Origin of the sequence: Pseudomonas kitaguniensis, assembly GCF_009296165.1 — a bacterium.
Classification (GTDB): domain Bacteria; phylum Pseudomonadota; class Gammaproteobacteria; order Pseudomonadales; family Pseudomonadaceae; genus Aquipseudomonas; species Aquipseudomonas kitaguniensis.
Window position 1 is genome coordinate 1 of the sequence record NZ_VUAZ01000010.1, and the last position, 49,678, is coordinate 49,678.

A 49,678-nucleotide genomic window follows, 5' to 3' on the forward strand; every position below is an offset into this window, starting at 1 on the left:
CGGCTTGTGATTTTGATCTGGAAGCGTCCCGTGCCCGCATCGCGAGCAAGCCCGCAATAGCGCTTTTGATTTCTCAAGCGCCGATGCAGCAGGGCCTCCCACCCATAGCGGGTTCCTGAACCTGCCCTGAAGAATATTCCCACCCTCAGAATTGAAACCTTCGTACGGTTTACTCGCCTGTAAACGGTGGGTAAGCTTCGCGCGTTTTTTTCAATAGCGCAGATCCTCAATGGGTACTTGTTCGAGTGGCAGTTGTCGGCCGGTTTCCGTAACCGGCACATACTTGGCAAGGTAACGCGCATCGTTGCGATGCCGTTATCTCGCCTGAAAAAGCGAGTAGCGGCATCCCGGCAGCGGCCAGTCCTGGCACCTGCCCGAATCCCTCTCATACCGCAGTGCATTGTGGCTAGCCGGCTTTTGTGGTCAGCCGGTTCCTGTGGCGAGCCCGCTCGCCACAGGAACCGGCTGGCCGCAGGAACGCGGGCTGCACAGAGATCGGCATAGCCTTAGTGGCAACAGGAGTTTTTATGCAAGCAATCAACAACATCAACCTCAACTCGCTGGTCGATACCGTGGTCAGCCTCAGCGCGGCGTTTATCCTCGGTGGCTTGATCGGTTTTGAGCGTCAGTACCGTCAGCGCACGGCGGGCTTGCGCACCAATGTGCTGGTGGCCGTAGGCGCGGCGATTTTTGTCGACATGGCCAACCGGCTGGGTGGGGCAGAAGGTGCAGTGCGGGTGGTCGCGTACGTGGTCTCGGGCATCGGCTTTTTGGGGGCGGGGGTGATCATGCGCGAAGAAGGCAATGTGCGCGGGCTCAACACCGCCGCCACGCTCTGGGCCTCGGCGGCGGTGGGCGCGTGTGCCGGCGCCGACCTTATTCTTGAAGCGCTGCTGGGCACGCTGTTTGTGTTGGCGGCCAACACGTTGTTGCGGCCGATCGTTAATAACATCAACCGTCAGCCCTTGGACGTGGTATCGGCAGAGGTCACCAACATCCTCTATGTCATCGCGCGGCGTAGCGAGCAACAGGCGGTGATGGTGTTGCTGGAAGCCGAGCTTGCGCGCTGCAATTACCCGGCCAGCGACGTCGACGTGCGCCCGTTCGGCAGCGAAGAGGTGGAAATCGAGGCCATCCTGGCCGCCACCTCAGTAGACGGCGACGAATTGGATGCGCTGGTGACGCGTATTGCCATGTCGTCCCTGGTGGTGCAGGCCTTCTGGAGCCCGAGCACCACCGACTAACCCGCCTTCGTGTGACACATGGCCAAGCGCTGGGTTGGCCATGCTTGCTAGGAAAAGTCCTACAAGTAGTTAGGAGTATCCCTTCGGATTAAGCGTCGTTTGGTTGATAAAGTTGCGCCCTTGCAGCTGGACAGCGGCAAAAAAACAACGGTGCGTGTTCGCACGTTTTAATCGAAGGGACCAGGCACAGCCTGGCTATCGTCCTGAGTAGGGGCAGTACCGCCGGTCGGCACTGTCATTTCTCACAGGTACCTGTGTCCCGTGTGATGTGTAAGGTTACCAGGCCTCAGGGGTGTTTTATGAATAAAGCGCTAATAGTCGATGATCATCCGTTTATTCGGCAAACCGTTCGCTTTCTGCTCAAACAAGAAGGTTTTACTGACATCGATGAGGCCGGTAACGGCGCGGATGCCGTGCAGAAGGCCAGAGAAGGGCGCCCTGATTTGATCATTCTAGACCTGTCGATCCCCAAACTTGGCGGGCTGGAAGTCATCAGTCGGGTCAAGGCTTTGGGCCTGCCTTGCAAGATGCTGGTACTGACGGCGTCCCTTGCGGAGTTTTTTTCTGCGCGCTGCATGCGTGCAGGTGCCATGGGTTTTGTGGCCAAGACAGGCGAGTTGGACGAACTGCAAAAAGCTATTAAGGCGGTGATGTCCAACTACAGTTGCTTTCCCAGCTTGCCAAGCAGTTCGGTGCGCCGTGACGATCTGCAGTCCACTGAGCTGCAACTGGTGGAATCGCTTTCGGATCGTGAAGTGGAGGTATTACGCATGCTCGCATTGGGTTTGGGCAATAACCAGATCGCCGAGCAAATGCTCTTGAGCCACAAAACCATCAGCACTTACAAAACGCGGCTAAAAGAGAAACTGCGCATGTCGTCCGTTGTACATATGGCCAAATTTGCCAATCGTAATTGTTTGATCTGACGCCACATGACCCCGGCCCACATTCTACGGTTGATCATTGCCCTGTTGATGGGCCTGATGCCGATGCGGGCGAGCGCGCTTGACGAGCCTCAGGCGCTGCGTTTGTTGGGGCACTCAAGGTTCGAGGGTATTGGCCCATCGGTGGTGCTGGGGGAGCCAGACTGGCACTGGCTGCGCGAGCGTCGCACGCTGTTGCTGGGAGTTTCGGCGCCTGATTACGGGCCCTTCGAACTGACGAATAATAACGATGAGCTTGAAGGCATCACGGCCGATTATGCGGGGCTGCTCTCCCAGGCGCTGAACATCACCGTTGAAGTTCGGCGCTACGGTACCCGTGATGAGGTGATTGAGGCGCTCAAGCATGGCGCAATTGACCTGCTGGGGTCGGCCAACGGCTTTGAGGCGGGCGACCCGCAGTTAGTGCTTTCGCGCTCCTATGCCAACGATCAACCGGTGCTGGTAACCCGTACCGGCGACGGCCAGTCCCTCGGCGTGGATTTGGCGGGCAAGCGGGTGGCGATGCTCTATCACTACATGCACCCCGAGATCGTGAAGGCCTTTTACCCCAAGGCGCAACTGGAGCTGTTCCCGTCTATTTTTGAAGCCATCGGCGCTGTGGCTTTCGGTCACGCCGATGTCTATCTTGGCGACGCTATTACCGCCAATTATCAGATCAACCGTAACCATCTGAACAACGTGCAGATGGCGGATTTTTCCACGCTGGAATCCAACTCTTTCGCCTTCGCTCTTTCCAGAAAAAACTCCCGGCTGCTGCGCATCGTCAACACAGCGCTGGGAGCCATCGCAGCTAACGAGCAGATGGAAATACTGCGCCGTTGGAGCGGTGACAACCTGGGCCTTCTGGGGACGACGCGGCTGCACTTGAGCACGAGCGAGCAGCGTTGGCTGGAGAAGCATCCGCGCGTGAGGGTGGTAGCGTCCGACCAGATGCTGCCGTTGGCATCCTTTACTGCAAATGGGCAGTTAGAGGGGCTGAGCGCCGACGTGTTGTCGCGGATCAGCTTGCGTACCGGTTTGAAGTTCGATGTGGTCGCGGGCGGCTCGATGTTCGATCAAATTGGCGCGGTCAGCGCCGGCAGGGCCGACATGCTGGCGGTGGTAACCCCCAGTATCGAAGGCTCCGATCAGGTGCGCTTCAGCCGGCCCTACCTGACCAACCCGGTTGTGCTGGTGACGCGCAACGACGATCCTGCCACGATGACCCTGGAAGACATGGTTGGAAAACGCCTCGCGCTGGCCAGTGGCAATGCGCTGCGTGAGGTGATCAACCGCGATTACCCCGGTATCGCTTTTGTACAGGCCAGAAACCCGACAGAAGCCATGGCCATGGTGGTCGCCGGCACCGCCGATGGGGCCGTCAATTCATTGATCAATGCGCGCTACCTTATCGCCCTTCAGTACCGTGGCAAACTGCGAGTGACCAGCACGGTTGGCTCCGAGCCTGCGCGCATGACGTTTGGCGTGAACCGTGGTCAGTTGGAGTTGTATTCGATACTGGACAAGGCGCTGCTGAGCATTCCCCCGCATGAAATGGACGAGCTGATCAGCCAATGGCGCACTGATGTGGTCATCGAAGACCGTTGGCTGCGTCATCGTACCGCGATCATTCAGGGTTTTGGTCTGGCGGCACTGTTGCTGTTGCTGCTGCTGGGGTGGGCCATCTACTTGCGTAGCCTGATACGCAAGCGTTCCCAGGCCGAACGTGCCTTGAGCGACCAGATGCGCTTTATGGGCGTATTGATCGACGGCACGCCTCATCCGATTTACGTGCGTGATCGCCAAGGGCGGCTAATGGCTTGCAACAGCGCTTATCTGGATGTGTTTGGCTTCAGGCTGGAAGAGGTCATCGGCAAGACGGTGATCCAGACCGACAGCGGTAACCCGCCCCAGGCGCAGTCTTTTCATGAAGATTATCTGAGGTTGATGGAGCGTGGCGAGCCGCAGATTCATGATCGGGTACTCAGGCTGCCCGCGGGCAAGATATTGACCATTTATCAATGGATGCTGCCGTACCGTGATGGCGACGAAAATGTCGTCGGTATGATTGCCGGTTGGGTGGACGTCAGCGAGCGCCAGCGCCTGTTGGGCCAGTTGCAGGAAGCCAAGGAGGAAGCCGACGCCGCCAATCGTGCCAAGACCACGTTCCTGGCGACCATGAGTCACGAGATCCGCACGCCGATGAATGCGGTGATCGGCATGATCGAACTGGCCCTTGCGAACGCCGAGCAGGGCCGCGCAGACCGCGATGCCCTGGAGGTCGCTTCGGTTGCGTCCCACGGCATGCTGGAATTGATTGGCGATATTCTTGATATTGCCCGCATCGAGTCCGGCCATCTGTCCCTTGCCCTGGAACCGGCCAACCTGCATGAGCTGCTGATGTCGGTGGCGCGGGTGTTCGAAGGGCTGGCGCGTGCCAAGGGCCTGGCGCTGCTGGTAGAGCTTGACCCGCTGATTGATTGCCCCGTACTGGCCGACCCCATGCGGTTCAAACAAGTGGTGTCCAACCTGCTGAGCAATGCCATCAAGTTCACGCGCCACGGCCAGGTGCGGTTGGGCGCGCGCAGTTCACCGGCATCAGGCACCGAATCGCTGAGCCTCAGGTTATGGGTGGAAGACACCGGTATAGGCATCAGTGCCGAAGACCAGCAGCGCCTGTTCAACCCATTTATCCAGGGCAGCAATACCGAGCAATCGGCCCGTAGCGGCTCGGGATTAGGCCTGGTTATCAGCCGTAACCTGTGTGAAATGATGGAGGGCACGCTGCAATTGAGCAGTGCGCTCGGGCAGGGCACACGGGTGGACGTGACGCTGACATTGGCCAGGACCGCTGCCTTGCCGGCCGAGGTTTTATTGCCCGTGCCGGCTGTTCAGGCCGCCCGTGTATTGGACATTCTGGTGGTGGATGACTACCCGGCCAATCGCTTGCTGCTGGCCCGGCAGTTGAGCTTTCTGGGGCATCGCATCATCACCGCCGAGGAGGGTGTTCAGGGGCTTGAATGCTGGAAAACCAAGAACCCGGATGTGGTGATCACCGATTGCAACATGCCCCTCAAAGACGGCTACACCCTGGCACGTGACATTCGTGCGCAAGAGCGTGAGCAAGGGCTGGTGCCTTGCCTGTTGCTGGGCTTTACCGCGAATGCACAGCCAGAAGAAGCCGAGCGTTGTCGGCAAGCCGGCATGGATGGTTGCCTGTTCAAACCGGCGGGGCTTGAGGACTTGCGCTCGGCCCTGGCCTCGCTGACGAACCGTCTTTGTACGCCTGAAACTGAGGCGGGGTTTGATCTGAGCACGTTAATCTCGTTAACGGGGGACGATCATGCCGCGCTGAAAGAGCTGTTGATGCCGCTGATAGAGAGCCTCCAGGAGGACTGTGCGCTTCTGACGGAGCTGCAGCGCCAGCACCATTTTCACCCGCTGCATGACCTCGCTCACCGCGCCAAGGGCGGGGCGCGCATGGTCAAGGCGCAGCGGCTGATCGCCTGTTCCGAAACGCTTGAGGGTGTCTGTCAACGCCAGGATCGCAATGCGCTGGGCGCGGCGATTGATGCGATGGCGGCGGCGATGGCTGAGCTGCATCAGCGCCTGAGCGTGTTTTGCAATCAGCGTTGAGCGCTGTGGCGGGTCATTCGGTGGTTTTGGGATAACTCCTACGCGATGTGGGAACAAGGCTGATTTTGTCTTCGCGCTATGTCTGGAGAATGGGCGGTGCTCAATGACGAGCCCAGCCTGCCCAGGTTTTTTGCCATGCCGAATAAAGCACTGACCCTCATGATTGCCGACGAACAGCACCTGCAAAGGCTGCACATCGAGAAAATGCTCAACCAATTGGGTTATCACCGGATTGTCCCGGTGCAAACCTTCGAAGAAGTGCAAATACTCACGGCCATCCCGGCCGAGCCCTTTGACGTGCTGATCATCAACGCGGGGTTGCTGGCCGACTTCAACGGGCCGCGGCCCAAGGCTCGGCATATGCTGGTTTACCACCACCAGGACCTCGGCCGATTGGCCGGTGCAGCCTCAGCCGTGCTGGTACGCCTGCCAGGCGCACCCGACTCCATCAACCTGGAGCACTTCATGGACATCGTCGACCCACCCAAGGCCGCCCTTGGTTTGCGAGTATTGCCCTGGCTGCGGGAGTTATCCAGCCGGCCGGCAACCGGGGTTTAATCCCACTTCGGTGCGATGCCCTTGGGGCTGGTCAGGCGATGAGCGCGTTCCAGCCCGGCTATCTGCGCCATGTCGGCGGCGCTCAAGGTCAGTTGCAAGGCCTTGAGGTTGCTCTGCAGGTTGGCGCGCTGGGTCGACGAAGGGATTACCGCATAACCCAATTGCATGGCCCACGCCAGCGTGACTTGCGCCGGGGTGGCATGATGGCGTTCGGCGATTTGCTGGATCACCGGGTCCTTCAGCACTTCGCCATAGGCCAGCGTCATGTACGAGGTGATCTGAATGCCGTTGGCGGTGGCGAAATCCACCACCTTCTGGTTTTGCAGGTAGGGGTGCAGTTCGATCTGATTGGTCGCGATGTGCTCGGCGCCCACCGCAGCAATCGCCTGTTTCATCAGGTCGATGGTGAAGTTGGAAATACCGATCTGGCGCGTCAGGCCCAAGCGTTTTGCTTCCAGCAATTGGCCCATGAACTCGGCGACGGGCACTTGATCTTCCGGCGATGGCCAGTGGATCAGGGTCAGGTCCAGGTAGTCAGTCTTCAATTTGCGCAAGCTTTCACGCAGGCTAGGAATCAACTGCCCTTCGGCGAAGTTGGCGATCCAGATCTTGCTGGTGATGAACAGTTCATCACGCGGCACGCCACTGTCGGCAATCGCCTGGCCCACATCGGCTTCGTTTTCGTAGATTTGCGCAGTGTCGATGGCGCGGTAGCCCAGTTCCAGGCCCGTGCTGACCGAGTTGATCACAACGTTGCCTTGCAGGCGGAAAGTGCCGAGGCCAAAGGCGGGGACGTTTTGGGTAGAGGTGGGCATGGGTAACTCCTGAAAGGGGGTAAAGCGTGGAGTCGAGTATCTGCCCGTGGTTCCTTCTGAAAAACCCCCAAACCCGACAATGACTTTTTACCAGACGGCAACAGTGCAGGCACGGGCAAGCCGTGCCTGCATGCGGTCAGTCGGTTTGACGCTGTGCCCGCAGGCGCTCGGCGGCACTGCGCAAGAGTTGCTCGGTAGCGTCCCAGCCCAGGCAACCATCGGTCACTGACACGCCGTACTTCATTGACGGGCTCAACGGCTGGCAACCTTCGAACAGATGACTTTCGAGCATCATGCCGATCAACGCCGTGTCACCTTGCAGGCGTTGTTCCAGCACCTCGTTGAACACCGCCGGTTGACGCAGCGGGTCTTTGCCACTGTTGGCATGGCTGCAATCGACCATCATCCGCGCCGTGACCTTGGACTTGGCCAAGTCGAGTTTCACCTGCGCCACGCTTTGCGCATCGTAGTTTGGCCCACGGTGGCCGCCGCGCAGCACCAGGTGCGTGTCGGGGTTGCCCGGGGTCTGGATGATCGCCGGATGGCCCTGGCTGTCGACGCCGAAGTGGCGGTGCGGGTGCGCCGCTGAGCGCATCGCATCGCAGGCAATGGCGACGCCGCCGTCGGTGCCGTTCTTGAAACCGACGGGTATGCCCAGGCCGCTGGCCATTTCGCGGTGGATTTGCGACTCGGTGGTGCGTGCGCCGATGGCCACCCAACTGAGCAGGTCATCGAAGTAGCCGGCCGCCATCGGTTGCAGCAGCTCGGTGGCGACCGGCAGGCCCAGGCGCAGCATTTCGCGCATCAACTGGCGCGACAGGTTGAGGCCTGCGGCCATGTCATCGCTGCCATCCAGGTGCGGGTCGTAGGCCAGGCCTTTCCAGCCGACAGTGGTGCGTGGTTTTTCGACGTAGGCGCGGATCACCAGCAGCATCTGGTCACTGACTTCAAGCGCTAATTTCTTCAGCTTGCGCGCGTATTCCATGGCCGATTCCGGGTCGTGTATCGAACACGGGCCGACAATCAGCAGCAAGCGGGAGTCTTCACCTTCAAGGATGGCTCGCACGGCTTGGCGATGGGCGTTTATCTGCTCAACGAGGAACGGGCTGAGCGGCAACTGGTGTTTAAGCTCAAGCGCACTGGGCAGGCGCTGGGTCAGGGATTCATTGGCGCAAGTCAGGGCGCTGTTGATGGCAGAGAGTGGCAAAGCGGCGGCGGAGGAATTCATATTCAAGGCTTCCTGGGCAAGCGGCGGGCTGTTCCCGCACGCTCTGCCCTACTGGGGTGTTCGACAATTGGCCGTATTGGCTACGCAGGTTGGCTTGCCACCAAGAGGTGACCGATCGGAGGCGGCAGGCTGTCCCGAACGGAGCTTGCTAAATCGCCATGCAGTGCAAGTGTCGTAGCGGTAATAGGTGGCGTAGTTCATGTCGTGACTCCTTTAGGTGTTGTTCAAAATGTACGGGGCCTGAAAAAACAAAACCCCCGGTCGGGGAGCCGACCGGGGGTTAGATTTCTCTGGTAGGCGACCCCTTGAGTAGTGGGCGCCGATTTCAGGTATCAGGCGCGCCAGTGGCTAAACCAATACCCAAAATAAAAGCTGGTACGTGCGCTCAAACCGCTCACGCGGGCAGCCGACACCGAGCGCGAGGCGCTGGCAGTAGGGCAAGCCTGAATGTGGGTGAACTGCAACATCGTATGTCTCCGAATTTCCCCGAGTTTACAACGCGTGTGCGGGTGGTTTCAATCAGCAATTTCTATTGTGCGGTTGTACTGACGGCTATGGGTGAGTGCCGATATGCTGGTCGCACTTGATGATAAAGATGACTGGAACGCAACCATGAGTGCCTTGACCCTTGCTGCCGCTCAAACCTGTTCTATCGCAGGCGACGTGCATGCCAATATCCAGCGTCACCTGGCGGTTATGCAGGCTGCCGCGGAACACGGCGTGCAATGGCTGGTTTTTCCGGAGCTGTCATTGACCGGGTATGAACCGGCGTTGGCCGCTGGATTGGCGATTGCGCCCGACGATGCGCTGCTGGCGCCGCTGCGCGCGATGGCGCAGCAGTTGCGGTTGACGACGGTGGTGGGCATGCCAATCCGTTTGGCGCCCGAGCCGGGTGTGTTGATTGGCGCACTGGTGTTGGGCGCGGACGGTTCGCTGGCGGTCTACACCAAGCAGCATTTGCACCCCGGTGAGGCACCGGCATTTGTGGCAGGGCAGGGCGGTGCGGTCCTCGAATGTGCGGGTGAGCGTATTGCATTGGCGGTGTGTGCAGATTTTTCGGCTGCCAGCCATCCCCGTCAGGCGGCCGAGGCTGGCGCCACTGTTTACGCCGCCGGTGTGTTGATCAGCACAGATGGTTATGCAGCGGACAGCACGCTGCTTCAAGGCTACGCCGCTGAACACGGCTTGCTGGTGCTGATGGCCAATCATGGTAGCCCATCGGGTGGCTGGGCCTGCGCAGGTCGCAGTGCCATTTGGGCCGCCGATGGCCGTTTGCTCGCCGCCGCCGCGGGTGTCGGCGACGCGCTCGTGATCGCCCGCCGCGAAGCGGGGCAATGGGCCGGTCAAGTGGTAGCGTTCAAATGACCTTTCACCTGCGCGCGGCGACCAGCCAGGACTTGCCATTCGCACGAACGCTCGCGCATGAGTCCATGCACCGCTACTACCTGGAGTACGATTTATTGTGGTCCGAAGATGGCTTTGACCGCGATTGGGCGGGGCGTGAGAACTGGCTGATTTGCAGGGATGACAGCGTGATGGGTTTTATCAGCCTGAGTCGCGACAGCAGGGCACTGTTTATTCGCGAGCTGCACCTGCTTAAGCATTGCCGCAAGCAAGGCGCAGGCAGTTGGGTGCTGGAGCAGATGGTGCTCAAGGCGCGGTCGCAAGGCCTGGGTCTTTTACGCTTGACCGTATTCAAGACCAACCCGGCGAAAGCGCTGTATCTGCGCCAAGGGTTGAGCGTCGTGGGGGAGGATTACTGCTTCTGGCGCATGGAGCGTGAATGTCGCGCGGCGCCATCTGACTAAAACGGGCACGCTGTACGAATAAGCGCATACTGCTGTCAGGCAATTACATCCGGGTCGCGGTGTTGAGCGATAGGCTCGTCCACGATAATCCCTTCTTTCATGCCCAACAGGACCGCCACCTTGTGGGCTTCCCCGCGCCGTCCCTTTTTGCGCCCCGCGAGCACTTGATACGTTGTAGCAGGGTCTACTCCGTGCTCACGGGCGAACGCTTGAACTGACTTGCCTTGATGTTCCAGCCAAGCCTTAGCTTGTGCAGCAGTGCGAATACCGGGCATAGTTCAAAACCGTTCAAGTTTGTTTAAGGCGAGATGAGTGTGTCACCTCTTGAGGTGTGCCAAATAGGATCATACATCCAAATGAGTGGAATCGGTTCGCGTTTAAGGCAGGAAAGAGAACGGCTCGGTATGTCTCAGAAAAGCTTTGGTGAAGTGGGTGGCGTTGAAGCCAATGCCCAAGGAAAATATGAGAGCGGTGGCCGTGCGCCCAAAGCTGATTATTTATCACGTGTGGCAGAGCGTGGTGTAGACGTCCTCTATGTGCTTACGGGAAGCCCGACGCCGATACAACTGGAAAACCTGAGCTTGCTTGAAGAAAAAATCCTTGAAAACTACCGTGCCATGTTCAAGGAGGACCAAGACGCGATACGTCACTTGACCACCACGTTGGCGGAACATTCGGCAACGCTGTCGGGAAAACTCAAGCCGGTATTTTCGCAAAGCTGACCTTTTGTTCAGCATAATTGGCAGATTGCTGATCGGCAGAGCCTTATATAGCGCGCAAACTCTATATATATGACACTTGCAGCTAGGTCTGTGCCTTGGTTTTTTGCTAAGGTGTTCAGCAACCTATAAGACCATATCGCGAGGTGTCTGCTTGATTAGGGTGCTAGTAGTCGATGACCATGATCTCGTTCGTACAGGCATTACACGAATGCTGGCTGACATCGATGGCCTGCAAGTAGTCGGCCAGGCCGAGTCGGGGGAGGAATCCCTGATCAAGGCCCGAGAGTTGAAGCCCGATGTGGTGTTGATGGACGTCAAGATGCCCGGGATTGGCGGTCTTGGTGCCACGACCAAATTGTTGCGCAGCCATCCGGACATCAAAGTCGTGGTGGTTACTGTGTGCGAGGAGGACCCATTCCCCACCCGTCTGTTGCAGGCCGGGGCGGCGGGTTATCTGACCAAGGGTGCAGGCCTGTCGGAGATGGTGCAAGCCATTCGCCTGGTGTTTGCAGGCCAGCGTTATATCAGCCCGCAAATTGCCCAGCAGTTGGCGATCAAATCCTTCCAGCCCACCAGCGACTCACCGTTTGATGTGTTGTCGGAGCGGGAGATCCAGATCGCCCTGATGATCGTCGGTTGCCAGAAGGTTCAGGCGATCTCCGACAAGTTGTGCCTGTCGCCAAAAACCGTGAACACCTACCGCTATCGCATTTTCGAGAAACTGGCGATCAGCAGTGATGTTGAACTGACCCTGCTCGCGGTGCGCCACGGCATGGTGGACGCCAGCGCCTGACATGACCACACCGTTTGATCCAAGTGCCTTTCTCTCAACCTGCAGTGGTCGCCCCGGCGTTTACCGCATGTTCGACAGCGAGGCGCGCCTGCTTTATGTGGGCAAAGCCAAGAACCTGAAAAGCCGTCTTGCGAGCTACTTTCGCAAGACCGGTCTCGCGCCGAAAACCGCTGCCCTGGTGGCGCGTATCGCCCAGGTCGAAACCACCATCACCGCCAACGAGACCGAGGCGCTGCTGCTTGAGCAAACGCTGATCAAGGAATGGCGGCCGCCTTACAACATCCTGCTGCGCGACGATAAATCCTACCCCTACGTGTTTTTATCCGACGGTAATTTCCCGCGCCTCAGCATCCACCGTGGCGCGAAGAAGCAGAAGGGCAAATATTTTGGCCCATACCCCAGCGCTGGCGCGATCCGCGAAAGTTTGAGCCTGCTGCAAAAGACCTTTTTTGTGCGCCAGTGCGAAGACAGCTTCTACAAGAACCGCACTCGGCCGTGCCTGCAGTACCAGATCAAGCGGTGCAAGGCGCCTTGTGTCGGCCTGGTGGAACCGGCGGAGTACGCCGAGGATGTGCGCCACTCGGTGATGTTTCTTGAGGGGCGCAGCAACGCCCTCACCGATGAACTCTCCACTGCCATGGAACACGCCGCCGGCAGCCTGGATTTCGAACGGGCGGCTGAATTGCGCGACCAGATCTCTTTGCTGCGCCGTGTTCAGGACCAGCAGAGCATGGAAGGCGGCACCGGTGACGTGGATGTGATCGCCGCCTTCGTCAACCCCGGCGGTGCCTGCGTGCACCTGATCAGCGTGCGTGGCGGGCGAGTGCTGGGCAGCAAGAACTTTTTCCCGCAGACCGGTATCGACGAGGAGGTGGCCGAAGTCATGGCGGCCTTCCTCGGCCAATACTACGTCAGCAGCCCCGAGCGCGACTTGCCATCGGAGCTGATCGTCAACGTGGTGCATGAAGACTTCCCCACACTGATCGAAGCCATCCACGAGTTGCGTGGTCGCGAGTTGGACATCAGCCACCGCGTGCGCGGCACCCGCGCCCGCTGGCAGCAACTGGCGGTGACCAACGCCGAACAGGCCCTGAGCGCGCGCCTGGCTAATCGACAGCACGTGGCTGCGCGCTTCGATGCCTTGGCCGAAGTGCTCAACCTGGACGAACCACCCCAGCGCCTTGAGTGCTATGACATCAGCCACTCCAGCGGCGAGGCCACGGTGGCGTCCTGTGTGGTATTCGGGCCGGAAGGGCCGATCAAATCCGATTACCGGCGCTACAACATCGAAGGCATTACCGCAGGCGATGACTACGCCGCCATGCACCAGGCGCTCACACGCCGCTTCAGCAGGCTGAAAGACGGCGAGGGCAAGCTGCCGGATATTCTGCTGGTGGACGGCGGCAAGGGTCAGTTGTCGATGGCCCGTGACGTGCTCAACGAGCTGGCCGTGCCCGACTTGATCCTGCTCGGCGTGGCCAAGGGTGCCACGCGCAAGGCCGGTTTTGAAACGTTGTACTTGAATGATGCGGCCCATGAGTTCACGTTGAAGGGCGACTCACCCGCGCTGCACCTGATTCAACAGATTCGTGACGAAGCCCACCGTTTTGCGATTACCGGCCACCGCGCGCGCCGCGGCAAAACCCGGCGAACCTCAACCCTGGAAGGGGTGGCGGGCGTTGGGCCGACGCGCCGTCGCGACTTGCTTAAACATTTTGGTGGCTTGCAGGAGCTGTCCCGTGCCAGCATTGACGAAATAGCCAAAGCACCCGGTATCAGTAAAAAGCTCGCTGAATTGATTTATGCCAATCTGCACAGCGAATAGAATGCCTTTCCACCTCGTAGCCAGTTGTGCCGATGAATATCCCTAATCTGATCACCGTTCTACGCGTCCTGCTCATTCCAATTTTCATTCTGTTGTTCTATTTGCCGTACGAATGGAGCCACTTGGCTTCAAGTTCCGTGTTTGCCTTTGCGGCCGCAACCGACTGGCTTGACGGCTACCTGGCGCGTCGCCTGGAGCAGAGCACACCGTTTGGCGCGTTCCTGGACCCGGTGGCCGACAAACTCATGGTGGCCGTCGCCCTTGTCCTGCTGGTGCAGGAACACGCCAACCTGTGGCTGACGCTGCCGGCTGCGGTGATTATCGGCCGCGAAATCGTGGTCTCGGCGTTGCGTGAATGGATGGCCGAAATCGGCGCCCGCGCCCATGTCGCTGTCTCCAACATGGGTAAATGGAAAACCGCCGCGCAGATGCTCGCGCTGGTCATATTGCTGGCCAATCCGCCGCACTTCACCTTCTGGGTGCTGGTGGGTTACGCCTTGCTGCTGATCGCCGCTGGCCTGACCCTGTGGTCGATGCTCCAGTATTTGCGCGCTGCCTGGCCTCACCTGCGCACTACCGTAGAAAAGAAATAAACTTTTTTGAATCAAGGGGTTGACGGGTGCTGAGGATTCTATAAAATGCGCACCACCAAGACGCGGGAATAGCTCAGTTGGTAGAGCACGACCTTGCCAAGGTCGGGGTCGCGAGTTCGAGTCTCGTTTCCCGCTCCAAACATTAAGAAAAGCCACTCAATAGAGTGGCTTTTTTTTGCCTTCAGGTCGTCTTGGGGGATCGATCGTCAGGCCACAGGCCTGTGCGATGTCTTCAAGGTGCGGGGCAATTTCCGGGTGGTAGCACACCGGAATGCCGAGGCGGGCGCCGATCGCAGAGACAGCATCCGTGACGCCTGGCAGTTGGCCTTGAATGGCCGGGGTGCGTAATGGGTTACTTGGCGAACAGCTGGCTCATGTCCTTGAACGCCTTGAACTCCAGCGCATTGCCGCACGGGTCGAACAGGAACATGGTGGCTTGCTCGCCGACCTGGCCTTTAAAGCGAATGTAGGGTTCGATCACGAATTTGGTTGCGCGCGCTTTCAGGCGTTCTGCCAGCGCTTCCCATTGCGCCCACTCCAGAATGATGCCGAAGTGCGGAACCGGTACGTCGTGACCGTCTACCGGGTTGCTGTGCACGCTTTCCTGCGAAGCAGTCTTTGGGTGTTCATGGATGACCAACTGATGGCCGTAGAAATCGAAGTCTACCCACTGGTCACTGGAGCGACCTTCGGAAAGACCGAACACCTCACCGTAGAAGTGACGTGTGGCGGCCAGATCGTAGACGGGAATTGCCAGATGGAAAGGAGAGAGGCTCACGGTGATTTCCTATTGATTTGTTTTGATCTCAATCAATTCTTATCCGGAAACCCCGTGGGTAAAAGCGCAAATCCTGTGTTCTGAGCACGAATAATTTCGATGAGTCACGTGGTTATGAAGGGTTTTGCCCCATCGTTGTTCATGCCGCACCACAACGGTTCGCTTTCCGGCTGAAATGCTCGCGCCACCAGGATTGATTATTCGAGGCAGGCATGCGTTCGGCAGGCATCACACCGCATCCAGCACGCAACCCCTGAAGATATTGAACAGCGGTGAATGCTTTTGCCGATATTTTGAGACCAGCACGATTTCCCTGAAAAACGTCAGTTTGCGCAAGTCCAGGACCCTGACGTCCTCCGCATGTTCAAGCCATAGACCCGCCTTGGGTACCAGCGAAACACCCAGCCCGCTGCGCACCATTTTCACAATGGCGTCCAGTTCATCCAGCTCCAAGGCCTGATGCACATGGATTTTCTGCTGCTTGAGAAACTGGGTAACCAGGCGCCCGCCAAACGAGCCTCGGTCATACCGCACAAAGGGTTGTTCCGCCAGAATCGCCAGCGGGTCGTCGCCCACCACCTCTTTGGAGGTGATCAATACGAAAGCCTCGCGTGCGATAACTTTGGCATGCAGATCCTTGGGCAATGAAAACGGTGGTTTGATCATGATGGCCAGGTCCAGCTCGCCGGCGTCCACTTGGCTGAGCAGGTTCAAAGACACACCCGGTACAAGGTTGGTTTCGATAAAGGGCGCTTGTGATTTCAAGGCCACCAGCGCCTGCGGCAGGATTCCGGTTTGAACCGTGCCGATCGCGCCGATGCGCAGTGCACCGTGGAAGTCATTAGCGCTGTCTGCGGCACCCATCCGACCGAAAAGCCGCAGGATTTCCTCGGCCAGGGGAATCGCCCGTTGGCCGGCTGAATTAAGCGTGGCGGAGCGTCCGGTACGATCAAACAGTTTGACCCCCAAGGTGTCCTCAAGGCTTTTGATCTGGGCGCTGACAGCAGATTGCGTCAGCCCAACCTGCTGGCCAGCCGCTGCGAACGTGCCCCGCTGCGTAACGCAGATAAATGTCCTCAACTCTCTGATCATGTCGCACCTGGGTTCGTTATTGGGTGTTGGCGCATAAGGTCGTCTGGTTCGCTGTGTGTATCGTTGAGCACTTTTTCCAGGTGCTCAACGAACACGCGCACCCTGTGCGGAACGTGTTGCCGTGTCGGCAGCATCGCCGTGATCGACAGTTGTTCGGGCAGCACATCCTCAAGGCTCACCTTGATGAGGGAGCCTTCAGCAAGCTCGTTGCGGATGTCCCAATACGTCAGCATGGCCAGGCCCAGACCTTGTTTGCTGGCGGTGCGCACGCCTCGACACTGTTGGCGGAAAACGCGCCTTGAGCGCGAATGGCCACGGCGTTCTCGCCGTTGGTGAACGGCCAGTAGGGCATGCCGTGCAAGGCGATGCACTGATGGTGGTTAAGGTCATTCAGCACCGTCGGTGTGCCCCATTGCGCCAGGTAGGCCGGGCTTGCGCAGACCACGCGTGGGTTGGGCGCAAGGGTTGTGGCGACCAATGTCGAGTCGCGTAACGTGGCGATGCGAATGGCCACATCAATACCGAGCCCGGCGATGTCGATGATGCTGTCCGATAACGTCAGGTCGACCTTGAGGGTCGGGTTGTCAGCCAACAGAGCGGGCAGCAGCGGCATGATAACGGTTTGACCAAAGACGCTGGGGGCGGTCACCCTCAAGGTGCCGCTGGCGCTGCCCGCACTGGTTTTCAATGTGGCACGCGCCGCTGCGTTGGCCTCAAGGATGGTTTTTGCGTAAGGCAGGTAGATTTCGCCTTCCGGCGTGAGTGCGACGGAGCGCGTAGTGCGGTGTACCAGGCGCACACCCAGTTGTTTTTCCAGGGCCGCCAGGCGCCGTGAAACCGTCATCGCCGACAACCCAAGCCGCCGTGCAGCTTCGGACAGGCTGCTGCTGATGGCGACGCTGGCGAACACCTCTATCTCGGGAATCTGCATGGCTATAACCGTTTTTGTTAAGGCGCCTTATTGCAAGCGTGCGCTTCTAATCAGCTATTGCCGCGCTTATCGTCGTGGCTGGCGAATAACCGAGTGCACATCATGACCGTACTAAACCCGCGCATTGTAACTCCATTCGATATGGGCGCTCTGAAACTGAAAAACCGCATGGCGCTTGCACCCATGACACGTGTCAGCGCGAGCGAGAGCGGTAATGCCACGCCTGCGATGGCCCGGTATTACGAGCGTTTTGCCCATGGCGGTTTTGGCTTGGTCATCACGGAAGGGATCTATACCGACCGACAGTATGCCCAGGGCTACCTGAACCAGCCCGGTATCACCGACAACGAACAGGCGCTGGCCTGGCGCGAAGTGGTCGAGGCGATTCATCGCCATGAAAGCGCGGCCATCGCGCAGATCATGCATGCCGGCGCATTGAGCCAGGCGAACCGTTTTGTCGAACAGTCTGCCGGCCCTTCGGCCATTCGCCCGAAAGGTGAGCAGATGAAGTTCTATCACGGCGAGGGTGCTTACCGGGTGCCTCAGACCATGAGCGATGAAGCTATCGCGGATACCATTGAGGGTTTTGCCCAGGCGGCTACACGCGCTGTTGAGGTCGCGGGGTTCGACGGTGTCGAGATCCATGGCGCCAATGGCTATTTGCTGGACCAGTTCATGACGGACTATTCCAATCAACGCGAAGATCGATGGGGCGGTGATGTTCGCCAGCGCTTGAGCCTGACGCTTGAGGTCATCGCAGCGGTGAGAAAGGCGGTCGGGCACTCGCCGGTGGGTGTGCGTATTTCTCAGGGCAAGGTTAATGACTTTGAGCACAAGTGGGCGGGTGGCGAGGGCGATGCGCAGGTGATCTTCGGCAGCCTGGCTGACGCTGGGGTCGACTTCATCCATGTGACAGAGCATCACGCCTGGCAACCGGCGTTCGTCGGTAACGAGGCAAGCCTGGTGACGCTGGCTCGCCGTTATGCGCCCGGTGTTGCGTTGATCGCCAATGGGGGCGTGCAGGACTCGCCCAGCGTTGAACAAACCCTGCAGGCTGGCGCAGATATTATCGCCGTCGGCAAGGCTGCCTTGGCCAATCCTGACCTGCTGCAGCGGTTGCTGGAGGGGCGTGCGCCGGAGCGCTTCGACGCCGCGCTGCTTGCGCCGATTGCCGACATCAAGGAGCGTGAGTTGAATTGGGCGCAGTGAGTTACAGATCGGCGGAGGGGGGCGGTTGCGCACTGTCATTACCGTTTTACGTGTGACGCTACACCGATCAGCGGGCATGCGCAGCGGGGTCGCACAGTAATTGGCCAATTAATTGTGGCGTTGCTGACGAGCTTTTACTCGTCATGTCGTTGTTTTTTTACTATTATCGTTTATCTGCGCACTCAGGGAAGAGAGGCTGAGCGCCTTGAGGCGGGTAGAAAATTTACGCTCGATCAATCAACGAGTTATTACCTTTGCCCAGAACGTACCGACTCAGCCAACCATAATTAGCTTTGGTGAAACCGATGAATAAAATTTGTGGCATCGTTGTATTGGTAGGTCTTGCCGTCTCGGGATGCGCTACTAAAACGCCAGAAAAGCCTAAAGTCACTCCCGCTCCTGCCGTCGCTCAGCAAGCACCCCCTCAACCCGCACAGCCAACACCCGCAAAGCCGCCTGTGCGCTATGAGGCTGCCTCTGCGAACGCCAGTGCTGAAGGCCCTGCCGCTGTGTCGCCTGAGACCGCTGAGCCGGAATCAGAGACAAAGTCGAACCAATACAGCGCTGAGCAATGCCGTAAAGAGCTGGATGTTTTAAAGGTTTACAACAGAGCGTCTTACGACAAATACGAAGCGCAGTACCAGGCCATTGCCAGCAAGACTGCTAAATACATGCAAATTAAAGACTCAATAAGTGCCGATATAAACTATATGGTGCTGCCGGCTTATCAATTTCAAATTCGTGAGTTCTGCTTCCGGGTCAAGACCCGTCTTTCGGAACTTGTGCTTCGCCAAGCCAGACCCTGATTACACGTTAGGCCGTGTGGCTGCCGGCGGGGTGCACAACCCTGCCGGGAAGGTGGCGGCCCCGCGCTGTTCACCGAAGACTTGCCCGGCAGCCTGAGCCTGCAAGAGCGCTTGCTGGTGGCCGAAAATGCCAGCCAGCTCACCCCCCCCCAACCGGTGTGGCCGTGAGCAGCACCGATGCAATGTTGGCTTAGAGTTTGAACTGCTGGGTCAACTGGCTAAGGTCGGTTGCCAGCTTCGTCAGCTCAGCGGTGGCTATCGCCGTTTGGTTCGAGCCTTCTGATGCCTCGCTGGACAAGTCGCGAATACTCACAAGGTTGCGGTCGACCTCCCGCGCCACCTGCGCCTGTTCCTCTGCGGCGGTTGCGATCATCAAATTTCGTTCGTTGATCTGGCTCAGGGAATCGGTGATTTCGGACAGGACCTTACCCGCGCCGTTGGCCATTTCAAGCGTTTGCGCGGCTTGGATACTGGTCTGACTCATCGATGACACGGCATTGCCGGTGCCGGCCTGAATCGAATCGACCATTTGCTCAATTTCTTGCGTGGATTTTTGCGTGCGATGAGCCAGGGCTCTGACTTCATCGGCCACCACCGCAAAACCACGGCCGGCTTCGCCTGCGCGTGCCGCTTCAATCGCCGCGTTCAACGCGAGCAAATTGGTCTGCTCGGCGATACCGCGGATCACATCCAGCACCTTGCTGATGTCGGTCGCCATGCTCGCCAAGGCTTGCACTTCCACGGAAGTTGACTGAACGTTGGCGACCATGACGTTGATCGCCGCCACCGTTTCGTTCACCTGATTACGCCCCGCGATAGCGGCGGTGCTGGACAGCGAGGTGAGGTCGGAGGTGGACGCGGCATTGCCTGCGACTTCTTCCACGGCTGCACTCATTTCATTGACGGCGGTGGCCGCCATTTCAATTTCATGGTTTTGACGCTGAATAGTGCGCGACGCACCCTCAGTCACCGCATGCATTTCTTCGGAGGTGGCGGCCAGTTGGGTCGATGAATCACCAATCAGCGCCAAGGCATCACGCAAGTTTGACTGCATCGTTGCGATTGCTTTAACCAGTTGGGCCGCCTCGTCGGTGCCTTCAACTTTAACGTCGTTGCTCAAGTCATTCGCGGCGATACGTTGTGCGATCGCTAATGATTCGTTAATGGGCACTGTCAGGCTGCGGGTATAGAGCCACGCCAATATTAACGAGGCGGTCACCGAAACCAGCATAAAAACGCCAACTATCATCAGTGTTTGTTGATAAATATCATCAGCGTCCTGTCCGGCTTTTTTGGCCTTGTCTTCGTTTATGCCGATGAGGTTTTTCAGTGCAACTTCAACCTGATCGGCCGCATTTTTCATTTGGCCATTTGAAATGGAAACTGCGGTTTCCAATTGCTGCGCTGCCACCGAGGCAAGGTACAGCTCCTGAGCCTTGGTGTACTCGCTTTGAGCCTCACGCAGACGCTCAAATGCTTCTTGACCGCGCGCAGTGACAATCAGCGCCTTCAATGACTGCAGGTATTGATCAATCATTTGCCGGGATTGCTGGATGTCGCTGAGTGCCTTGGTTTTACGCTCTTGAGGCTCTATCGGGTTACGCAAGCGTGCGTTGTTGCCCCGGATACTCACGAATTCCCGGTCCAGTTGCCCCAACAACTTGACGCTGGGCACTACGTTAGTTTCAACGTATTTTTCCGCTGTTTTTAGTAGCCCGGCTTGCCGCAAGGCAAGTAACCCCATTGCAACGATTATCAGGCAGAAAAAGCCAAAGCACAGAGCTGAACGGGGCGCAAGGTTGAGCTTTCGTAGGAGCATATCAAGTACCAGAGCGTGGGGTGGGCGGATATTTATCCTTGAACATATTATCGACCCACCGCTTGGATGCTTTAATTATGGGCGTAATAGAGCGTGTCTATTTCTACCGCTCATAGTCTTCCGACGCCCGTCGACCGCTGGCTAATTAATCGGCTAACCCTACAAGCTGTCCATTGCATGAAAAAAGCAGTGCGCTGCTCCTGTTGTTTCTTGTTTCCAGCGGCGGCGCCAGCAGATTGACGATCAAGGCGATCATGCCGGTGATGGAGGCGCGAGAGCGCAACCAAACACTGCTGGAGTCGGCGCCGTCTGCTGATCGGGGTGGCGCGGATGTGTCTTACGTCAGCCAATGTTCATGGCTCGCCACTGAGCTCAGTCATCGCTCGCTACTGACGCCGTTCAATCGACACGCAAACGTTACGCGCGACTTAGCGCGTGTAACATTTGCGTGTTTAAATGTTTATGTCGTCTAGCGGTGCAATCGCCGCAGCCGACATGCCATTGATGGCTGTCATTGATTCACACCAAGGAGCTACACCATGCAAGGACGTATGAAGTTTAAACATCTGGCGTATCTGTTGATCCCGCTGGTTGCCGCCTGTACCACACCGGATAGAACACGCGAAGCCGCCGTTGCGACTCAGGCCACGCCACACGCGGCGTTGCAGTTGGATAACTGTTCGGTGGGCTGCCCTACCGGCGGCAGCCCGCTGACGTTGAACCGCCAGGCGTACACGCTGAACAACAACGGCTCCACCAAGTTTGCGAACTGGGTGGCGTACAAAATTACCAAAACCACGCCGGCCAGCGGTCGCTCGCGCGACTGGGCGACCGACCCGGACATACCTGCCGGTGAAACGCTTGACCCGGTGGATTACAACGGCGCCAACGTCGCGCTCAAAGTTGATCGTGGCCATCAGGCCAACCTCGCGTCGATGGCGGGGGTTGCGGACTGGCAAACCCTTAACTACCTGTCGAACATCACCCCGCAAAAGTCCGACCTTAACCAAGGGCCTTGGGCGCATCTTGAAGATCAGGAACGCACGCTCAGCAAGGCGGCAGGCATTGACCAGGTGTACGTCGTCACCGGGCCGTTGTACGAGCATTTTGTGGGTACGCTGCCGGGTACCAACAAGGTTCACACGATCCCCAGTGGTTACTGGAAAATCATCGTTGCCGGAAGCTCGCCGGAGCAAGGTCTGTATGCATCGTTTGTGATGGAGCAGGAGACGGCGAAGAACGCGAACTTCTGTAATTATCAGGTGACCGTGAATCAAATCGAAGAGCGCTCGGGGCTCACGTTCTGGAGCAACTTGCCGCAAGCGGTGCAGGCTGCACTGAAGTCAAAGCAGGGGCAGTTACCCAGCCGGCTGGGCTGTAAGTAACGTTTAAAGCCGTGTTGTGCGCGTGTAATACAACGCGATCAAGCATTACACGGCTGTCTGTCCGACCGTTCGGATGCACGTCTCCAGATACTTTAAACCTTCTACGTAAGCGCAATGTCGATAGCTCAAGACACGTCGCCACGTAGAAGGAACGGCAATGATAGGAATCGTGATACCTGCCCATAACGAAGAAAAACACATCAGTGAGTGTCTCGCTTCGGTACTGCGGGCCGTTCAACATCCGGCCCTGCAAGGCCGGCACGTTGAAGTACTGGTGGTATTGGATGACTGCACCGACGCGACGGCGGCGCTGGTCTCGGCAAAGACCGTGGCGATGCTCGACGTGTGTTTTCGCAATGTCGGCAAGGCCAGGGCCGTTGGCGCAGAGCAGTTACTCGAAGCGGGCGCCGAGTGGCTGGCGTTCACCGATGCGGACACGCAGGTGCCGCCGGATTGGCTGGTGCGCCAGATCGAGTTTGGCGCGGATGCGGTCTGTGGAACCGTCGAGGTAGACAGTTGGAGCGAGCATGGTGACGCCGTGCGCTCAACCTATATGGCGTTGTACCAGTTTACCGAGAACCATCGCCACATCCATGGCGCCAACCTCGGCCTGAGCGCTGCGGCCTACCGTAACGCCGGGGGCTTTCAGCATTTGGTTGCACACGAGGACGTGCGCCTGGTGGCTGACCTGGAAAGAATTGGTGCGCGCATTGTCTGGACCGCCACCAACCCGGTGATCACCAGTGCGCGCCGCGACTACAAATGCCGGGGCGGTTTTGGCGAGTATTTGGCGGCGCTTATGCCTGGCCCTGGCCACCTTGATAGCGAGCCCCGCGTCAGTTCAGACAGTCCGATTTAACGCGCTTGATCTCCCGGCGATTTAATATCGCTAGGGATAAAGGGGCGAATAATTCAAACTTTTTCAGGTGAGTAAAATCCCAACCGCTCGTCAGGCTTGAAGTGGATTTGTTGAACATACGCCGTGCTCTCCCGGACAGATAAAACAGGTACTGACAAAAATGTCCTTTTCGTCCTGGTTCTGGGAGAACTTAATGAAAGCCATCGTTTACAACGGCCCTCGTGACGTCAGTGTGCAAAATGTTCCCGACGCCAAAATCGAAAAACCTACCGACGTTCTGGTGCGAGTCACCGCGACTAATATCTGCGGCTCTGACCTGCACATGTATGAAGGGCGTACTTCGTTCGAGACCGGCCGCGTGTTCGGGCACGAGAATTTGGGTGAGGTGATTGAAGTCGGCGCAGGCGTCGACCGGGTTAAAGTCGGTGACCGTGTGTGCCTGCCGTTCAACATCGGCTGCGGCTTCTGCGAAAACTGCGAGAAGGGCCTTACCGGCTTTTGCCTCACCGCAAACCCGGGCAGTGCCGGTGCGGCGTATGGCTTTGCCGACATGGGGTCGTATCAGGGCGGGCAGGCAGAACTGCTGCGCGTGCCCTATGCCGACTTCAACTGCTTGGTACTGCCCGAGGATGCGCAAGAGCGTGAAGACGACTATGTCATGCTGTCGGACATCTTCCCGACGGGTTGGCACGCCACCGAGTTGGCGGGCCTGCTGCCGGGTGAAAGTATCGCCATTTACGGCGCCGGCCCGGTTGGTTTGATGGCCGCCCACTCGGCGATGATCAAAGGTGCCTCGCAGGTATTTGTGGTCGACAATCATCCCGACCGTTTGAAGTTGGCTGCTCAAATGGGCGCCACGCCGATCAACTCGCTCGAGAAAGAAGCGGTGGATCAGATATTGAATCTGACGCACGGCAAGGGCACTGATCGCGGTTGTGAATGTGTGGGTTATCAATGCTGTGATCGGCATGGCCACGAAGCCAATCACCTGACCATGAACAACCTGGTCGCGTCCACCAAAGCCACCGGCGGGATCGGTGTCGTTGGCGTGTTTGTACCGCAAGACCCAGGCGCAAAAAATGAGCTGGCGAAAGAAGGTAAAATGGCCTTCGACTTCGGCGCGTTCTGGTTCAAGGGGCAGCAGATTCGAACCGGGCAAGCGAACGTAAAAGTCTACAACCGCCGCTTGGCTGAGCTTATCCATCACGGGCGCGCCAACCCCGCGCAGATCATTTCGCACCGCCTTAAACTCTCCGAGGGGCCTGATGCGTACAAGCACTTCGACGCCCGTGACGACGGCTGGACCAAGGTTGTACTCAAGCCTGCTGCGTAAGTAGAACAAGCGTTGTAGTTTGATCAAACGCGCACACCTGTGGGAGCGGGCTGGCTCGCGATGCAGGCACCTCGGTGCATCAGACATACCGAGGTGATGCCATTGCAGGCAAGCCAGCTCCCACATTTATCGCGTTCGGCTTGGCAGATGGGTCGGCTTTCAGGCCGCCGCTGTTGATTTGATCTGGCAAGCCTCCCGTCACCCAAATACCCTGTGTGCACCCGCCTTTGATCCCTGGCGCTCAGCCGCCGCGCAGACAGAATCTGCCTATCAGGCAACCATATTTTTACTATTAGGAATTTTTGCGAAGCAGGCTATTCTTGGTAACTGTCAACGTAGAGCGCTGCGTTCAACGTTGATTGGGACATAAGAATTTACCCGGTTTTCTCAGCACTCTGCGGGCGCGCATAACAGTTAATTGATCAGCCTTGTGCGTGGCGAACATTGAGGGGCAGTGCGCCGACATCGAGCGTGGTGTTTTTAAGGTTACCCATCAATGTAGCGAGTGCTGTTGCGGATTGGATGGCCTGATGAATATGACGAAAAGGTGTATCGAGCATGTCAACTGAATCGAAGTGCCCCTTCAACCATGCTGCCGGCGGCGGCACCACCAACCGCGATTGGTGGCCCAAGCAACTGAACCTGAAAATCCTGCATCAGCATTCCTCGCTCAGTGACCCAATGGGCGAAGGCTTCGACTACGCCAAGGAATTCAAGACCCTTGATTTTGAAGCCGTCAAACAGGACCTGCGCGATGTCATGACCCAGTCTCAAGACTGGTGGCCAGCGGATTTTGGTCACTACGGCCCACTGTTCATTCGGATGGCGTGGCACAGCGCGGGTACTTACCGTACCGCCGACGGTCGTGGCGGTGCGGGTGCCGGTCAGCAGCGCTTTGCGCCCCTCAATAGCTGGCCGGATAACGTCAGCCTGGACAAAGCTCGCCGCTTGATCTGGCCGGTCAAACAAAAATATGGTCGCAAGATCTCCTGGGCCGATTTGATCGTACTCACCGGCAACGTTGCGCTGGAATCCATGGGCTTCAAGACCTTTGGCTTTTCCGGTGGCCGCCCGGATGTCTGGGAACCGGAAGAAGACGTTTACTGGGGTTCCGAGACCACGTGGCTGGGCGGTGAAGAACGCTACGGCGCGCAAAAGAAAATGCAGCAGCCGGGTGAGGGCACGTTGGTCGCCGAGCCTGAGAACCACGGCGAAGAACACAGCCGCACCGCGAACGGCGAGCGCACGCTGGAGAACCCGCTGGCTGCCGTGCAGATGGGCTTGATCTACGTAAACCCTGAAGGCCCTGAGGGTGTTCCAGACCCAGTGGCCTCGGCGAAAGACATTCGTGAAACCTTCGGCCGCATGGCCATGAATGACGAAGAAACCGTGGCACTGATCGCCGGCGGTCACGCTTTCGGCAAGACTCACGGTGCAGGGCCGGCTGACAACGTTGGTCCTGAGCCTGAAGCAGCCGGTCTTGAAGAGCAGGGGCTTGGCTGGAAAAACGCCTTCGGCAGCGGCAAAGGCGGGGACACCATCACCAGCGGCCTGGAAGTGACCTGGACATCGACGCCGACGAAATGGAGCAACGAGTACCTCGAAAACCTGTTTGGTTTCGAATGGGAGCTGACCAAGAGCCCGGCCGGCGCGCATCAATGGATACCGAAAAACGGTGCCGGCGCCGGCCAGATTCCAGATGCCCACGACGCGGCCAAGCGGCACGCGCCAAGCATGCTCACATCGGACCTGGCACTGCGCTTTGACCCGGCGTATGAACAGATCTCCCGACGTTTTCTGGCCAACCCCGAGCAACTGGCCGACGCGTTCGCCCGTGCCTGGTTCAAGCTGACTCACCGCGACATGGGCCCGCTTGCGCGTTACCTCGGCCCGGAGCTGCCGGCTGAAGAACTGCTGTGGCAGGACCCGATTCCGGCGGTTGATCATCCGTTGGTCGACGAACACGATGTGGCCGCACTGAAGGGCAAAGTGCTTGCCTCAGGCCTTACGGTCTCGCAGTTGGTCTCAACCGCGTGGGCCGCAGCGTCGACCTTCCGTGGTTCGGATAAGCGCGGCGGTGCCAATGGCGGCCGCCTGCGTCTGGCCCCGCAGAAAGACTGGGCAGTCAACCAGCCGCAGCAACTGGCAAGTGTTCTGCAGACACTGGAAGGCATACAGCGCGAATTCAACGCAGCGCAGTCTGGCGGTAAAAAGATTTCACTGGCCGACCTGATCGTGCTGGCGGGTAACGCGGGTGTAGAGCTGGCCGCTAAAAATGCCGGTCAGCAGGTCACCGTGCCGTTTACCGCGGGCCGCGCAGATGCTTCCCAGGAGCAGACGGATGTTGAGTCGTTCGGCTTCCTTGAGCCGATTGCCGATGGCTTCCGTAACTACCAAAAGGGCCATTACCGGGTGTCGGCTGAATCATTGCTGGTCGACAAGGCGCAATTGCTGACCCTGACCGCACCCGAGATGACTGTGCTGTTGGGCGGCCTGCGGGTTCTGGATACCAATGTCGGGCAGAGCAAGCTGGGTGTGTTCACGCATCGTGCGCAAACCCTCAGCAATGACTTCTTCAAGAACCTGTTGGACATGGGCGTCGAGTGGAAAGCTGTCTCGGGCGCCAACGATACCTTCGAGGCACGTGACCGCAAAACCGGTGAGGTCAAGTGGACGGGCTCGCGCGTTGACTTGGTATTCGGCTCGCACGCTCAGTTGAGGGCACTGGCTGAAGTGTATGGCAGCGCCGATGCGCAGGAGACATTTGTGAAAGACTTCGTGGCGGCCTGGACCAAAGTGATGAACCTGGATCGTTTTGACCTTGCCTGAGGTTTTCGTCAGCCCTTAAGCACCACCGTAAACGCTCTCTCTGAGAGGCGTTTTTTTTGCGTGCAGCACGCGTGGCGCAGTAGCCTTTTTTTAAAAAACTCGGGAGTCGCGCTAAGTTTGGGACCCGTCCTACATCATTTTTTTTATCGCTTTGTTAGCTTGCCTTGAAAATTGAGCGTGTCCGGTGACTGGCTTGGGCGTCGCGTTTTTCTTGCACTTTTCAGGTTAAGGATAAGCGTATGTTCGCGTCAGCCAATGCTGCGCACTTCGCGTTGTTAATCCCGTCCGTTAGCAACGATTTCAAGGTGCTGGCCTTTCACGGCACTGAAGCGATCAGCACCTTGTACGCGATTAAGATTGAGCTCGTCAGCGAGGCGCCGGACTTCGATCTTGGGAGCCTGCTCAGCCAACCCGCCTTCTTGCAGTTCGGCCTTAATGGCGAAGGTATTCATGGGCATATTGAAGATGTGTTGGCAGGTGAGGCCGGTAAACGCCTGAGCCGGTATCAACTGACGTTAGTGCCCGCGCTGCACTATCTGCAGTTCAGCCACAACCACCGCATCTTCCAACACCTGACGGTGCCGCAGATTGTCGCCCAAGTGCTCAACGGCCACGGCATCCAGGCTGATGTGTACACCTTCCATGTCCGCAGCGCTGTAGAGCGAGAGTACTGCACGCAATACGCTGAAAGTGACTTCGATTTCATCAGCAGGTTGTGCAGTGAGGAAGGGATTTCGTGGCACCACCAGCACAGCCAACATGGCCATCAGTTGCTGTTCACCGACAATCAGGCCTGCTTCCCCTTGCTGGGGGCAACCCCGTATCAGCAGGACGCTGGCCTGGTGGCGGATTACCCGGTCGTCAGCCAGTTCTCCACGCGTTTCAGTAGCCGAACCAGCAAGGTCACGCGTCGCGGCTATGATTTAAAGCGCCCAAGCCTGCTGCGGCAAAGCCGAGCGGCCGTCGAGTTTAGCCCTGCACTCGAAGACTACCGTTACCCGGCGCTGATCGAGCATGAAAAACTCGGCAAGCAGCTCGCCCAACAGGCGCTGGAGCGACACCGTGCCGACTACCAGTTGGCCGAGGGCCAGAGCGATCAACCGATCCTGCGCAGTGGCCACTTCTTTGACCTGACGGAACACCCGCGCCAATCGTGCAACGCGTTGTGGCTGTTGCTCAGCGTGACGCACACAGGCAAACAACCTCAATCACTTGAGGAGGCAGCCACCACTGAGGTTAAACCCGAAGACGGTTTTACGCAGGGTTACCGCAATACCTTCACTGCGATTCCGTGGGATGCGGTGTACCGGCCACCCTTGGTCACGCGCAAATCGCCGATGGTCAGCCAGACCGCTCGTGTCACCGGACCCGCCGGAGACGACATTTTTTGTGACGATCTGGGGCGTGTAAAAGCCCAATTTTTTTGGGACCGAGCCGAATTGAACAGTGACAAAAGCAGTTGCTGGCTGCGGGTCTCGTCGAGCTGGGCGGGCGACAGCTTCGGTGCCGTGACCATTCCGCGCGTGGGCATGGAAGTGGTGGTGACCTTTTTGGAAGGCGACCCCGACCATCCGCTGATTACCGGTTGCGTGCCCAACAAGGTCACGCCGGTGCCGTACCCATTACCGGCGAACAAGACCAAAAGCGTGCTGCGCAGCCATAGCTCGCCGCGCAGTGGTGGTTACAACGAACTGTCGATTGAAGATCGGGCAGGGCAGGAAAAAATCTACCTGCATGCTCAACGCGACATCGAACAAGTGATCCTCAATGACAGCGACATCAAGGTCGGTAATGACCGCTTTGAACAGGTGGGCAGCAACAGTTCCAGCGTGATCCAGGGCGATGAACTGCACACCACCCAAGGTCTGCGTAACACCGCTATCGGTGGTAATGAACGGCTCAGCATTACCGGCAACAGCAGCACAATGGCAGGCGGTACGCTGGTGATTCAGGCCGGCACACAAGCGCATCTCACCGCCGCCAACGTGGTGATAAACGCAGGCGTGAGCCTGACGCTCAGCGCCGGCGGGCAACACCTGCTCATCACCGCGGGCGGCATTTTCAGCAGCGTGCCTATTGTTCAGGGCGGCGCGCCGGTGGCAGGGGTTCCTGCGCTTCAAGCCGCACAGGCGTTTGCCAGCGCACCACAAGCGTTTATCGCTAACCCGCCGTCCATTCTGGCTGCCGTTAAACAGCAAGCGGCGGACCACTGCCCGCTCTGCGAGGCCTGTGTTGCTGGCCTGTGCAACATTGGAGAGTCCGCATGAGTGTGCTTGAGCAATGGTTGCAAGAGCAGCGCCAGCAGGGGCGCCACCTCTACCTGGTACTCGACACCCACGGCCAGCTTGAAGAACGCACTGCGTTGGCTTGCGAGCGTGGCGTCGACCAGTACCGCAATCTGTACATCGGCACACCTGCCGAGTCATTGGCGAACGTCGCACCTTACCTCTTTCACTTGGGCAATACAGGCCATCCGGCCCTTCGGGCACTCCTCGATACACCTGAGCGTCACTGGGGCTGGCTTGCCAGTGCGGCAAGCGCTGACCTTGATGCCTTGACCACCCATTGGCAAGAACGCCTGGTGACGGGGGAGCGGCCGAACCAGGCGCTTTATCGCTTTCACGACAACCGAGTGTTGGGGCGCGCACTGGCCTGTTTACACCCCGAGCAGCGCCCGGACTACCTGGGCCTCATCACCAGCGTGTGTTACTGGCAGGCCGGGCAGTGGGCGGTTACCGATAACCCAAACCCCGGTATTCATCCGCTGCCGGCAGACCCCGCCTGGTGCCATACCCCAACGCCCGAAGCTACCGTCAAAAGCCTGCAGTTCGACAATGCGCGGCGTTACCTGGCGCGCAAACACATCGGCCGCCTGCTCGACCTGGCCCGGCAGCAAGACATCGATAGCTGGCTGCGCGGCCAGCTCGACTTGGCGCATACATGGGGCTGGCAGGAACCTCACACCCTTCACTTTTTGCTGACGCAAAGCGTACTCACGCCGGACTACACCGCGCCCAAGACCTGGCTTCCCCGGCCAAACGAAACACCGCAAGCGCATGTTGACCGGGTTTATCAGGAAGCGCTGTATTGGCAGGGGGATGGGCCTTTATGAAGCGCGTCATTCGCCATTTAGCCCTTGGCAGTTGCCTGGCCCTTAGCGTGGGCTGCTCTGCCAGCGAAAAGTCTAACACCTTCACGTTTACCGCCGACTTGCCTCCGGGGTTTGCCTATGTCGCCTCCGTGAGCTACGTGCCCGTCCCCGGCCAATCCTGCAACCTCGGTAGGCGTGACAACTTGAGAAAGCAGTTCAACCGCGAATGGTGGCGTGAATACAAGCCTGATTCGCAGATTGAAATACGCCGCACCCGCAAGGGCTGTGAGTTGGTTATTAGCAGCATAGAGCTTGAGATCAACGCTGCCTACGGGAAAGACATCGGAGAATCCGGCGGTGACTCCGGGTTTATCGCCGTACGCGATCACCTCAACGCTGACGACAAGCGCACCTTCAGTGTCGCTGGCGAAAGCCAGTTTTCCGGACAGTGTCAGTGGTTTTTCCGCACGATTGGTCCCAAGCGTTACATAACCAAAATTCTCTACTGCAAAAGTACCGACGCCCAAGGCAATGTCACCAAAGGTCGTCCGTTTGCTGCGTACACCCTCGATCAGCTACCGGGTAAAACCGTGAAGCTGAAGATCAAGCTGGCTGATTTAGAAAAACCAGCTGTCGGCGATACGTGGGTCAAGGTGCCCGGAGGTTGGAAGCGCTGCATGGGCGACAACTTTGAAGATCAATATGCGTTTTGCTACGGCAATTACAGAGACTTCAGCAGTTTCAAAATGCCGGATGGCCGCAGTTGCACTATTTATCCCGGCTGTACCGAAAACAAAGAGGTAACCCCATGAGCCTCGCAGCCCTTAAAGACAATAACAAAGCGTTATTTGACGGCCTTGTTTGTGCCCCAACCCGCAAGTGCACGTTGATCGGGTTTATCAGGAAAACACTGTATCGGCAGGGAGATGCCCCCGTATGAAACCCGTCATGCGCCATTTAGTCCTGGGCAGTTGCCTGGCCCTGAGCGTGGGCTGCTCTGTCAGCGAAAAGTCCAACACCTTCACGTTCACCGCTGACTTGCCTCCGGGGTTTGCCTATGTCGCCTCCGTGAGCTACGTGCCCGTTCCCGGCCAGTCCTGCGACCTAGGCAGACGTGACAATTTGAAACAGCAGTTCAACCGCGAATGGCGGACTGAATACAAGCCTGATGCGCAGATTGAAATACGCCGCACCCGCAAAGGCTGTGAGTTGGTTATTAATGGGATAGAGCTAGAGATCAAAGCGGCCTACTGGAAGGACCGAGGTGATTTCGGCGGTGACTCCGGGTTTATCGCCGTACGCGATCACCTCAACGCTGACGACAAGCGCACCTTCAGTGCCGCTGGCGAAAGCCAGTTTTCCGGACAGTGTCAGTGGTTTTTCCGCACGATTGGTCCCAAGCGTTACATAACCAAAATTCTCTACTGCAAAAGTACCGACGCCCAAGGCAATGTCACCAAAGGTCGTCCGTTTGCTGCGTACACCCTTGATCAGCTACCGGGTAAAACCGTGAAACTAAATATCAAGCTGGCTGATGAGGAAGAACCTTACATGGGTGATACCTGGGTCCATGTACCTGGAGGTTGGAAGCGTTGCATGGGCGACAGTTTTGAAGATCAGGACGCATTTTGCTTTGGTAATCACACTGATTTCAGCACATTCAAAATGCCCGATGGCCGCAGTTGCACTATTTATCCAGGCTGTAACGAAAACAAAGAGGTGACCCCATGAGTCTTATGCGCCTGGAAGACAGTGACAAAGCGTTCTTCAGCGGCCGTATTCATGCCTGCCCAGTACGCGGGCACTCGACCAGTTTCCAATTAGTGGATGAACTGGGCGATGGCAAACCCTATGCCGGTTTAGCGTATGTGGTGACCGACTACGAGGATGTGGTTTACAGCGGCAAACTGGATGCCAACGGCGCCGGCGTAGTTGCTAACCACTATAGTGGCCCTGTGGCGTTGAAACTTAATCAGCCCTACGAAGGACTGGAAAAGACCTATGTGCGTTTAAAAGAACGTAAGCACTACCCATTGCCCATCACCGAACTCCAAGTACGCGCCGAGAAAACCCGTTTTCTCAATAAATCTGGTGCCCGCACACATACCAATCCGGCCCAGAGCAACGCGAACACCTTTTACCAGGTTGAAGTGCGTGAACTGGTTGACCACTGGGCGCACCTGCCACCCATAGTGGCACGTCATTTCCCACCCAATCCCCATGTATTTTCGTTGTTCAGGCAGGAATCTGAGGTAAGAAACTTTAAGTTCAAACAGGGCGGCAGTAGCACTGGTGTCACGCAGTACGATTTGGCCATGTCAGGGCCAGGGTTTACGCTGTCTTCACGCCCGCCAAGGGGCGTTGCCCTGATGCCGGACCAGCACACCGTGCTGGAGGTTCGTCCATTGCGCGCCTTGCGGCCCATGCTTTCGCCGAGCAATGATTTTTGCGCGCTTAACCTCTACCAACTGGCGCTGATGTCGACACTGAGTTACAGCGACTTTGCGCAACACCCCAGCGCTCATCCGGTAGAAACCGACACCGTAAGTTTTCCGCTGCAGCCGAGTATTGGTAATTGGTTTGCTGACGCGCTCGCAAAGTTTGAAGAGCTTTGGCAGGTGGATGCGGCGCAGGCTGGCGGGAAAACCTATTACCCTTTGTATGAGGAGGTGCCGTACTCCAAGCGTCTGGAGGTCGTACCTTTTGACCCCGAACTGTACTCGGAAGTGAATAACCCCAACTTGGGTGAAAAACAGGAAAATCCAGCGAGCATTCACTCGTTGGATGACCGCGCAGTTACCGATACTCAGGCCTTCATCACTCACCACGATGCGCTGATTCTGATCTCGATACGCGGCACCGCTAGTGTGGATGATGCTTTGCGCGACATGGATGCCAATCAGGTGCCCTTTGAGCAAGGGGAGGGCAAGGTGCATAACGGATTTTATGATGCGGCCAAGGTAGCCTATGATTTTGCGGTCAGCTATCTGGACAAGTTTTACAGCGGACAAAAACTGGTCATTACCGGGCACAGTCTGGGCGGCGCAATTGCGCTGATAGTGTCTGAAATGCTGCGACGTGATAAACGCTATGCAGCAGACATTGTGCTCTACACCTACGGCGCCCCACGCGCCGGTGACAGCACCTTCGTAGAAGCAGCCAAGCCCCTGACGCACCACCGCATCGTCAATCAAAACGATCCGGTGCCCAGCGTGCCATCGACCTGGATGAACACGTCCACCCAGCGCCAGTACGCCGGACAAGGCGTCGTGACGGTAGTGAACCCTGCGCTGGGCTTGTCGTGGTTTGCACTGGGCATGATTAACATGACCGGTGAACCCTTCACTCACCACGGTACGCTGCGCCACTTCATGCCGGTCTACTTTAGCGCCCGCCTCAAGTCCTCGCTGCTCTGGAAGCCGGGTTGCAGCACCATCAACGACCACGGCTGCGCTGTCGCGTTAAAAGCTATAGACGGCTTGCCGGATCGCGGTTCATTCCTGCGGCAAGTGATTGATAATGCCGACCACAAAATGGTGCATAGCTACATTCCAAACTGCTGGGCCAGCCTGCGTCGCTGGCAGCAAGCGCACCTGTCCAATCGTTCGTTGGTGACTGAAGATGAGTTCTACCAAGTGGATGAGTCATTGAAGAATGCCAAGCGGCAAATTCTCGACCTTGAGATGCGGCATGCTGCAAGGCCTGAACGCTATAGAAGTGGTAGCGCCGGAATTATCGATGCGCTTCAGAGGGAAGCAGACAACATACTGGCAACACGCACGCGCCTGTGTTCCTTACGACGTGAGCGTATCACCGAAGCCCACGTGTATGGTGTGTTCGCCGGCACCCGCGAACTGATAGAGAACGACTTGCCTCGCTGGAACGCGCACCCGCAGAACAGCACCGAAGAACAACTGGCAATGGCCCCTCCGTCGGCCGAAGACAATGAGCGGGCGATAGCCGCCATTACCGGAGCCTTTGTGCCTGGTGCGCCCTACACGCTGGATATTGATTCGTTTACCTAGCTTCAGCCAAACGTTAACAACTGCGCGAGTACGCGCATCAACATAGACGTTACGCCGGGCCGGCCCTACTTGACCTGCCCGCCAAAGCTTCCCTGTTCTATCCACGCTTCCAACGCCGTTGCACTCATCGGTTTGGCTATCAAGTAACCCTGCGCCTCTGAACAGCCCCACTGCGTTAGCAGATTAAGAATTTTCTGACTTTCTACGCCCTCGGCAACCACTTGGTAGCCCAGCCCCTTCGCCAGCCCAATCAGGGTTTTAACCAGTTGCTTGTCATTGGTGTTAGTGCCCAGACCACTGATCAGCGATTGGTCAAGTTTGACGGTATTGGCGGGGAGCTCTTTCAAATAGGCCCAGTTGCTGTAGCCGGTGCCGAAGTCATCCACGGCCACTTCTACGCCAACCTCGCGGACACGCTTGAGTTGCCGGATGATCTCGTCAGGGTTGATCATGAGCATGCGTTCAGTGAACTCAAGTTCAAAACTTGCCGGGTCCAGGCCGTGTGTGTCGATTTGATTAAGCAGCGTGTCGACGAATTCGGTACTTTCCAGGTCGCTGACGGCAATGTTCATGGCGATGCGCAGGCGCAGGCCGCGGGCTTTCCAGGCGATCGCTTGTTGGACTGTTGCATTGAGCACCCACAAGCCAACGGAAGGTATCAAGGCGGTTTTTTCAGCCAGCGGTATGAATTCAGCAGGGCTGATATTGCCAAGTAATGGGTGAGTCCAGCGTATTAACGCCTCTACCGACTGACAACTGCCTGAGGGCAGGTTGATTTTTGGCTGATACACGAGGCTGAACTGTTTGTCCGAACTGACCGCCTCCGGCAATGAACTCAACAACATCAAGGCGCGTTGTTGCGCGGCATCGAACTGCGGCTCATACAGCGACCAGCCCAACTGGCGATCGCGGGCTTCATCTGCCGCGCTGACCACCAGGCGTACCCAATCTTGCTGCGGGTCCTGCGAGGTCAGAACCGGTAGAACACCAATACCCACTTGCAGCGGAATAGGGATGCCGTGGCATGCGACTGGCTGTTTGAAGTTGCTCAGAATACTTTCGCAGATATGCCGGGCGGTCTGGTTATCCTTAAGAATAAAACCAAACCGCGTTGAACTGATTTTATACAACACGCACTGGCTGGGTAAGAGCGTTTGCAGGCGAGATTTTATCGCCAAAATCAGCTCTTCCGCGAAACTGTAACCCAGCGCTTTCACGATGTCGTTGAGCAGCTTGGGGGTTATAACGTCAACGGCATAGATCTGGCATACGTCATTAATCTGTAGGGTTTGACGTATGTCTTCCTCAAGCCGCAGCCGATTAAACAGCCCAGTGGGTTGATCCACGAAGTTTCGGGAGCGCACACCACGGATGCGCATCATCACCAGTTCGGCGAAGCTGTTGAGCATCGCCATGTCACGCTCAGTCATGGCCGGGCGCGCAAGCGTGTCAATGATGCACAGGCTGCCCAGCGTAAAACCTTCTTCGGTAATCAGTGGCGCGCCGCGTAATAACGGATATACGGCGGGCCGGTAACCAGCGGGTTGTTTTTAAAGCGCGGGTCACGTGTCGCGTCCAATACCTCCAGTTGCGTGTTATCCAACGTCGAGTAGGCGCAAAACGAAACGGCTCTGGGCGTCTGAGTTTCTTTAATGCCCACGCGCGCGCGGAACCATTGCTGGTGTCGATCAACGATAGAGATCAAGGCGATGGGAGCGCTGAAGTAAGCAGAGGTCATCTGGACGATTTTGTCGAAGACTTCATCATCGTCGGCGTCAACGTGACAGTATTTTTCGACTTGTTTTAGTCGTTCAGCTTCATTCGCCGGAATGGGAGCGCCTTCGCCCATGATAGTTCTCGCAGTGGTGTGGTTCTCATTACACGGTATCAGACAGGGCCACTACTATGATGTTATTTTTTCTATTCCCCGGATAGCCTGAGGCGCGTAAATCGCCGGTGCCTGCCCGCCCAGCGTTAGACGTCAGGCTACGAGCGTATTGAGCCTTTCGCATAGCGGCAAAGCGCCATCCATCATTGTCAAAAAGTTCCTTTCCTGTACAGAAATAAAAAATTGTACAGGTTTTCCTAAAGTTCATAGCATCACCCGCCGATGCTTAAGCTGAAACGCTGATTGCGCGCTTCGGTTAGCCGGGGACGTTGAGCTCGCGCAAGACATTGCCTTGGACGACGCCATCACTTTCAGGGAAGGAGTCCCGCCCACTTAATCTACATTGCGGATCTACCCATGAACGACCGACTTAACCCTGCTGCCGACCTGGTCCAATCCGGCGCTGACCTGAACTCCCTGCTGAGCGCCATCGACCGTTCCCAAGCGGTCATCGAATTCGATTTGCAGGGCAACGTCCTGTATGCCAATCAAAATTTTCTTGAGTGCATGGGTTACGAGCTCGACGAAATTCGCGGCCGTCATCATCGCCTTTTTTGCATGCCGGACTACGCGACCAGCAAGGAATACCTGATGTTCTGGGAGAAGCTGGGCACCGGCAAATTTGACGCCGGGCAGTACCAGCGCCAAGCCAAGGACGGGCGGCAGGTGTGGTTGCAAGCGACGTACAACCCGGTCATGGACAACAACGGCAAACCGTTCAAAATCGTCAAATTCGCCAGTGATGTGACCGAAGTGCGTAACCGCAACGCTGAGTGGGAAAGCAAGATCGCCGCGATCGAGCGTTCGCAGGCGTTGATCGAGTTCACGCCTGACGGCTATGTGCTGAGCGCCAATAACAAGTTTTTGGCGGCGATGGGGTACACCCTTGAAGAGGTTGTCGGCCAACACCACCGGATGTTTTGTGACCCCGAACACGCAAGCTCGCACGCTTACCGCGAGTTTTGGGAGAAGCTCGCCAGGGGCGAATACGACTCCAACGAGTACAAGCGTCTGAGCAAGGACGGCCGCGATGTGTGGATTCAAGCGTCCTACAACCCGATTCTTGATGCCCAGGGTAATACGTACAAGATTGTGAAGTTCGCCACCGATGTCACCGACACCAAACTGCGCACCATGGAGCACGAAGGCAAGGTCAACGCCATCAACCGTGCGCAAGGCGTGATCGAGTTTGACCTGAGCGGCAACATTCTCTCGGCCAACGAAAACTTTCTGGGGCTGTTGGGCTACCGCCTGGAAGAGTTGAAAAACCAGCACCACGCACTTTTTTGCGAGCCTGAATACGTCAAGACCACCGCTTACCGTGAATTCTGGAGCGCGCTGAGCAGTGGCAAATTCTTCAACGGGCGCTTCAAGCGCATCAGTAAGTACGGTCAGAATATTTGGATTCAGGCGACCTACAACCCGGTATTCGATGCGGCGGGGCAACCGTACAAGGTGGTCAAGTTTGCCACCGACATCACCGCTCAGGTTGAGCTTGAGGAAGCCATCGAAGCCAAGACGCGGGCCATGGACGAATCGGTCACGCGCCTGATGGCGGCGATTACCGAGGTGGTCAAAACCACCGGTGATGCCAACGATCAGGCGCGCATCACCCAGGATGAAGCCCAGCGCGGTTCACAGACGCTCAACGAGGCGTCATCGGCGATGGATACCATCGGTAAATCCGCAGAAGATATTCAAGAGATCATCGCGGTGATCAGCACGATCGCCGGTCAGACCAACATGCTGGCCTTCAACGCAGCCATTGAGGCGGCGCGTGCGGGTGAGCATGGGTTGGGCTTCTCGGTGGTCGCCGATGAGGTGCGCAAACTCGCTGAAAAGTCTTCGCAAGCCACCACGCAAATCAACAAGTTGATTCAGGAAACAGTGCGCCGTATCAACTCCGGCAGCGAGATTTCGCGCAGTGCCGGCAGTGCGTTCGAGCGCATTGTGGCCGGCGTCGAGCGCACCAATGGGGCGATGGCCACCATCGGTGCGGCAACCCACGAGCAACAGCACCTGGCTGAGCAGGTGTCTGAACTGATCGGCGAACTCAACCATATCAAGTTAGCCACCGGGTTGGGCAAAGGCCTGAACACGGCGGGCCAGGTTGACAGGCCATGAGTGACTCCCGGGCGTTTGGAGTACTCAAGCTCGCCGGGTTGGAAATTGCGGTGGACGCGCAGGCACTGGAGCAGGTCATCAATTGGCCGCCCCGGTTGCAGCCGCATCCGCTGCAAAACGCTGCGTTGCTTGGGATGTTCAGCCTGCGCGGCAAGGCGCTGCCGTTGATCGAACTGCGCTCACTGCTGGGTGATTATGCGCCCGAGCAGTGCGAGCCAACCCACATGGTCGCCATCGTCAATCATCAAGGCCAACGCCTGGGCATTGCCGTCAGCGGGGTCAGCGATGTGATGAAGATAGAGGCGCGCGACCGCTGCCGGCTTGGCGGGGAGGGCACGTCGGTGGCGCTGCTGCCGGAACTCGCGTTGCTCGACGATGAGCGGATGATTTACCTGCTCGACCTGGCAGCGCTGGCCTGCTTGCCGCAGGTGCTGACCGCGCGGGCTGCCGATAATGACCGCGTGGCACGCGTGCAGGATCAGTCGCATGAGTTGCACCACTTGCTGGTGTTTGAGTGCGATGCAAAACGCTTCGCCGTCGATGCCAAAGCCATCACCGAACTGGTCGACCAGCCAGACATGCTGCCCAGCAAATTGGGCGGCGATTACTGCCTGGGCGTCGCCAATCGGCGTGGTGTTGATGTACCTGCGTTAAGCCTAAACCGGGTACTCGGCATTGATCGCTTGTCGGCGGCCGGCCCTCAGGACCAACTGCTGGTATTGACCTCGCGCGAAGGTTATCGCATCGGCCTTATCTATGACCGGATGATTGCGATTGTGCGCAAGCGCGCCAGCGAAATCCTGCCGTTGCCCACTTACGGCTTACGCGAACCGGCGCTGTTTGCCGGTGTGGTCGGCGTGGAGAACGGCGAGCAGGCGTTGTTGCTTGAGCACCGTGCGTTGCTGGAACGGCCCGAGACGCTCAGTTTCGCCAAGATCTACCAAACCAGCCCACCGGGGCAGGGCGCCGCGGTATCGCGCACAGGGCAGATGAACCAGACCTGCCTGGTATTCCAGGCGGCCCAGCAGTTCGTGGTGCCGCTTGATCAGGTTTTGGAAATTCTGGATATGCCCGAGCATTTTGTGCGTTTTGCGCAAGCTGAAACCCACCTGTTAGGCAGCTTCAATTTGCGTGGCGAGCAGATTCCATTGGTGTGCCTGAGCAGTTTGGTCGAAGGCACCACGCCTGCCGACATTGCCCTGGAACGGGTGTTGCTGGTCAAAGGCGAATTCAACAGCTTTGGGCTGGTGGTCAACCGTACCGACTCGATAGAAACCTTTACTCACCCGGCCTCTGAGCACCCGCCCGGTTGGGAGCGCAGCATCAACGGCAGCGGCTCGGTGAATGACCGCGTGCGCAGCCTGGTCAGCATCGGCAAAGGTGATCAGAACCGTTGGATGACGCTGATCAATCTGCGCAATGTGGTCAAGGCGTTGGAGATGGCCAGCCCCAATCTGGGTGCCCAGCGCGGCGTCGGCTAAGCACACGTTTCAGGTTCGGGCAGCGCGGGTTGATTTCGCAGGGGCAGCTCATAGTGCTGAGCTCATAGTGGAGAGCTATGGCCTCGGCCATCTATCTTAATTAGTCGCGAGCGCTGCCTTGACGTAGATTGCACATCGGCTGATGGCTTAGTGACATCTCACGGCCCAGCCCTTAATGGTTCATCTGCGAGCGCACCTCATGAAAAAATCAGTCACCCTGGCCTCGCGTATCGGCCTTGGCTTTGCCGCAATCGTCTCGTTACTCATCCTGATTACTGCTGTGGGTATTCAACGGGTGGGGTTTATCGACAACACCCTGGAACACGTCAGCGACAATGCGGCGAAGGTGCAGCGCTACGCGATCAACTTTCGCGGCAGTGTGCACAACCGCGCCATCGCCATTCGTGATGCGGTGCTGGTTAACACTGACGCGCAATTGGACGTGCACCTGAATGAAGTCACCAGCCTGGAACGGGCCTACGCCGATTCGGCAGTGCCTTTGGACCAGTTGTTCACCAACGCCGGCGTGACGCCTGAAGAACAGCAGATGCTGCGTGCCATCAAAGACATTGAAAAGCAGACGCTGGCGTCTACGCAGGCGGTGATTGCGCTGCGTCGCGCCGGTGATATTGCGGGTGCGCAGGCGATGTTGCTGCGACAAACGTCCGGCGACTACAGCGAGTGGTTGAAGCGCGTCAACGCACTGATCGACTATGAAGAGGCGTCGATCAAGGCGCAGCTCGGTGAGGTACAAGCCACCGCCAGCCAGTTTCGCGGGTTGATGCTGCTGGCGACCGGCATCGCGCTGCTGTTGAGCATTATTTTGGCGGTGTCGATCATTCGCTTCGTCAAATCAACCTTGGGCGCCGAGCCGACCGAAGTCGCTCAGGCTATCCAGCGCCTGGCGGCGGGCGATCTGCACCAGACGATTGTGACCGCTTACCCAAACAGTGTGATGGGCGTGTTGAAAACCGCGCTCAGCCGCTTGGCGGATACCATCACCGAGGTGCGCGCTGCGGCCCATGAGGTCAGCCAGTCGTCGTCGAAGATGCTCGGCGTGTCATCGACCAACAATGACCACATCAGCTTGCAAACTCGCGAGGCCGAGCAGGTGGCAGCGGCCATCACGCAAATGGCCGCGACGGTGACTGAGGTCGCAGGCTATGCCTCGCAAGCAGCGGACGCGACGCGCCTGGCTGACGCTGAAGTTGAGATCGGTAACCGTCTGGTCGAAGAGACCACGCAGGCCATCGAACAACTCGCCAACACCCTGGTCGACACCACCAGCACGGTGGAGCAGGTGTCTGCGCACAGTGAGCGGATTGAGTCGGTGATCGAGGTGATCAACTCGATCGCGTCGCAAACCAACCTGCTGGCGTTGAACGCCGCCATTGAAGCCGCGCGTGCCGGTGAGCACGGCAGAGGGTTTGCGGTGGTGGCCGATGAAGTGCGTTCGCTGGCCAACCGCACGCAGCAGTCGACGCAGGAAATTCGCGACATGATCAGTACGTTGCAAAGCGGCACCGAAACGGCTGCACAAACCATGCGCGACAGTTGCGAGCTGGCCAGTAGCACCGTGGCGCAAACACGCAAGGCACAAGGTGCGTTGTCCAAAATCAGCCAAGAGGTCGGCGCGATCAACCACATGAACGCGCAAATCGCCAGTGCAGCTATCCAGCAAAAAGCGGTGGCTGAAGACGTTGCGCACAACATAACGCGCATTCACGGCTCAACCGTGAAGTCGGCAACCGGCTCCAAAGAGGTGGCAACCGCGAGCAATGAGCTGGCTCAGTTGGCTGATCGGTTAGCGCAGAAGGTGGCCTTTTTCAGAGGCGCGTAGGGCTTCCCGCGGCGCTGCCGCGCTGGCAGGTGTGGCTTACCAGGGCAGGCGCTCGCCGTCATAGGCAAAAAAATTGCCACTGTCGGCGGGCTCCAGGCGGTCAATCAAATTCAGCAGTTCACGCGCCGCCACACTGGCGGGCCTGGCAGCGGCCGCACCGCTGAAGGGCTTGGACAGGTCCGAAATAACCGTGCCAGGGTGCAGGCTCAGCAAGCGGCTCTGTGGGCGTGTGCGTTGGAGTTCGATGGCGGCGGTTTTAATCAGCATGTTCAGCGCCGCTTTCGAGGCGCGGTAGGCGTACCAGCCGCCCAAACGGTTATCGCCGATACTGCCCACCTTGGCCGAGAGCATCGCCATGGCGCCTGCGGGGGCGAGCAGCGGTAGAAACTGACGCAACACCTGCGCCGGGCCGAACGTGTTGACCTGAAACACCGCCTTCAGCGCCTCTTCGTCAATGGCGGCGTAGGTTTTTTCAGGCTTGATTGCGCCACGGTGCAGCAAGCCTGCGGCGTGCACGATCAACCCGTACGGCGCCTCGTCGGCGAGTGCTGCAGCCGCCTTGGCGATGCTTTCGGGGTTCGCAAGGTCCAATTCAGGCACCGTTTGCCGCCCCAGTTCACGCACACCCACGCACTGTGGGTCGTGTTTCAGCAGCTCGCAGAACGCCGAACCGAGTGCACCGCTTGCGCCGATCACCAACGCACGGTAACCCTCGCCAAGGGAGTTCATCGTGAAGGTCTCGTTCATTGGGTTTCTCCGGCGCGTCAGTGATGCAAAACAGCAGGTGCCGCCCGGTTAAGGGCGCCGCTCAATCAGCTGCAAAAATTCGTGTCGCGTGGTCGCTGAATCGCGGAACGCGCCCAGCATCACCGAGGTGATCATCGCTGAGTTTTGCTTCTGCACGCCGCGCATCATCATGCACATGTGCTTGGCTTCAATCACCACCGCCACGCCGGCGGCCCCGGTGATGTGCTGCAGGGCATCGGCAATTTGCCGGGTCAGGTTTTCCTGTATCTGCAAGCGCCGCGCGAACATGTCGACGATGCGCGCAACCTTCGACAAGCCCACTACTTTGCCGGTGGGAATATACGCCACGTGCGCTTTGCCGATGAAGGGCAGCAGGTGGTGTTCGCACAACGAATACAGTTCGATGTCGCGCACGATGACCATTTCATCGTTTGACGATTCGAACAGCGCCCCGTTGATCACCTCTTCAAGGTTCATCGTGTAGCCGTTGCACAGGTACTGCATGGCTTTGGCTGCACGTTTGGGCGTGTCCAGCAGCCCTTCGCGCTCGGGGTTCTCGCCGACGCCGACTAGAATTTCACGGTAATGCTCGGCTAATGATGGGTTCACGTGGGTTCCTCGAAACCATGCTGCACTTGATGTGACGCCCCACCCTTGTCAGTGGGCGAGCGCCGGTTACGTTTGGTTTGATTGGGTATCGGCGCCGGGCGTTCTACGGTGATTTGGTGTTCACGTTGGTCGGCTGCCCCGGCGCACTTTTTGGCTGCGGCACTGCGCAGACATCATCGCGACAACGGCGGCTGCCATCCGGGTGAGGCAGCCAGTTCAAATGCGGGCGTACGCGGCAGAACAGGCGATAACCGAGGGTCAGCAACGGCCTGATCGGTCGCCAGGCGAGGGGCGCGGCCCACCGCCCCAAACCGGCTGCGCGCCAGCTCCACAAGGTCGCGTCCAGGCCGGTTACCCAGTGCCCATTGGCGAACCTTGCGTGCAGTGAGTCCTGCATCTGCTCAAGCGTGAAGCCGAATGCCGTCGCGTCAAATGTGGCGTGGCTGATGTCGACCAACACCAGGCGTGTGTCCAGGGCGCGCCGGCGCAGCAACTGCACTTCGCGCGCGCAGAGAGGGCATTCACCGTCAAAGTAAAGCGTCAGCGGCCATTGCTCTTTCTTGTACATGGTTGGTTGTCTTGTATAGGTTTTGTACAAGATAGGCCTAAACAAACAGGCTGACAATGGCTGATTTTTTTGCAATCCGTCAGCGTGAACATCAAACGCTGACCAATGCGTTGCGCTTGGTTAGAATTGCCGCCCGATATGCCTTGCCACCTTTATCCGAGCAACATACGGCTGTCTATGGGGACAACAATGGCAAGCAGTCGCGCGCGGTTTACCGAAGGCAGTGTTTCACGCCACGTGATGGTGATGGCGAGTACCAGCGCCTTGAGCCTGTTCGCGGTGTTCCTGGTCGACATCCTCACCCTGGTCTACGTTTCGATGCTGCACGCACCGCAGTTGCTGGCCGCCGTCGGCATCGCCAAGGTGTTGATTTTTATGAATGGCGCGCTGGCCAACGGGCTGATTATCGCGGCCGCCTCGGTGCTGTCCGAGCGTATTGGGCACCGCGCGAGCAAAGCCCAGTCTCAACTCACCGCCAGCCTGATGCTGTGGGTGGTGCTCGTGTGTGCGCTGTGCGCCGCCGTGCAACTGGCGCTGCTGGCGCCGATCACCCATTGGCTGGGCGCACAGGCCGAGGTGTACGACGCGGCACGCCGCTTTATCTGGCTGACCTTGCCGTTCAGCGTGTTGCAGTCGGCCATGCAGATGGCTGCGCAAATGCTCAGGGCCGCTGGCCACAGCCAGCGTGCGCTGTGGCTGGTGCTGTCCGGCGCAGGCACGCTGGCAGTCGCAGACCCGTTGCTTATTTTCGGGTTGGGCCTGGGGCTGGACGGCGCCGGTATCGCGTACGCGCTCTCGGCGCTGGTGTCGGCGGGGCTGGGGCTGTGCTGGGTGCGACGGCATATCGGCATGGCAGCATCGGTCAGCCTGAAACGCCTGCGCGTGCATGGGCGACGGATCTTTCGTGTGGCGCTGCCCGCGATGGTGGCGAATCTGGCCACGCCGGTGGGCTTGGCGTACCTGGTGTCGAGCGTGTCGGTGTACGGCACATCGGCGCTGGCGGCGATGGCCGTGCTGGACCGGGTGATGCAGTTTTGCTTTTGCGCTTTTTTTGCCCTGCCGAGTGCGTTGGCGCCGGTGCTTGGCCAGAATATCGGTGCCCGGCTGGACCAGCGGGTCAACGCCGCGATTACCTTTACGCGGCGCCTGGTGGTGGCTTACGGCGTGGTGATCTGGGCGGTGCTGCTGGCGTCATGCGCTATGATTGCCGACTTCTACGGCCTGCAAGGCGAGGGGCGTGAGCTGTTCCTCGCGTTCTGCCGGATTGGCGCCGGCCTGTGGGTAATCATCGGCCTGGACTTCGTGGCGATTGCGGTGTTCGTGACCATGCGGCGCGCCTGGCTGGTGGCAGCCTTCGCCTGGCTGCGCGCAACCGTCGGCACGCTGCCGTTTGTGTATGGCGCCACGCACCTGTTCGGCAGCAGCGGGGCGATGCCGGGCATGTTGACCGGCAATGCACTGATCGCAGTGATGTCGACGTTTACCGCATCGCTTGCAGCGCGCAGGTTTTTTGCAAGACGGGCCCAGCCGACACGCGCTGGGGAAAGTTGAATGCAGCAGTTATCGGATATTTATGTCAGTTGACGAGTCAGGGATCGAATCAGACGAAGACCTACAGCCCAAGCGCCGCCGCGCGCCCAAGGGCGAAATGCGCAGAACCGCGTTGCTCGATGCCGCAACGCTGATTTTTGCGCGCGATGGTTATTCGAGTTCTTCGATGCGTGATGTGGCGGCACTTGCCGGGATTACCACGGTGGGTTTGCTGCACCACTTTGCCAACAAGGAAGCGCTGCTCAAGGCGTTGTTGGAGCGCAGGGATGAGCGGGTTGTTTCACGCTTTCACGAATTGACCATCGAGTTGACGCTGGAGGGTTTTCTGAAGTTTTTGCGCCAAAGCATGCGCTTCAGCATTCAGGATGCTGCCGAGTGTCAGGCGTCACTGGTGATAAACACCGAGAGCTTGTCGCACGCGCACCCGGCGTGGTCCTGGTACAAGGAGCGTTTTCACCTGACGCATCAACACGCGCGTGGGCATTTGACCGCGTTGATCGAAGCCGGTGAGATTCGCCAGGATGTAGACGTCAAGGCAGTCGCACAAGAGATCTTTTCGATGATGGACGGCTTGCAGATTCAGTGGCTGAGGTGCCCGGAAGACGTCGATGTGATGGCCGTCTTTGATGGCTATGTGCGGCGCTTGGGAAGGGACATGCAAGCTCATCCCTGAGCCTGTATGCGCGACCTTAGTAGGTCTGTGAAGCGCTGACCTGCACCGCTTTGCGCAGTGGCAACGGCAGCGGGTTGCTGTCGCGGGTGGTCAGGTGTTCGGGGAACAAGGTGGTCAAGGTGCGATTCAGCGTCAGGTTCTGCGAGTCAGCCCCCACCAGAATCTTGAACGTGCCGGCATCCACGTCCCAGCTGTCGGTTTTGTCGACGTAGTAGGCCAGCGAGCGCGAGTCGATCGGGATGCTCACCGTCTTGCTCTCGCCAGGCTGCAAGTACACCTTGGTAAAGCCCTTGAGTTCTTTTTGTGGGCGGTCGACCGCAGGTTTCACCGGTTGCACGTAAAGCTGCGCCACCTCAAAGCCGGCTTTATCGCCAGTGTTGGTCAGGGTGAAACTCACATCAACCGTCGAACCCGGCGCCATCACGTTGTTCGACAACTTCAAGTCGCTGTAGCCGAACGTGGTGTAGGAGAGGCCAAAGCCGAACGGGTAAAGCGGCTGCGCGTGCTTCTTGTCATAGCCGCGATAACCCATGTACAGGCCTTCGCTGTAGGTCATTTCGGTCAGCGGGTTGGCGCCACGGTAGGCGGCCGGGTCCGGGTACGAGGCATAGCTCGGGTTGTCTTCAATCTGCTTGTCGATGGTCACCGGCAGCTTGCCCGACGGGTTGACCTTGCCATACAGAATCTCGGCCAACGCCTGCCCGCCTTGTTGGCCCGGGAACCAGGCTTGCAAGGTTGCGCCGACTTTTTTCGCCCACGGCTGCATATCCGCCACACCACCGCCGTGCATCACTACGACCGTGTTGGGGTTGGCCTTGGCGACTTGCCGGATCAGCTCTGCTTGTTGATTGGGCAGCGCGTAGCCATGGTCGGAACCTTCGCCTTCATTCTCGTAGTTGGTGCCAACCGCCACCACCACCGCATCGTATTTCGACAGGTCCGGCGCAGGGCGCAGACCGGCCCAGCTCATTTGCACGCCGGTTACGCCGCCGAGTGCCGGAATAAAGTTGCCCTGCACGCGTTGGTATTCAAGCTTTACGCTGTACGACTTGCCAGCCTTGAGTGAGGCCGTCTTGCCGGAGGTGGTGAGGGCGTTGACCACGTCTGCGGAGTACGGCACGCCGTCGCTTTGCAGCACCAGTTCATCGTTGACCCACAGTTTGTACGGGCCGTCTGCGCGCACCTTGAACACTTGCGGGCCGGAGAGCGTCGGTTTCACGACGGCGGTAAACCGCGCAGAAAACGCGCCTGGGTTCGGGCTGAAGCCTGCAACAGCGGTCGTGCCCGCTTGGGTGATGTTGGTGCCGGTGGTCCAATCCAGGTTCACGCCAGGTTCAACGCGCGTTACCGCAGGCGAGCCGGAAAAATCTGTGTTGGTGTAGTACTCGGCTTTCACCCCGGCGTTGCTGACCTCGTTATTGCCGGTGGCTGGCTGCAACCATGCCGAACTTTGTGGGTTGAGGCTCAGCTCCGGCAGGTACGTAACGTTGGCGCTGTTCGCGGCCAATTGCTGCAAGCCGCTCAGCTCAGTCACGTAGCTGTTGGGCGGCGAGTTGGCGGTGCCGAACGGCGAGGCCGGTGCGTCGTGTGCCCAGTTACCAATCACCGCGATCTTGGCCGTGCGCGCCAGCGGCAACAGCGGCTTGCCGCCGCTGGTGTTTTCGTTGCGCAGCAGCACGATGCCTTCACGGGCCGCATTCAACGACGCGCGCTGGCCATATTCCGGATGGTCGAGCGTTTTGGCAGTGTTGAGGTGTTCCTGGAAGTCATAGCTGACGATGGCGCGCAGGTTGCGTTTGACCTTGTCGTCAATCACGTTCTGCGTCAGTTGCCCGCTCCACACGTAGGGCAGCAGGTTGGCTTCGGTAAATTGCAGGCCCGACGGCATGTCGATATCGGTGCCGGCCCACGCGCCTTTGAAAGCGTTGTGAATCGCGTTGAAGTCGCTGATCACACTGCCCTGGTAGTTCCATTCACCCTTGAGCACATCGGTAATCAGGTGGTGGTTTTCACAGGCGTAGTCGCCATTGATCTTGTTAAAGCCGCACATGATCGACGCCACGTTGGCGTTTTTCACCATCGACTCAAAGCCCGGCAGGTACAGCTCGCGCAAGGTGCGTTCGTCGACGATAACGTTAACCGCCTGGCGGTTGGCTTCCTGTTCGTTGGCCAGGTAATGCTTGCCGCTCGCCTGAATCCCCTGCGCCTGAATACCGTTGACAATCGCCGGTGCGAGCACCGCGCCGAGGAACGGGTCTTCGCCACTCACGTACTCGGCCGAGCGGCCGTTGTACGGCGTGCGGTACAGGTTAACCCCAGGCGAGAGCATCTGTTGCCCGCCCGAGATTCGCGTCTCATAGGCGATGGCCAGGCCGAATTCTTTGGCCCGGTTGATGCTCCAGGTGGCGGCCAGCGCGGACTGCGAAGGGTACTGCGCACCAAACGTCGCGTTGTTGACGTGCACGCCCATCGACGAGTCATACGCCACCGTGCCCTTGATGCCCCACTTGAGCAGCGGTGGAATCATGTGGCCGTCGTTAACCCGCGTGAAATTGATCTTTTCCGACGGGTTCATGTTGTCGAGGATAGAACTCACCCGCGCTTCAACGGCATTCCCCGTGGCCGGGGTGACGGCAGCGAGTGCAAGGTTGGCCTGAGCAATGCCGAAGGCCAGCAGGCTAAGCCCTACGGCGTGCTTGAAGGATGGCAAGCTCATGGTCGTTGCCCCTGAGCAGGTGCGTCGTCGGTGTCGACCGGTGCATCAATGACAGCAGACGCGCCCGTTTGCTTGGCGTGGCCAATGTTGGCGGCGCCGCTCAGTTGATCGCGTTGGGCCTCGACCTGTTGCCGAACCTGTTGTTCGGCGGTGGCACTCGTTGTTGAATCGGCCGCCAGGGCATAGCAACCAGGCGCGCACAGCAGTGCGACGCTTAAAAAAGACAATAAGGGTCTGTTCATCGATGCATCTCGACTAAGGGGTGGGCACGGAAAAAGGATCAACAGTGCGCAGACTATCGATCGGTCGAGCAATGAGTCTCTGGAAGACAGTTAAAAGTTCAGGCAGGAATAAAATATTCTTTAACGCGGGGATATTAAATGCTGGCACTGTGGTTTTGCGTGCTTGATATGATTTTTTGGTGAGGGGGAACTAAAGGTTTTAGGCGTTTTTTAGATTTTTATGGCCGAAAATCGCGTAATTTTGAATTTATGTTGCTTTTACTTGCGCATTTTTTAGCGATTAATTGCGTTTTTATAAACCTAATTGCTGTTAGGTTTAGTGATCTGTTAAGCTTTTCAGTCTGGAAAAGCCCTAACTATTTTTAGTGCTTGTTAAAACTTTTTTATGACGAAAATAAGACGGTAGTTGCCGTGCGCAGTTGTGTCTTTAATATTTTATGCAACGGCTCAAACACAATGCCCAAGTTTCAGTTAGATGCACTGAATAATCCGAAACGTGTCGCGGGAACACGCGTACGCCGAAGGTGGGAGCGGGCTTGCTCGCGATTGCGCAGTATCAGTTGAAAAATACTTATCTGACACACCGCAATCGCGAGCAAGCCCGCTCCCACAGTTGACTGAGTTCGGCTTGGTTTGATCAGCGCTGGCTTGCTCGCGATAGCGGTGTATCAGGCGCCAATAGCCACCAGGCTCAACAACTGCTCCCCATTCACCGCAAATTGTGCGGCCAGCTCTGTGCCGGGGCACCACTCGGCAGACAGGTCTGTGAGTAACCGCAGCCGCACATGGCCGCTGTGTGACCACTCCACCACCTCGGCATGCTCAAAGTAGAGCGCTTCTGCACAATCGGGTAAAGCGCCTTTGAACAGGCTTTCTTGGCCGAAAACGTCAGCGTCACCAGCAAGGCAATCTGCTCGCGCGGACACGCTCGCCATGC

General features: G+C 58.1%; 40 protein-coding genes, 1 tRNA gene and 3 pseudogenes. 28 read left to right on the plus strand and 16 right to left on the minus strand.

From position 1 onward, the window contains the following. Nucleotides 1–527: 527 nt before the first annotated feature. The 4 genes from F0169_RS02295 (at nucleotide 528) to F0169_RS02310 (ending at nucleotide 6,361) form a co-directional block, all read left to right on the plus strand. Nucleotides 528–1,244: an MgtC/SapB family protein gene (locus tag F0169_RS02295; protein WP_058414955.1), complete on the plus strand. Its 717-nt coding sequence runs from the start codon at nucleotides 528–530 to the stop codon at nucleotides 1,242–1,244. Nucleotides 1,245–1,543: 299 nt separating this feature from the next. Further along, a complete protein-coding gene (locus F0169_RS02300; protein ID WP_099237795.1) occupies nucleotides 1,544–2,170 on the plus strand; it encodes a response regulator transcription factor in 627 nt (208 codons plus the stop codon). Nucleotides 2,171–2,176: 6 nt separating this feature from the next. After that, the gene (locus tag F0169_RS02305; protein ID WP_152745325.1) at nucleotides 2,177–5,803 is read left to right on the plus strand and encodes a transporter substrate-binding domain-containing protein; all 3,627 of its coding nucleotides are present in this window, start codon (nucleotides 2,177–2,179) and stop codon (nucleotides 5,801–5,803) included. A 135-nt stretch (nucleotides 5,804–5,938) separates the two neighbouring features. Continuing rightward, entirely contained in the window at nucleotides 5,939–6,361 is a 423-nt protein-coding gene (locus F0169_RS02310; protein WP_122249536.1) for a chemotaxis protein CheY, read from the plus strand. Here the strand turns inward: F0169_RS02310 and dkgB are convergent. Then, nucleotides 6,358–7,176 carry a 2,5-didehydrogluconate reductase DkgB gene (gene dkgB, locus F0169_RS02315; protein WP_152745326.1) on the minus strand — a complete coding sequence of 273 codons (819 nt, stop codon included), beginning with the start codon at nucleotides 7,174–7,176 and terminating at the stop codon, nucleotides 6,358–6,360. The two genes, F0169_RS02310 and dkgB, sit on opposite strands and share 4 nt — an antisense overlap. Nucleotides 7,177–7,312: 136 nt before the next feature. Beyond that, nucleotides 7,313–8,404, minus strand: coding sequence for a 3-deoxy-7-phosphoheptulonate synthase (locus tag F0169_RS02320; protein WP_152745327.1), 1,092 nt, complete (start codon nucleotides 8,402–8,404; stop codon nucleotides 7,313–7,315). Between the two features lie 612 nt (nucleotides 8,405–9,016). Here F0169_RS02320 and F0169_RS02325 point away from each other — a divergent pair. Both F0169_RS02325 and F0169_RS02330 read left to right on the plus strand, forming a co-directional pair. Continuing rightward, nucleotides 9,017–9,769: a carbon-nitrogen hydrolase family protein gene (locus F0169_RS02325; RefSeq protein ID WP_152745328.1), complete on the plus strand. Its 753-nt coding sequence runs from the start codon at nucleotides 9,017–9,019 to the stop codon at nucleotides 9,767–9,769. Beyond that, nucleotides 9,766–10,212: a GNAT family N-acetyltransferase gene (locus F0169_RS02330; protein WP_058414950.1), complete on the plus strand. Its 447-nt coding sequence runs from the start codon at nucleotides 9,766–9,768 to the stop codon at nucleotides 10,210–10,212. The genes F0169_RS02325 and F0169_RS02330 overlap by 4 nt, the downstream gene beginning before the upstream one ends. 35 nt (nucleotides 10,213–10,247) lie before the next feature. Here the strand turns inward: F0169_RS02330 and F0169_RS02335 are convergent, their stop codons facing one another. After that, complete coding sequence (locus tag F0169_RS02335) at nucleotides 10,248–10,487, minus strand: DNA-binding protein (protein ID WP_058414949.1); 240 nt, start codon at nucleotides 10,485–10,487, stop codon at nucleotides 10,248–10,250. A gap of 81 nt (nucleotides 10,488–10,568) precedes the next feature. On the opposite strand from F0169_RS02335, the gene F0169_RS02340 reads away from it, so the two are divergent. The 5 genes from F0169_RS02340 (at nucleotide 10,569) to F0169_RS02360 (ending at nucleotide 14,283) form a co-directional block, all read left to right on the plus strand. Then, a complete protein-coding gene (locus F0169_RS02340) occupies nucleotides 10,569–10,934 on the plus strand; it encodes a helix-turn-helix domain-containing protein (protein ID WP_122249523.1) in 366 nt (121 codons plus the stop codon). A 151-nt stretch (nucleotides 10,935–11,085) separates the two neighbouring features. After that, on the plus strand, nucleotides 11,086–11,727 hold the full coding sequence (gene gacA, locus F0169_RS02345) for a response regulator transcription factor GacA (RefSeq protein ID WP_082649090.1): 642 nt from the start codon (nucleotides 11,086–11,088) through the stop codon (nucleotides 11,725–11,727). 1 nt (nucleotide 11,728) lies between these two features. Continuing rightward, nucleotides 11,729–13,552, plus strand: coding sequence for an excinuclease ABC subunit UvrC (gene uvrC, locus F0169_RS02350; protein ID WP_058414946.1), 1,824 nt, complete (start codon nucleotides 11,729–11,731; stop codon nucleotides 13,550–13,552). A 32-nt stretch (nucleotides 13,553–13,584) separates the two neighbouring features. Beyond that, nucleotides 13,585–14,145, plus strand: a complete 561-nt coding sequence (gene pgsA, locus F0169_RS02355) for a CDP-diacylglycerol--glycerol-3-phosphate 3-phosphatidyltransferase (protein ID WP_058414945.1) — start codon at nucleotides 13,585–13,587, stop codon at nucleotides 14,143–14,145. Nucleotides 14,146–14,207: 62 nt separating this feature from the next. Beyond that, nucleotides 14,208–14,283 (plus strand) — tRNA-Gly (locus tag F0169_RS02360). A gap of 18 nt (nucleotides 14,284–14,301) precedes the next feature. Here F0169_RS02360 and F0169_RS28125 read toward each other — a convergent pair. The 4 genes and pseudogenes from F0169_RS28125 to F0169_RS02380 form a co-directional block, all read right to left on the minus strand. Then, nucleotides 14,302–14,478: a carboxyltransferase domain-containing protein gene (locus tag F0169_RS28125; RefSeq protein ID WP_341869081.1), complete on the minus strand. Its 177-nt coding sequence runs from the start codon at nucleotides 14,476–14,478 to the stop codon at nucleotides 14,302–14,304. 19 nt (nucleotides 14,479–14,497) lie between these two features. Continuing rightward, nucleotides 14,498–14,923: a VOC family protein gene (locus F0169_RS02370; RefSeq protein ID WP_032885513.1), complete on the minus strand. Its 426-nt coding sequence runs from the start codon at nucleotides 14,921–14,923 to the stop codon at nucleotides 14,498–14,500. A gap of 228 nt (nucleotides 14,924–15,151) precedes the next feature. Beyond that, nucleotides 15,152–16,015, minus strand: coding sequence for a LysR family transcriptional regulator (locus F0169_RS02375; RefSeq protein ID WP_152745329.1), 864 nt, complete (start codon nucleotides 16,013–16,015; stop codon nucleotides 15,152–15,154). Beyond that, nucleotides 16,012–16,946 (minus strand): annotated as a pseudogene (locus tag F0169_RS02380) (LysR family transcriptional regulator). Before F0169_RS02380 ends, F0169_RS02375 begins: the two are co-directional and overlap by 4 nt. 102 nt (nucleotides 16,947–17,048) lie before the next feature. Here F0169_RS02380 and F0169_RS02385 point away from each other — a divergent pair. Both F0169_RS02385 and F0169_RS27645 read left to right on the plus strand, forming a co-directional pair. Further along, complete coding sequence (locus F0169_RS02385; protein ID WP_152745330.1) at nucleotides 17,049–18,155, plus strand: oxidoreductase; 1,107 nt, start codon at nucleotides 17,049–17,051, stop codon at nucleotides 18,153–18,155. A 305-nt stretch (nucleotides 18,156–18,460) separates the two neighbouring features. Continuing rightward, nucleotides 18,461–18,961 carry a hypothetical protein gene (locus F0169_RS27645; protein WP_235592457.1) on the plus strand — a complete coding sequence of 167 codons (501 nt, stop codon included), beginning with the start codon at nucleotides 18,461–18,463 and terminating at the stop codon, nucleotides 18,959–18,961. A 190-nt stretch (nucleotides 18,962–19,151) separates the two neighbouring features. Here the strand turns inward: F0169_RS27645 and F0169_RS02395 are convergent, their stop codons facing one another. Next, nucleotides 19,152–20,780, minus strand: a complete 1,629-nt coding sequence (locus tag F0169_RS02395; protein ID WP_152745331.1) for a methyl-accepting chemotaxis protein — start codon at nucleotides 20,778–20,780, stop codon at nucleotides 19,152–19,154. 539 nt (nucleotides 20,781–21,319) lie between these two features. Between F0169_RS02395 and F0169_RS02405 the strand changes: the two genes are divergently transcribed. From F0169_RS02405 to F0169_RS02445, 9 genes are all read left to right on the plus strand, one after another. After that, entirely contained in the window at nucleotides 21,320–22,165 is an 846-nt protein-coding gene (locus tag F0169_RS02405) for a DNA/RNA non-specific endonuclease (protein ID WP_058414937.1), read from the plus strand. A gap of 157 nt (nucleotides 22,166–22,322) precedes the next feature. Next, nucleotides 22,323–23,024: a glycosyltransferase family 2 protein gene (locus tag F0169_RS02410; protein WP_152745332.1), complete on the plus strand. Its 702-nt coding sequence runs from the start codon at nucleotides 22,323–22,325 to the stop codon at nucleotides 23,022–23,024. A 193-nt stretch (nucleotides 23,025–23,217) separates the two neighbouring features. Beyond that, nucleotides 23,218–24,357, plus strand: a complete 1,140-nt coding sequence (locus F0169_RS02415) for a glutathione-independent formaldehyde dehydrogenase (protein ID WP_058414935.1) — start codon at nucleotides 23,218–23,220, stop codon at nucleotides 24,355–24,357. A 558-nt stretch (nucleotides 24,358–24,915) separates the two neighbouring features. Next, a complete protein-coding gene (gene katG, locus F0169_RS02420; RefSeq protein ID WP_152745333.1) occupies nucleotides 24,916–27,186 on the plus strand; it encodes a catalase/peroxidase HPI in 2,271 nt (756 codons plus the stop codon). 239 nt (nucleotides 27,187–27,425) lie between these two features. Further along, nucleotides 27,426–29,453, plus strand: a complete 2,028-nt coding sequence (tssI, locus tag F0169_RS02425) for a type VI secretion system tip protein TssI/VgrG (RefSeq protein ID WP_152745334.1) — start codon at nucleotides 27,426–27,428, stop codon at nucleotides 29,451–29,453. Then, the gene (locus tag F0169_RS02430; protein WP_152745335.1) at nucleotides 29,450–30,298 is read left to right on the plus strand and encodes a DUF4123 domain-containing protein; all 849 of its coding nucleotides are present in this window, start codon (nucleotides 29,450–29,452) and stop codon (nucleotides 30,296–30,298) included. The genes tssI and F0169_RS02430 overlap by 4 nt, the downstream gene beginning before the upstream one ends. After that, nucleotides 30,295–31,089: a hypothetical protein gene (locus F0169_RS02435; protein ID WP_152745336.1), complete on the plus strand. Its 795-nt coding sequence runs from the start codon at nucleotides 30,295–30,297 to the stop codon at nucleotides 31,087–31,089. The genes F0169_RS02430 and F0169_RS02435 overlap by 4 nt, the downstream gene beginning before the upstream one ends. Nucleotides 31,090–31,213: 124 nt before the next feature. Then, nucleotides 31,214–32,008 carry a hypothetical protein gene (locus F0169_RS02440; RefSeq protein ID WP_152745337.1) on the plus strand — a complete coding sequence of 265 codons (795 nt, stop codon included), beginning with the start codon at nucleotides 31,214–31,216 and terminating at the stop codon, nucleotides 32,006–32,008. After that, the gene (locus F0169_RS02445; protein ID WP_152745338.1) at nucleotides 32,005–34,302 is read left to right on the plus strand and encodes a lipase family protein; all 2,298 of its coding nucleotides are present in this window, start codon (nucleotides 32,005–32,007) and stop codon (nucleotides 34,300–34,302) included. The genes F0169_RS02440 and F0169_RS02445 overlap by 4 nt, the downstream gene beginning before the upstream one ends. A 65-nt stretch (nucleotides 34,303–34,367) precedes the next feature. Here the strand turns inward: F0169_RS02445 and F0169_RS02450 are convergent, their stop codons facing one another. After that, nucleotides 34,368–35,732 (minus strand): putative bifunctional diguanylate cyclase/phosphodiesterase, encoded by a 1,365-nt coding sequence (locus F0169_RS02450; RefSeq protein WP_241679032.1) that lies wholly within the window; start codon nucleotides 35,730–35,732, stop codon nucleotides 34,368–34,370. Nucleotides 35,733–35,794: 62 nt separating this feature from the next. Then, on the minus strand, nucleotides 35,795–36,151 hold the full coding sequence (locus F0169_RS27650) for a GAF domain-containing protein (RefSeq protein WP_241679033.1): 357 nt from the start codon (nucleotides 36,149–36,151) through the stop codon (nucleotides 35,795–35,797). A 396-nt stretch (nucleotides 36,152–36,547) separates the two neighbouring features. Here F0169_RS27650 and F0169_RS02455 point away from each other — a divergent pair, with 396 nt between their 5' ends. The 4 genes and pseudogenes from F0169_RS02455 (at nucleotide 36,548) to F0169_RS28255 (ending at nucleotide 41,635) form a co-directional block, all read left to right on the plus strand. Next, the gene (locus F0169_RS02455; protein WP_152745339.1) at nucleotides 36,548–38,314 is read left to right on the plus strand and encodes a methyl-accepting chemotaxis protein; all 1,767 of its coding nucleotides are present in this window, start codon (nucleotides 36,548–36,550) and stop codon (nucleotides 38,312–38,314) included. Next, nucleotides 38,311–39,795 carry a chemotaxis protein CheW gene (locus tag F0169_RS02460; protein WP_152745340.1) on the plus strand — a complete coding sequence of 495 codons (1,485 nt, stop codon included), beginning with the start codon at nucleotides 38,311–38,313 and terminating at the stop codon, nucleotides 39,793–39,795. Before F0169_RS02455 ends, F0169_RS02460 begins: the two co-directional genes overlap by 4 nt. A gap of 199 nt (nucleotides 39,796–39,994) precedes the next feature. After that, a pseudogene (locus F0169_RS28250) lies at nucleotides 39,995–40,504 on the plus strand (MCP four helix bundle domain-containing protein); the annotation flags it as partial. Nucleotides 40,505–40,927: 423 nt separating this feature from the next. Beyond that, on the plus strand, nucleotides 40,928–41,635 hold the full coding sequence (locus F0169_RS28255; protein ID WP_425274272.1) for a methyl-accepting chemotaxis protein: 708 nt from the start codon (nucleotides 40,928–40,930) through the stop codon (nucleotides 41,633–41,635). A 36-nt stretch (nucleotides 41,636–41,671) separates the two neighbouring features. On the opposite strand, the gene F0169_RS02470 is transcribed toward F0169_RS28255, so the two are convergent. The 3 genes from F0169_RS02470 to F0169_RS02480 all read right to left on the minus strand — a co-directional run bounded on the left by F0169_RS02470 (nucleotide 41,672) and on the right by F0169_RS02480 (nucleotide 43,559). Continuing rightward, nucleotides 41,672–42,382 (minus strand): SDR family NAD(P)-dependent oxidoreductase, encoded by a 711-nt coding sequence (locus tag F0169_RS02470; RefSeq protein WP_152745342.1) that lies wholly within the window; start codon nucleotides 42,380–42,382, stop codon nucleotides 41,672–41,674. A gap of 48 nt (nucleotides 42,383–42,430) precedes the next feature. Continuing rightward, a complete protein-coding gene (gene folE / locus F0169_RS02475) occupies nucleotides 42,431–42,991 on the minus strand; it encodes a GTP cyclohydrolase I FolE (RefSeq protein WP_058413464.1) in 561 nt (186 codons plus the stop codon). Nucleotides 42,992–43,094: 103 nt separating this feature from the next. Next, a complete protein-coding gene (locus F0169_RS02480; protein ID WP_152745343.1) occupies nucleotides 43,095–43,559 on the minus strand; it encodes a thiol-disulfide oxidoreductase DCC family protein in 465 nt (154 codons plus the stop codon). Between the two features lie 189 nt (nucleotides 43,560–43,748). Between F0169_RS02480 and F0169_RS02485 the strand changes: the two genes are divergently transcribed. After that, nucleotides 43,749–45,110, plus strand: a complete 1,362-nt coding sequence (locus tag F0169_RS02485) for an MATE family efflux transporter (RefSeq protein ID WP_152745344.1) — start codon at nucleotides 43,749–43,751, stop codon at nucleotides 45,108–45,110. A gap of 22 nt (nucleotides 45,111–45,132) precedes the next feature. Next, the gene (locus F0169_RS02490) at nucleotides 45,133–45,783 is read left to right on the plus strand and encodes a TetR/AcrR family transcriptional regulator (protein ID WP_152745345.1); all 651 of its coding nucleotides are present in this window, start codon (nucleotides 45,133–45,135) and stop codon (nucleotides 45,781–45,783) included. Nucleotides 45,784–45,799: 16 nt separating this feature from the next. On the opposite strand, the gene F0169_RS02495 is transcribed toward F0169_RS02490, so the two are convergent. The 3 genes and pseudogenes from F0169_RS02495 to F0169_RS02505 form a co-directional block, all read right to left on the minus strand. Next, nucleotides 45,800–48,499 (minus strand): glycoside hydrolase family 3 protein, encoded by a 2,700-nt coding sequence (locus F0169_RS02495; RefSeq protein WP_172979305.1) that lies wholly within the window; start codon nucleotides 48,497–48,499, stop codon nucleotides 45,800–45,802. Further along, nucleotides 48,496–48,741 carry a hypothetical protein gene (locus tag F0169_RS02500; RefSeq protein ID WP_082649046.1) on the minus strand — a complete coding sequence of 82 codons (246 nt, stop codon included), beginning with the start codon at nucleotides 48,739–48,741 and terminating at the stop codon, nucleotides 48,496–48,498. Before F0169_RS02500 ends, F0169_RS02495 begins: the two co-directional genes overlap by 4 nt. A 668-nt stretch (nucleotides 48,742–49,409) precedes the next feature. Beyond that, nucleotides 49,410–49,678: pseudogene (locus F0169_RS02505) on the minus strand (4'-phosphopantetheinyl transferase); the annotation flags it as partial.

What these genes read in the sequence shown, in the direction of transcription:
- F0169_RS02295 (WP_058414955.1), top strand. Translation starts at nt 528, where the DNA reads ATGCAAGCAATCAACAACATCAACCTCAACTCGCTGGTCGATACCGTG.
- F0169_RS02300 (WP_099237795.1), top strand. Translation starts at nt 1,544, where the DNA reads ATGAATAAAGCGCTAATAGTCGATGATCATCCGTTTATTCGGCAAACC.
- F0169_RS02305 (WP_152745325.1), top strand. Translation starts at nt 2,177, where the DNA reads ATGACCCCGGCCCACATTCTACGGTTGATCATTGCCCTGTTGATGGGC.
- F0169_RS02310 (WP_122249536.1), top strand. Translation starts at nt 5,939, where the DNA reads ATGCCGAATAAAGCACTGACCCTCATGATTGCCGACGAACAGCACCTG.
- dkgB (WP_152745326.1), bottom strand. Translation starts at nt 7,176, where the DNA reads ATGCCCACCTCTACCCAAAACGTCCCCGCCTTTGGCCTCGGCACTTTC.
- F0169_RS02320 (WP_152745327.1), bottom strand. Translation starts at nt 8,404, where the DNA reads ATGAATTCCTCCGCCGCCGCTTTGCCACTCTCTGCCATCAACAGCGCC.
- F0169_RS02325 (WP_152745328.1), top strand. Translation starts at nt 9,017, where the DNA reads ATGAGTGCCTTGACCCTTGCTGCCGCTCAAACCTGTTCTATCGCAGGC.
- F0169_RS02330 (WP_058414950.1), top strand. Translation starts at nt 9,766, where the DNA reads ATGACCTTTCACCTGCGCGCGGCGACCAGCCAGGACTTGCCATTCGCA.
- F0169_RS02335 (WP_058414949.1), bottom strand. Translation starts at nt 10,487, where the DNA reads ATGCCCGGTATTCGCACTGCTGCACAAGCTAAGGCTTGGCTGGAACAT.
- F0169_RS02340 (WP_122249523.1), top strand. Translation starts at nt 10,569, where the DNA reads ATGAGTGGAATCGGTTCGCGTTTAAGGCAGGAAAGAGAACGGCTCGGT.
- uvrC (WP_058414946.1), top strand. Translation starts at nt 11,729, where the DNA reads ATGACCACACCGTTTGATCCAAGTGCCTTTCTCTCAACCTGCAGTGGT.
- pgsA (WP_058414945.1), top strand. Translation starts at nt 13,585, where the DNA reads ATGAATATCCCTAATCTGATCACCGTTCTACGCGTCCTGCTCATTCCA.
- F0169_RS02375 (WP_152745329.1), bottom strand. Translation starts at nt 16,015, where the DNA reads ATGATCAGAGAGTTGAGGACATTTATCTGCGTTACGCAGCGGGGCACG.
- F0169_RS02385 (WP_152745330.1), top strand. Translation starts at nt 17,049, where the DNA reads ATGACCGTACTAAACCCGCGCATTGTAACTCCATTCGATATGGGCGCT.
- F0169_RS27645 (WP_235592457.1), top strand. Translation starts at nt 18,461, where the DNA reads ATGAATAAAATTTGTGGCATCGTTGTATTGGTAGGTCTTGCCGTCTCG.
- F0169_RS02395 (WP_152745331.1), bottom strand. Translation starts at nt 20,780, where the DNA reads ATGCTCCTACGAAAGCTCAACCTTGCGCCCCGTTCAGCTCTGTGCTTT.
- F0169_RS02405 (WP_058414937.1), top strand. Translation starts at nt 21,320, where the DNA reads ATGCAAGGACGTATGAAGTTTAAACATCTGGCGTATCTGTTGATCCCG.
- F0169_RS02410 (WP_152745332.1), top strand. Translation starts at nt 22,323, where the DNA reads ATGATAGGAATCGTGATACCTGCCCATAACGAAGAAAAACACATCAGT.
- F0169_RS02415 (WP_058414935.1), top strand. Translation starts at nt 23,218, where the DNA reads ATGAAAGCCATCGTTTACAACGGCCCTCGTGACGTCAGTGTGCAAAAT.
- katG (WP_152745333.1), top strand. Translation starts at nt 24,916, where the DNA reads ATGTCAACTGAATCGAAGTGCCCCTTCAACCATGCTGCCGGCGGCGGC.
- tssI (WP_152745334.1), top strand. Translation starts at nt 27,426, where the DNA reads ATGTTCGCGTCAGCCAATGCTGCGCACTTCGCGTTGTTAATCCCGTCC.
- F0169_RS02430 (WP_152745335.1), top strand. Translation starts at nt 29,450, where the DNA reads ATGAGTGTGCTTGAGCAATGGTTGCAAGAGCAGCGCCAGCAGGGGCGC.
- F0169_RS02435 (WP_152745336.1), top strand. Translation starts at nt 30,295, where the DNA reads ATGAAGCGCGTCATTCGCCATTTAGCCCTTGGCAGTTGCCTGGCCCTT.
- F0169_RS02440 (WP_152745337.1), top strand. Translation starts at nt 31,214, where the DNA reads ATGAAACCCGTCATGCGCCATTTAGTCCTGGGCAGTTGCCTGGCCCTG.
- F0169_RS02445 (WP_152745338.1), top strand. Translation starts at nt 32,005, where the DNA reads ATGAGTCTTATGCGCCTGGAAGACAGTGACAAAGCGTTCTTCAGCGGC.
- F0169_RS02450 (WP_241679032.1), bottom strand. Translation starts at nt 35,732, where the DNA reads ATGACTGAGCGTGACATGGCGATGCTCAACAGCTTCGCCGAACTGGTG.
- F0169_RS27650 (WP_241679033.1), bottom strand. Translation starts at nt 36,151, where the DNA reads ATGGGCGAAGGCGCTCCCATTCCGGCGAATGAAGCTGAACGACTAAAA.
- F0169_RS02455 (WP_152745339.1), top strand. Translation starts at nt 36,548, where the DNA reads ATGAACGACCGACTTAACCCTGCTGCCGACCTGGTCCAATCCGGCGCT.
- F0169_RS02460 (WP_152745340.1), top strand. Translation starts at nt 38,311, where the DNA reads ATGAGTGACTCCCGGGCGTTTGGAGTACTCAAGCTCGCCGGGTTGGAA.
- F0169_RS28255 (WP_425274272.1), top strand. Translation starts at nt 40,928, where the DNA reads ATGGCCGCGACGGTGACTGAGGTCGCAGGCTATGCCTCGCAAGCAGCG.
- F0169_RS02470 (WP_152745342.1), bottom strand. Translation starts at nt 42,382, where the DNA reads ATGAACGAGACCTTCACGATGAACTCCCTTGGCGAGGGTTACCGTGCG.
- F0169_RS02480 (WP_152745343.1), bottom strand. Translation starts at nt 43,559, where the DNA reads ATGTACAAGAAAGAGCAATGGCCGCTGACGCTTTACTTTGACGGTGAA.
- F0169_RS02485 (WP_152745344.1), top strand. Translation starts at nt 43,749, where the DNA reads ATGGCAAGCAGTCGCGCGCGGTTTACCGAAGGCAGTGTTTCACGCCAC.
- F0169_RS02490 (WP_152745345.1), top strand. Translation starts at nt 45,133, where the DNA reads ATGTCAGTTGACGAGTCAGGGATCGAATCAGACGAAGACCTACAGCCC.
- F0169_RS02495 (WP_172979305.1), bottom strand. Translation starts at nt 48,499, where the DNA reads ATGAGCTTGCCATCCTTCAAGCACGCCGTAGGGCTTAGCCTGCTGGCC.
- F0169_RS02500 (WP_082649046.1), bottom strand. Translation starts at nt 48,741, where the DNA reads ATGAACAGACCCTTATTGTCTTTTTTAAGCGTCGCACTGCTGTGCGCG.